The 53,923-nt window shown below is 67.7% G+C and carries 58 protein-coding genes (2 of these 58 cut by a window edge); 33 read left to right on the top strand and 25 right to left on the bottom strand.

Annotated elements, in window-relative coordinates; translation table 11 throughout:
* The 3 genes in view from Q0632_RS03020 to Q0632_RS03010 are tightly spaced (at most 7 nt apart) and all read right to left on the bottom strand, a layout consistent with a single transcriptional unit that may run on beyond the window.
* Nucleotides 1-7: the start of a 2-dehydro-3-deoxygalactonokinase gene (locus tag Q0632_RS03020; protein WP_298924193.1), read on the bottom strand. It extends 902 nt beyond the left edge of the window; 7 of the gene's 909 nt are visible here — the first part of the coding sequence; it begins with the start codon at nt 5-7; its stop codon lies beyond the left edge, outside the window.
* Nucleotides 4-930 (bottom strand): sugar kinase, encoded by a 927-nt coding sequence (locus Q0632_RS03015; protein WP_298924191.1) that lies wholly within the window; start codon nt 928-930, stop codon nt 4-6. The genes Q0632_RS03020 and Q0632_RS03015 overlap by 4 nt, the downstream gene beginning before the upstream one ends.
* Nucleotides 931-937: 7 nt before the next feature.
* On the bottom strand, nt 938-1,327 hold the full coding sequence (locus Q0632_RS03010) for a RidA family protein (protein ID WP_298924189.1): 390 nt from the start codon (nt 1,325-1,327) through the stop codon (nt 938-940).
* Nucleotides 1,328-1,440: 113 nt separating this feature from the next.
* Here Q0632_RS03010 and Q0632_RS03005 point away from each other — a divergent pair, with 113 nt between their 5' ends.
* The 8 genes from Q0632_RS03005 to Q0632_RS02970 are packed head-to-tail and all read left to right on the top strand — an operon-like array spanning nt 1,441 to nt 10,543.
* The gene (locus Q0632_RS03005; protein WP_298924187.1) at nt 1,441-2,994 is read left to right on the top strand and encodes an ABC transporter substrate-binding protein; all 1,554 of its coding nucleotides are present in this window, start codon (nt 1,441-1,443) and stop codon (nt 2,992-2,994) included.
* A 22-nt stretch (nt 2,995-3,016) separates the two neighbouring features.
* Nucleotides 3,017-3,967 carry an ABC transporter permease gene (locus Q0632_RS03000; RefSeq protein ID WP_298924185.1) on the top strand — a complete coding sequence of 317 codons (951 nt, stop codon included), beginning with the start codon at nt 3,017-3,019 and terminating at the stop codon, nt 3,965-3,967.
* Complete coding sequence (locus tag Q0632_RS02995) at nt 3,964-4,809, top strand: ABC transporter permease (RefSeq protein WP_298924183.1); 846 nt, start codon at nt 3,964-3,966, stop codon at nt 4,807-4,809. Before Q0632_RS03000 ends, Q0632_RS02995 begins: the two co-directional genes overlap by 4 nt.
* Complete coding sequence (locus Q0632_RS02990; RefSeq protein ID WP_298924181.1) at nt 4,806-5,918, top strand: ABC transporter ATP-binding protein; 1,113 nt, start codon at nt 4,806-4,808, stop codon at nt 5,916-5,918. Before Q0632_RS02995 ends, Q0632_RS02990 begins: the two co-directional genes overlap by 4 nt.
* Nucleotides 5,915-6,895, top strand: a complete 981-nt coding sequence (locus tag Q0632_RS02985) for an ABC transporter ATP-binding protein (RefSeq protein ID WP_298924179.1) — start codon at nt 5,915-5,917, stop codon at nt 6,893-6,895. The genes Q0632_RS02990 and Q0632_RS02985 overlap by 4 nt, the downstream gene beginning before the upstream one ends.
* Nucleotides 6,895-8,166, top strand: a complete 1,272-nt coding sequence (locus Q0632_RS02980; RefSeq protein WP_298924428.1) for an amino acid deaminase — start codon at nt 6,895-6,897, stop codon at nt 8,164-8,166. Before Q0632_RS02985 ends, Q0632_RS02980 begins: the two co-directional genes overlap by 1 nt.
* A gap of 15 nt (nt 8,167-8,181) precedes the next feature.
* Nucleotides 8,182-9,096, top strand: a complete 915-nt coding sequence (locus tag Q0632_RS02975) for a MurR/RpiR family transcriptional regulator (RefSeq protein ID WP_298924177.1) — start codon at nt 8,182-8,184, stop codon at nt 9,094-9,096.
* Nucleotides 9,086-10,543: an amidohydrolase family protein gene (locus tag Q0632_RS02970; RefSeq protein ID WP_298924175.1), complete on the top strand. Its 1,458-nt coding sequence runs from the start codon at nt 9,086-9,088 to the stop codon at nt 10,541-10,543. Before Q0632_RS02975 ends, Q0632_RS02970 begins: the two co-directional genes overlap by 11 nt.
* A gap of 448 nt (nt 10,544-10,991) precedes the next feature.
* Here Q0632_RS02970 and Q0632_RS02965 read toward each other — a convergent pair whose 3' ends face one another.
* From Q0632_RS02965 to Q0632_RS02955, 3 genes are all read right to left on the bottom strand, one after another.
* Nucleotides 10,992-11,528 carry a HEPN domain-containing protein gene (locus Q0632_RS02965; RefSeq protein ID WP_298924173.1) on the bottom strand — a complete coding sequence of 179 codons (537 nt, stop codon included), beginning with the start codon at nt 11,526-11,528 and terminating at the stop codon, nt 10,992-10,994.
* A 415-nt stretch (nt 11,529-11,943) separates the two neighbouring features.
* On the bottom strand, nt 11,944-12,453 hold the full coding sequence (locus Q0632_RS02960) for a GNAT family N-acetyltransferase (protein WP_298924170.1): 510 nt from the start codon (nt 12,451-12,453) through the stop codon (nt 11,944-11,946).
* A gap of 10 nt (nt 12,454-12,463) precedes the next feature.
* Entirely contained in the window at nt 12,464-14,206 is a 1,743-nt protein-coding gene (locus Q0632_RS02955; protein WP_298924166.1) for an IlvD/Edd family dehydratase, read from the bottom strand.
* 68 nt (nt 14,207-14,274) lie between these two features.
* Between Q0632_RS02955 and Q0632_RS02950 the strand changes: the two genes are divergently transcribed.
* The 10 genes from Q0632_RS02950 (at nt 14,275) to Q0632_RS02910 (ending at nt 22,464) form a co-directional block, all read left to right on the top strand.
* Nucleotides 14,275-15,042 (top strand): FadR/GntR family transcriptional regulator, encoded by a 768-nt coding sequence (locus tag Q0632_RS02950; RefSeq protein ID WP_298924164.1) that lies wholly within the window; start codon nt 14,275-14,277, stop codon nt 15,040-15,042.
* Entirely contained in the window at nt 15,039-15,593 is a 555-nt protein-coding gene (locus Q0632_RS02945) for a TRAP transporter small permease (protein ID WP_298924162.1), read from the top strand. Before Q0632_RS02950 ends, Q0632_RS02945 begins: the two co-directional genes overlap by 4 nt.
* Nucleotides 15,590-16,888, top strand: a complete 1,299-nt coding sequence (locus Q0632_RS02940) for a TRAP transporter large permease subunit (RefSeq protein ID WP_298924160.1) — start codon at nt 15,590-15,592, stop codon at nt 16,886-16,888. The genes Q0632_RS02945 and Q0632_RS02940 overlap by 4 nt, the downstream gene beginning before the upstream one ends.
* A 41-nt stretch (nt 16,889-16,929) precedes the next feature.
* A complete protein-coding gene (locus Q0632_RS02935) occupies nt 16,930-17,937 on the top strand; it encodes a TRAP transporter substrate-binding protein (RefSeq protein ID WP_298924159.1) in 1,008 nt (335 codons plus the stop codon).
* A 144-nt stretch (nt 17,938-18,081) separates the two neighbouring features.
* Nucleotides 18,082-18,855: a transglutaminase family protein gene (locus Q0632_RS02930; RefSeq protein ID WP_298924158.1), complete on the top strand. Its 774-nt coding sequence runs from the start codon at nt 18,082-18,084 to the stop codon at nt 18,853-18,855.
* 37 nt (nt 18,856-18,892) lie between these two features.
* Nucleotides 18,893-20,083 (top strand): mandelate racemase/muconate lactonizing enzyme family protein, encoded by a 1,191-nt coding sequence (locus Q0632_RS02925; protein WP_298924157.1) that lies wholly within the window; start codon nt 18,893-18,895, stop codon nt 20,081-20,083.
* A gap of 297 nt (nt 20,084-20,380) precedes the next feature.
* Complete coding sequence (locus Q0632_RS22335; protein WP_367181164.1) at nt 20,381-20,884, top strand: HNH endonuclease; 504 nt, start codon at nt 20,381-20,383, stop codon at nt 20,882-20,884.
* A 100-nt stretch (nt 20,885-20,984) separates the two neighbouring features.
* Nucleotides 20,985-21,299, top strand: coding sequence for a hypothetical protein (locus Q0632_RS02920; RefSeq protein ID WP_298924156.1), 315 nt, complete (start codon nt 20,985-20,987; stop codon nt 21,297-21,299).
* A 56-nt stretch (nt 21,300-21,355) separates the two neighbouring features.
* Nucleotides 21,356-21,781, top strand: a complete 426-nt coding sequence (locus tag Q0632_RS02915) for a hypothetical protein (RefSeq protein WP_298924155.1) — start codon at nt 21,356-21,358, stop codon at nt 21,779-21,781.
* Between the two features lie 56 nt (nt 21,782-21,837).
* Nucleotides 21,838-22,464, top strand: coding sequence for a LysE family transporter (locus Q0632_RS02910; RefSeq protein WP_298924154.1), 627 nt, complete (start codon nt 21,838-21,840; stop codon nt 22,462-22,464).
* Between the two features lie 9 nt (nt 22,465-22,473).
* Here the strand turns inward: Q0632_RS02910 and Q0632_RS02905 are convergent, their stop codons facing one another.
* Together Q0632_RS02905 and Q0632_RS02900 are read right to left on the bottom strand one after the other, a co-directional pair.
* Entirely contained in the window at nt 22,474-23,145 is a 672-nt protein-coding gene (locus Q0632_RS02905) for a nucleoside-diphosphate sugar epimerase (protein ID WP_298924153.1), read from the bottom strand.
* A gap of 110 nt (nt 23,146-23,255) precedes the next feature.
* A complete protein-coding gene (locus Q0632_RS02900; protein WP_298924152.1) occupies nt 23,256-25,094 on the bottom strand; it encodes a DEAD/DEAH box helicase in 1,839 nt (612 codons plus the stop codon).
* A 281-nt stretch (nt 25,095-25,375) separates the two neighbouring features.
* On the opposite strand from Q0632_RS02900, the gene Q0632_RS02895 reads away from it, so the two are divergent.
* From Q0632_RS02895 to Q0632_RS02885, 3 genes are all read left to right on the top strand, one after another.
* On the top strand, nt 25,376-27,544 hold the full coding sequence (locus tag Q0632_RS02895) for a DUF1631 family protein (protein WP_298924150.1): 2,169 nt from the start codon (nt 25,376-25,378) through the stop codon (nt 27,542-27,544).
* Nucleotides 27,545-27,731: 187 nt separating this feature from the next.
* Complete coding sequence (ettA, locus tag Q0632_RS02890) at nt 27,732-29,393, top strand: energy-dependent translational throttle protein EttA (protein WP_298924148.1); 1,662 nt, start codon at nt 27,732-27,734, stop codon at nt 29,391-29,393.
* Nucleotides 29,394-29,420: 27 nt separating this feature from the next.
* Nucleotides 29,421-31,652, top strand: a complete 2,232-nt coding sequence (locus tag Q0632_RS02885; RefSeq protein ID WP_298924146.1) for a DUF1631 family protein — start codon at nt 29,421-29,423, stop codon at nt 31,650-31,652.
* A gap of 1 nt (nt 31,653) precedes the next feature.
* On the opposite strand, the gene Q0632_RS02880 is transcribed toward Q0632_RS02885, so the two are convergent.
* The 8 genes from Q0632_RS02880 to Q0632_RS02845 all read right to left on the bottom strand — a co-directional run bounded on the left by Q0632_RS02880 (nt 31,654) and on the right by Q0632_RS02845 (nt 36,387).
* Nucleotides 31,654-32,979: a TAXI family TRAP transporter solute-binding subunit gene (locus tag Q0632_RS02880; RefSeq protein ID WP_298924142.1), complete on the bottom strand. Its 1,326-nt coding sequence runs from the start codon at nt 32,977-32,979 to the stop codon at nt 31,654-31,656.
* Nucleotides 32,980-32,987: 8 nt separating this feature from the next.
* A complete protein-coding gene (locus Q0632_RS02875; RefSeq protein ID WP_298924138.1) occupies nt 32,988-33,980 on the bottom strand; it encodes a P1 family peptidase in 993 nt (330 codons plus the stop codon).
* A gap of 32 nt (nt 33,981-34,012) precedes the next feature.
* Nucleotides 34,013-34,420, bottom strand: coding sequence for a hypothetical protein (locus tag Q0632_RS02870; RefSeq protein ID WP_298924136.1), 408 nt, complete (start codon nt 34,418-34,420; stop codon nt 34,013-34,015).
* Nucleotides 34,417-34,743 carry a heavy metal-associated domain-containing protein gene (locus tag Q0632_RS02865; protein WP_298924132.1) on the bottom strand — a complete coding sequence of 109 codons (327 nt, stop codon included), beginning with the start codon at nt 34,741-34,743 and terminating at the stop codon, nt 34,417-34,419. The genes Q0632_RS02870 and Q0632_RS02865 overlap by 4 nt, the downstream gene beginning before the upstream one ends.
* 11 nt (nt 34,744-34,754) lie before the next feature.
* Nucleotides 34,755-35,399: a hypothetical protein gene (locus Q0632_RS02860; RefSeq protein WP_298924130.1), complete on the bottom strand. Its 645-nt coding sequence runs from the start codon at nt 35,397-35,399 to the stop codon at nt 34,755-34,757.
* Nucleotides 35,396-35,680, bottom strand: a complete 285-nt coding sequence (locus Q0632_RS02855; protein WP_298924128.1) for a copper-binding protein — start codon at nt 35,678-35,680, stop codon at nt 35,396-35,398. Before Q0632_RS02855 ends, Q0632_RS02860 begins: the two co-directional genes overlap by 4 nt.
* 82 nt (nt 35,681-35,762) lie before the next feature.
* Nucleotides 35,763-36,182, bottom strand: a complete 420-nt coding sequence (locus tag Q0632_RS02850; protein WP_298924126.1) for a hypothetical protein — start codon at nt 36,180-36,182, stop codon at nt 35,763-35,765.
* 13 nt (nt 36,183-36,195) lie between these two features.
* Nucleotides 36,196-36,387 (bottom strand): heavy-metal-associated domain-containing protein, encoded by a 192-nt coding sequence (locus tag Q0632_RS02845; protein WP_298924124.1) that lies wholly within the window; start codon nt 36,385-36,387, stop codon nt 36,196-36,198.
* A 123-nt stretch (nt 36,388-36,510) separates the two neighbouring features.
* On the opposite strand from Q0632_RS02845, the gene Q0632_RS02840 reads away from it, so the two are divergent.
* The 3 genes from Q0632_RS02840 to Q0632_RS02830 all read left to right on the top strand — a co-directional run bounded on the left by Q0632_RS02840 (nt 36,511) and on the right by Q0632_RS02830 (nt 39,515).
* Nucleotides 36,511-38,682: a heavy metal translocating P-type ATPase gene (locus Q0632_RS02840; protein WP_298924123.1), complete on the top strand. Its 2,172-nt coding sequence runs from the start codon at nt 36,511-36,513 to the stop codon at nt 38,680-38,682.
* A complete protein-coding gene (gene cueR / locus Q0632_RS02835) occupies nt 38,679-39,116 on the top strand; it encodes a Cu(I)-responsive transcriptional regulator (protein ID WP_298924121.1) in 438 nt (145 codons plus the stop codon). The genes Q0632_RS02840 and cueR overlap by 4 nt, the downstream gene beginning before the upstream one ends.
* A 135-nt stretch (nt 39,117-39,251) precedes the next feature.
* Nucleotides 39,252-39,515: a hypothetical protein gene (locus tag Q0632_RS02830; RefSeq protein WP_298924120.1), complete on the top strand. Its 264-nt coding sequence runs from the start codon at nt 39,252-39,254 to the stop codon at nt 39,513-39,515.
* A gap of 19 nt (nt 39,516-39,534) precedes the next feature.
* Here the strand turns inward: Q0632_RS02830 and Q0632_RS02825 are convergent, their stop codons facing one another.
* Nucleotides 39,535-40,179 carry a cation transporter gene (locus tag Q0632_RS02825; RefSeq protein ID WP_298924119.1) on the bottom strand — a complete coding sequence of 215 codons (645 nt, stop codon included), beginning with the start codon at nt 40,177-40,179 and terminating at the stop codon, nt 39,535-39,537.
* A gap of 74 nt (nt 40,180-40,253) precedes the next feature.
* On the opposite strand from Q0632_RS02825, the gene Q0632_RS02820 reads away from it, so the two are divergent.
* Entirely contained in the window at nt 40,254-40,682 is a 429-nt protein-coding gene (locus tag Q0632_RS02820) for a Cd(II)/Pb(II)-responsive transcriptional regulator (protein WP_298924117.1), read from the top strand.
* 81 nt (nt 40,683-40,763) lie between these two features.
* Here the strand turns inward: Q0632_RS02820 and kynA are convergent, their stop codons facing one another.
* The 4 genes from kynA to Q0632_RS02800 all read right to left on the bottom strand — a co-directional run bounded on the left by kynA (nt 40,764) and on the right by Q0632_RS02800 (nt 43,897).
* Complete coding sequence (gene kynA / locus Q0632_RS02815; RefSeq protein ID WP_298924115.1) at nt 40,764-41,609, bottom strand: tryptophan 2,3-dioxygenase; 846 nt, start codon at nt 41,607-41,609, stop codon at nt 40,764-40,766.
* A gap of 2 nt (nt 41,610-41,611) precedes the next feature.
* Nucleotides 41,612-42,871: a kynureninase gene (gene kynU, locus Q0632_RS02810; RefSeq protein WP_298924113.1), complete on the bottom strand. Its 1,260-nt coding sequence runs from the start codon at nt 42,869-42,871 to the stop codon at nt 41,612-41,614.
* A complete protein-coding gene (gene kynB, locus Q0632_RS02805; RefSeq protein WP_298924111.1) occupies nt 42,868-43,494 on the bottom strand; it encodes an arylformamidase in 627 nt (208 codons plus the stop codon). The genes kynU and kynB overlap by 4 nt, the downstream gene beginning before the upstream one ends.
* A gap of 73 nt (nt 43,495-43,567) precedes the next feature.
* Nucleotides 43,568-43,897: a YkgJ family cysteine cluster protein gene (locus Q0632_RS02800; RefSeq protein WP_298924109.1), complete on the bottom strand. Its 330-nt coding sequence runs from the start codon at nt 43,895-43,897 to the stop codon at nt 43,568-43,570.
* Nucleotides 43,898-43,982: 85 nt separating this feature from the next.
* Here Q0632_RS02800 and Q0632_RS02795 point away from each other — a divergent pair, with 85 nt between their 5' ends.
* Nucleotides 43,983-44,348 (top strand): hypothetical protein, encoded by a 366-nt coding sequence (locus Q0632_RS02795; protein WP_298924107.1) that lies wholly within the window; start codon nt 43,983-43,985, stop codon nt 44,346-44,348.
* On the opposite strand, the gene argF is transcribed toward Q0632_RS02795, so the two are convergent.
* Nucleotides 44,349-45,275 carry an ornithine carbamoyltransferase gene (gene argF / locus Q0632_RS02790; protein ID WP_298924105.1) on the bottom strand — a complete coding sequence of 309 codons (927 nt, stop codon included), beginning with the start codon at nt 45,273-45,275 and terminating at the stop codon, nt 44,349-44,351.
* A gap of 2 nt (nt 45,276-45,277) precedes the next feature.
* A complete protein-coding gene (locus Q0632_RS02785) occupies nt 45,278-46,468 on the bottom strand; it encodes an aspartate aminotransferase family protein (RefSeq protein ID WP_298924103.1) in 1,191 nt (396 codons plus the stop codon).
* A 220-nt stretch (nt 46,469-46,688) separates the two neighbouring features.
* Here Q0632_RS02785 and Q0632_RS02780 point away from each other — a divergent pair, with 220 nt between their 5' ends.
* Nucleotides 46,689-47,006, top strand: a complete 318-nt coding sequence (locus Q0632_RS02780) for a DUF3579 domain-containing protein (protein WP_298924426.1) — start codon at nt 46,689-46,691, stop codon at nt 47,004-47,006.
* Nucleotides 47,007-47,131: 125 nt separating this feature from the next.
* Here the strand turns inward: Q0632_RS02780 and rpsT are convergent, their stop codons facing one another.
* Nucleotides 47,132-47,434: a 30S ribosomal protein S20 gene (gene rpsT, locus Q0632_RS02775; protein WP_298924101.1), complete on the bottom strand. Its 303-nt coding sequence runs from the start codon at nt 47,432-47,434 to the stop codon at nt 47,132-47,134.
* A 71-nt stretch (nt 47,435-47,505) separates the two neighbouring features.
* Between rpsT and murJ the strand changes: the two genes are divergently transcribed.
* Together murJ and Q0632_RS02765 are read left to right on the top strand one after the other, a co-directional pair.
* On the top strand, nt 47,506-49,071 hold the full coding sequence (gene murJ / locus Q0632_RS02770; protein ID WP_298924099.1) for a murein biosynthesis integral membrane protein MurJ: 1,566 nt from the start codon (nt 47,506-47,508) through the stop codon (nt 49,069-49,071).
* 55 nt (nt 49,072-49,126) lie between these two features.
* On the top strand, nt 49,127-49,978 hold the full coding sequence (locus tag Q0632_RS02765) for a tetratricopeptide repeat protein (RefSeq protein ID WP_298924097.1): 852 nt from the start codon (nt 49,127-49,129) through the stop codon (nt 49,976-49,978).
* A gap of 27 nt (nt 49,979-50,005) precedes the next feature.
* Here the strand turns inward: Q0632_RS02765 and Q0632_RS02760 are convergent, their stop codons facing one another.
* On the bottom strand, nt 50,006-50,869 hold the full coding sequence (locus tag Q0632_RS02760; RefSeq protein ID WP_298924095.1) for a ParA family protein: 864 nt from the start codon (nt 50,867-50,869) through the stop codon (nt 50,006-50,008).
* A 186-nt stretch (nt 50,870-51,055) separates the two neighbouring features.
* Here Q0632_RS02760 and Q0632_RS02755 point away from each other — a divergent pair, with 186 nt between their 5' ends.
* The 4 genes in view from Q0632_RS02755 to pcnB are tightly spaced (at most 5 nt apart) and all read left to right on the top strand, a layout consistent with a single transcriptional unit that may run on beyond the window.
* On the top strand, nt 51,056-52,123 hold the full coding sequence (locus tag Q0632_RS02755; RefSeq protein ID WP_298924094.1) for an AI-2E family transporter: 1,068 nt from the start codon (nt 51,056-51,058) through the stop codon (nt 52,121-52,123).
* 5 nt (nt 52,124-52,128) lie between these two features.
* Nucleotides 52,129-52,803 (top strand): DnaA regulatory inactivator Hda, encoded by a 675-nt coding sequence (gene hda, locus Q0632_RS02750; RefSeq protein WP_298924093.1) that lies wholly within the window; start codon nt 52,129-52,131, stop codon nt 52,801-52,803.
* Complete coding sequence (locus tag Q0632_RS02745) at nt 52,800-53,492, top strand: HAD family phosphatase (protein ID WP_298924091.1); 693 nt, start codon at nt 52,800-52,802, stop codon at nt 53,490-53,492. The genes hda and Q0632_RS02745 overlap by 4 nt, the downstream gene beginning before the upstream one ends.
* Nucleotides 53,489-53,923 carry the beginning of a polynucleotide adenylyltransferase PcnB gene (gene pcnB, locus Q0632_RS02740; RefSeq protein WP_298924088.1) on the top strand. The gene runs 1,143 nt beyond the window's last position, so only the first 435 of its 1,578 coding nucleotides appear in the window; its start codon is at nt 53,489-53,491; its stop codon lies beyond the right edge, outside the window. Before Q0632_RS02745 ends, pcnB begins: the two co-directional genes overlap by 4 nt.

Genomic DNA, 53,923 nt, shown 5'->3' with positions numbered 1-53,923 from the left:
CGCTCACAGCACGGCCTTCACGTCGCCGGGCCGCGGCAGCGGCGCCACAGCGCCATAGCCTTGCACCGCGAGTGATGCAGCGGCGTTGGCGTAGCGGGCGGCTGTGAACACGTCGTCACCCGCGGCCATGCGGGCCAGCAGGTTGCCGGCAAAGCAGTCGCCGGCGCCAGTGGCGTCCACCAGCTGCACGCGGCGCGGAGCGATGCGCTCGCGCTTGCTGCCATCGCTCACCAGCGCGCCGTCACCGCCCAGCTTGAGCACCACGGTCTTGGCACCGGCGGCATGGCCCCAGTCCACCACGGCGTCGGGATCGGTCATGCCGTTGAGGGCCGTGATGTCTTCCAGGCTGGGCAGGAAGATGTCGCATGCGGCCATGGCCGCGGCGGTGCCGGCGCGCGCGGCCTCCAGCGTCCACAGCTTGAGCCGCAGATTGGAGTCGAAGGACACCAGCACGCCGGCCTCGCGCGCCATCTGCATCGCGGCCAATGCCGTCGCCAATGCCGTGGGCGAGATCGCCAGCGAAATGCCCGAGACATGCAGGATGCGGCTGGCGCGGATGGTTTGCGCGGCCTCGCCATCCAGCCACTGCGGCGTCATGCGGCTGGCGGCCGAGCCGGCGCGCATGTAGCTGAACTCGTGGCCGTTAGCGCCATGGGTGACGAAGTAGATGCCGGTGTGCGCCGCCGCATCCTGTTGCACGGCCTGGGTGTTCACGCCTTCGCGCTGCCACAGTTCCAACAGGGCGCGGCCGAAGCTGTCGTTGCCCACGCGGCTGAGGTAGGCGGTGCGCGCGCCGGCACGGGCGGCGGCGATGGCGGCGTTGCTGGTGTCGCCACCAAAGCCCTGCAGGTAATTGGGCTCGCCGGCCCGGGTCTGGTTGAATTCCAGCATGCCCTCGCCGAGAGCGCTCACATCGAAGGCAGTTGTCATCCGTGTTCTAGCGTGGTTTGTAGGCTGTGACGTCGATTTCCACCTTGGCATCGATCATCAGGCGTGACTCTACCGTGGAGCGGGCCGGTCGATGGTCGCCAAAGCATTCCATGTAGACCCGGTTGAAGCTGCCGAAGTCGCGCGCGTCGTTGAGCCAGACGCTGACCTTGGCCACGTCGGCCAGGGTGCAGCCGGCCAGGGCCAGGGCTTCTTCCACGCGCTGGAAGACGCGGCGGGTCTGGGCTTCGATGCCGCCGACGATGACCTGGCCCTGGTCGTCCGTGGGCACCTGGCCGGAGACAAAAACGAAGTCGCCGGCGCGGGTGGCGGGCGACAGCGGGCGGGCCTGGCGGTCGGAGGCCAGGGGCGATTGGCCGAGCATTTCAACTTGGGACATGGAGCTTCCTTGGTGTAAGAGATTTACAGATAAATCGGTATGAATCCCGTTTGACTTTTGAAAAAGCGTGAATTAGGATTCATTCGTGTAATGTTATTACTTCAGGAGCCACGATGCAATTCCTCCCGACCCGGCGTCCCTTCCTCGCTGCGCTTGCCGCGGCTGCCTGTCTCGCAACGGTTCCTGGAGGAGCGCAGGCCGCGCCCGCCAAGGGCGGCGCCGCCAACCTGGCGATGATCGCCGAGCCGCAGGGCCTGGACCCCATGGTCACCACGGCCGACCTGGTCGGCACGATCATGCAGCACGTCTACGAGCCGCTGTTCACCTTCGACGCCAACTGGAACATCGCACCCATGCTGGCCGAGTCCCTGCCCACGGTGTCCAAGGACGGCCTGACTTACAGCATCGCGCTGCGCAAGGGCGTCAAGTTGCACAACGGCCGCGACCTGACGTCGGACGATGTGGTCGCCTCCCTGCAGCGCTGGATGGAACTGTCGCCGCGCGGCAAGTCGGTGGGCAAGGAGATCGCCTCGCTGACGGCCAAGGGCCCGAACGCCGTCGAGATCAAGCTCAAAAACATCTACGCGCCGCTGCTGGCCCAGCTGGCCCTGCCCAGCGGCATGGCCGCCATCATGGCCAAGGAAAGCATCGCGCCCCAGCTCAAGGACTTCATCGGCACCGGCCCTTACAAGTTCAAGGAGCGCCGCCCCGACCAGTACACCGTGCTGGTGCGCCATGACGGCTACAGCGCGCGCAAGGAGCCGGCCAGTGGTTACGCCGGCAAGCGTGAAGCATTGCTGGATGAACTGCGCTTCGTGCCCGTGCCCAACGCCAACACCCGTGTCGAAGGTTCGCTGTCCGGCCAGTTCCACTACGCCGACCTGCTGCCGGTGGAGGCCATCGGCCGCGTCGAGAAGGCCGGCGCCGGCGTCGTGCCCATCATGACCAAGAACTTCGGCTTCCCCTACATCGTCTTCAACACCAAGGAAGGCGTGCTGGCCTCGCAGGCGCTGCGCCGCGCGGTGCAGACGGCAACGGGCTCTGGCGAGATGCTGGCCGCGGGCTTTGGCGACAACCGCTTCTTCGTGGTCGAGTCCAACTTCTTCCCCAAGGGCACGCCGTACTACTCGAGCGCCGGCGAGAAGCAGTACAACGAGCGCAACCCGCAGGCCGCCAAGGAGGCCGCCGCCAAGGCCGGCTACAACGGCCAGCCGGTGCGCATCATGGCCAGCCGCCAGTACGAGTTCCACTACAACATGGCCCTGGTGATGGCCGAGCAGCTCAAGAAGGCCGGCTTCAAGACCGAGCTGCAGGTGGTCGACTGGGCGACCCTGGTGCAGCGCCGCAACGACGCCAAGCTCTGGGACGTGTACTTCACCCACTCGGGCCTGTTCCCCGAACCCATGCTGTCGCCGCCGCAACTGGGCGACGGCGCACCTGGCTGGTGGGACACGCCGGCCAAGAAGGAAGCCCTCTCGGCCTTCAACCAGGAAGCCAACATCGCCAAGCGCGGTCCCCTGTGGACCAAGGTGCAGCAGGTGGTCTACGACGAAGTGCCTTTCATCGAGGTGGGCAAGTTCAACAGCCTGTCGGCCCGCTCGGCCAAGCTGGAGGGCTACACACCCGCGATCTGGCCGTTCTTCTGGAACACGGGCTTAGCCAAGTAAAAAGCACAGAGGCGGTTCTTCCATGCTGCGTTTTCTAGTCGGCCGCCTGGCGGGTGCGGCGGTGGTGTTGGCCCTGGTCGCCGTCCTGGTGTTTGCGCTCACCCGCCTGGCCTCGGGCGATCCCATGGCCTTGCTCTTGGGCGACCAGGCGACGGCTGCCGACATCGCCCAGGCGCGCGTGCAGTACGGCCTGGACAAGCCGCTGTTGACGCAGTTCACGCTCTGGCTGGGTGAGCTGGCCCACGGCAACCTGGGCCAGTCCATCTTCCTGCAGCGGCCCGTCGCCCAGGCCTTGCTGGAGCGGGCCGAGCCCACGCTCTTCCTCGCCCTGTTCGCGGTGGGCATCGCGGCCCTGATCGGCATCCCCTGCGGCATGGCCGCCGCCATCTGGCGCGGCAGTGCCGCCGACCAGGCGGTGAGCAGTGTTGCCATGCTGGGTGCCAGCGTGCCCAGCTTCTGGCTGGGGCTGATCCTGATCCAGCTGTTTGCCGTGCACCTGGGCTGGTTTCCGGCCTCGGGCTATGGCGACCCCGGCATGGGCCTGGGAGCGCGCCTGTACCACCTGGCCCTGCCGGCTACGGTGCTGGGCCTGCTCAATTCGGCGCTCATCATCCGTTTCACCCGCGCCTCCATGCTCGACATCCTGGGTGAAGACTATGTGCGCACGGCGCGCGCCAAGGGCCTGCCCGAGCGCGTTGTCATGGTCAAGCATGTGCTGCGCAACGCCCTGGTGCCCATCATCACCGTCATCGGTTTGACGGTGGCCTTGATGATCGGCGGCACGGTGGTGACCGAGACGGTGTTCAACCTGCCCGGCGTCGGCAACCTGGTGGTGCGCGCCGTGCTGCGGCGCGACTACCCCGTCATACAGGGCACGCTGCTGGTGATCGCCGCCATCTATGTCTTCATCAACCTGCTGATCGACCTGCTCTACACCCTGGTCGATCCGCGCATCCGGCTGGAAGCCCAATGAACGGCCGTTTCGCTTCAACCCTGCGCCGCTTGTTTGCGCGCCGCATCGTGCTGGCCGCGGCCATCGCCCTGTTCCTGGTGGTGACCACGGCCATCGTCTATCCCTGGGTCAGCGGCGCCGATCCCAACGAAATCACGGTCAGCCAGCGCCTGCACGCACCGTCTGGCGAGCACTGGGCCGGCACCGACGAACTGGGACGCGACGTGATGCTGCGCATCATCCACGGCGCGCGCTACTCGCTCCTCATCGGCGGTGTGACCGCTGCCGGTGCCGTGTTGTTCGGCACCTTGCTGGGCATGCTGGCTGGGTTCTTCCGCCGGCTGGACGCGCCCATCATGCGGCTGGTGGACGCCATGATGGCCTTCCCCGACATCCTGCTGGGCATCGCCCTGGTCGCCATCCTGGGCGTGTCGCTGTGGAACGTGATGCTGGCCCTGGTCATCGTCTACACACCGCGCGTGGCCCGCGTGGTGCGCGCCGCCACCCTGGTGCTGCGCGAGCTGCTCTTCGTCGACGCGGCACGGGCCCTGGGTGTGCGCACGCCGCGCATCCTGTGGTCGCACATCCTGCCCAATCTGATGTCGCCGGTGCTGGTGCAGGTGACCTTCATCTTCGCCTATGCCATCCTGGCCGAAGCCGGCCTGTCCTTCCTGGGTGTGGGCGTGCCGCCCGACATCCCGACCTGGGGCACCATGATCGCCGGCAGCCTGGAGTATGCCGACAAGGCCTTCTGGACCATCCTCAGCCCTGGACTGGCCATCGTGCTGACGGCGCTGTCGCTGCAGATGCTGGGCGACGGCGTGCGCGACCTGCTGGACCCCAAACTGAAGAAGGCCACATGAGCACGAATAAGGCCCCCACGCTTGCCCACTCCGTGTGGCAGCTGCCCCCCGAGGGGGCCGCGCCTGGCTTGGGGCGGCCCAGCGCTCAGGCGGCGAACCGCCTCGAAGTCAGCGGCCTGTCCACCTCGTTTGCCACCGACGCCGGCCGCATCCAGAGCGTGGCCGATGTCTCCTTTGCCATCGCGCCGGGCCAGACGCTTGCCCTGGTGGGCGAGTCGGGCTCGGGCAAGTCGGTCACCAGCCTGTCGCTGATGGGCCTGCATGCCAAGACCTCACAGGCCAGGGTAGAGGGCGAAGCCTGGTTCGTGCGCCGCGACGGCCGGCGCGTCAACCTGCTGGCCCTGAACGAAGCCGAGAAACGCGCCCTGCGTGGCAACGAGCTGGCCATGATCTTCCAGGAGCCCATGACCAGCCTGAACCCGGTGCTGGCCATCGGCGAGCAGATCGCCGAGAGCGTGCGCCTGCACCTGGGGCTGGACACGCGCGCTGCCCTGGCCCATGCGCTGCGCATGCTGGAACTGGTGGAGATTCCGGCCGCCGCGCGCCGCCTGCACGAGTACCCGCACCAACTGTCCGGCGGCATGCGCCAGCGTGTGATGATCGCCATGGCCATGGCCTGCAATCCCACGCTGCTGATCGCCGACGAACCGACGACCGCGCTGGACGTGACCATCCAGGCCCAGATCCTGGCCTTGATGGGCCGGCTGCAGAAAGAGACCGGCATGAGCATGCTCTTCGTCACCCACAACCTGGGCGTGGTGGCGCAGTACGCCGACGCCGTGGCCGTGATGTATGCCGGCCGCATCGTGGAGTCGGCGCCTGTGCACCAGCTGTTCGCCAGCCCGGCCCATCCCTACACCCGCGGCCTGCTGGCCTGCCTGCCGGGCGTGGCGCGCCAGAAGCAGGGGCAGGCCGGGCCGGGCCGGCGCAAGCTGGTGGCGATTGCCGGCCAGGTCTCCAGCCCGCTGGCGCCGCCGCCGGGCTGCGCCTTTGGCCCGCGCTGCCCGCTGCACAGCGAGGACTGCGACGCCGCCATGCCAGTGCTGGCGCCGTTGGACACGCAGCGCCAGGTGCGCTGCATTGCCGTGCGGGAAGAGGTGGCCGCATGAGCGACGTGCAAGACCTGGTCGAAGTGCGTGGCCTGCGCAAACATTTCGGCGGCGGTGCGCACCCGGTGCGCGCTGTGGACGACGTGAGCTTCACCATCCACACCGGCGAGACCCTGGGCTTGGTCGGCGAATCGGGCTCGGGCAAGAGCACGATCGGCCGTTTGCTGACGCGCCTGGTCGACCCCACGGCCGGCCAGATGCTCTACCACGCCGATGGCGTCACGCGCGACCTGGCAGGCCTGTCGCAGTCGCAGTACAGGCCGCTGCGCTCGGACATCCAGATCATTTTCCAGGATCCGTACGCCAGCCTGAACCCGCGCATGCGCATCCGCCAGGTGCTGGCCGAGGCGCTGGACACCCATGGCCTGGCCAAGGGCGAGGCGCGCACGCCGCGCATCCACGAGCTGCTGCAGCAGGTGGGTCTGCGCCCCGAGCATGCAGAGCGCTTCCCGCATGAATTCAGTGGCGGGCAACGCCAGCGCATCGGCATCGCCCGTGCCCTGGCCGTGCAGCCCAAGTTCATCGTCGCCGACGAGCCGCTGTCGGCGCTGGATGTGTCCATCCAGGCCCAGGTTGTCAACCTGTTGGGCGAGTTGAAGGAGGAGCTGGGCCTGACCCTGCTGTTCATCTCGCACGACCTGGACGTGGTGGAGTACATCTGCGACCGCGTTGTCGTTCTCTACCTGGGCCGGGTGATGGAGATCGCGCCCACCGAGGCGCTCTACGCCCAGCCCCTGCATCCTTACACCCAGGCCTTGCTGGCCGCGGCCCCCATTCCCGACCCGGCACGCCGCCGGACCATCCCGCTGCTGCAAGGCGATCTGCCCAGCCCGGCCCATCCACCCTCGGGTTGCGTCTTTCGCACCCGCTGCCCGCATGCGATTGCGGCCTGCGCCGAGAACGCCACGCCGCTGCGCGATCTGGGCGACGGCCGCTGGACCGCCTGCTGGCGCACCGACCTGCCCACACCACCATGATGCGAAGCGACACCCTCATTGACCGCCACCACAAGAGCTTTCCGCTGACGGCATCGCCTGTGACGGCAAGCGGCATCGCCGCGCGCGGCTGGCATCTGCTGGCCGACGACCTGGCCTACCCGCTGGCCGTGCTGCGGCGTCCGGCCGTGGAGCACAACCTGCAGTGGATGCAGGACTTTGCGCATCGCAAGGGCGTGGAGCTGGCGCCGCACGGCAAGACCACCATGTCGCCCGAACTGTTCGCTCTGCAACTGCAAGCTGGTGCCTGGGGCCTGACCTTTGCCACCGTCTACCAGGTGTCGGTGGGCGCCGAAGCCGGCGCGCGCAAGATCATCATCGCCAACCAGGTGGTCTGCGATGCGGACCTGGACGGCCTGGACGCCTTGCTGCAACGCCACGAGGGCTTGCGCGTCTGGTTCCTGGTCGATTCGCTGGCCCAGCTGCAGCTGATGCAGGACTGGGCGCAACGCCGTGGCAACGCGCGCTGCTTTGACGTGCTGCTGGAGATGGGCGTGCCCGGCCAGCGCACAGGCTGCCGCACATTGGAAGAGGCTGTCAGCCTGGCCCAGGCCATCGCGAAGTCCAGCGTGGCGCGACTGGGCGGCATCGAAACCTACGAGGGCGGCGTGGCCAAGTGCGAGAGCGAGCACGATGCCCGCGAGGTCACGGCCCTGGTGCGCCGCGTGCTCGATGCGGCCAAGGCCTGCGACGACCAGAAACTGTTCGCCGATGAAGAGATCCTGCTGACGGCCGGCGGCTCGGCGGTGTTCGACCTGGTGGTCCCGCTGCTGCGCGCCCAGAACCTGTCCAAGCCGGTGCGCGGCGTGCTGCGCTCGGGCTGCTATGTGACGCACGACCACGGCAACTACGCGCGCTTTTTGAAGAATGTCGAGCAGCGCGAGGGTTTGAAGGAGTCTCTGCAGCCGGCCCTGGAAGTCTGGGCCATGGTGCAGTCCGTGCCCGAGCCCGGCCTGGCCTTGCTGACCTGCGGCCGGCGTGACGTCTCCTACGATCTGGAGATGCCCATCCCCATCGCCCATGCGCCGCGTGGTGCGCGCAGCGCCACCGATTCACCGGCGGGCTGGACCATCAGCGCGCTCAATGACCAGCATGCCTACCTGCGCTATGACCCGGCGGGCACGGCGCCCCAGGTGGGCGACCGCGTGGGCCTGGGCATCTCCCACCCCTGCACCACCTTCGACAAGTGGCGCTGGATGCCGGTGATCGAAGACGACGGCGCCATCACCGGCGCGGTCCATACCCGGTTCTGAGGGCAGGGCGCAAGAATGAACGCTTCTTCCCACGGCCTGCTGCGGCAGCTGCACGAGCGGCTGGATGAATTGCCGGAAGCCCAGCGCAGCGTGGTGCGGGCGGTGCTGGAGGACCCGCGCGCGGCGGTCGGCGCGACGGTGGAGCAGCTGGCCCGCCAGGCCGGCGTCTCCATGCCGACTATCGTGCGCACCTGCCGCAGCTTCGGCCACGAGTCTGTGCGCGAATTCATGCTGGCCCTGGCGCAGGACCTGGCCGTCTCGGGCTCCCACCTGCACCGCAGCGTGCTGGCCGATGACGGCGCCAGCGAGGTGAGTAGCAAGATCATCCAGGCGGCAGTGTCCTCGCTGGCCGAACTGGGCCGGCGCATCGACCCGGCCGTGATTGACCAGGTGGCCGACAAGCTGGCCCAGGCCCAGCGCATCGACTGCTACTCGGTGGGCGCCGCCTCGACCTTCATGGCCAGCGAGCTGCAAAGCCGCTTGTTCCGCCTGGGCAAGAACTCCAACGCGATTTTCGACGCCCACCAGCAACTGGTCTCGGCCAGCACCCTGGGCCCGCAGGGCGTGGCCTTCGTGGTCTCGCATGTGGGCCGCATGCCTTACACGCTGGAAGCGGCGCGCTTCGCCAGAGCGCAAGGTGCGACCGTGGTCGCCCTGACCCAGCCCGACACGCCGCTGGCGCAGATCGCCGATCTGCTGCTGCCCGTGTCCGTGCCACAGGACGCGGTGATGCGCGTGGGCACGGAAGCCTACCTGGCGCATCTGGTGGTGATCGAGATCCTGATGGTGCGCCTGGCGCAAAAGCTGGACCCGCAGGTGGCGCATGGCCTGGCGCAGTTCAAGCAGCTGCTGCACCGCCACGGCTTCGACAGCGCCGAATACTCGGGCGTGCGCGACAGCAACGAGGAGGGCGAGGGCGATGAGCGCTAAAGCCACTTTGCTGAAGAACGCGAGCATCGTCGATGGCACGGGCGCGCCGGCCTGGACCGGGGACCTGCTGCTGGCGGGCGACACCATCATTGCCCTGGCGCTACCGGGCGAGATTGACCAGCGCCTGCTGCAAGAGCACGGCAATCCGCAAGCCATCGACTGCACAGGCCTGGTCGCCGCGCCGGGTTTCATCGACGTCCACACCCACGACGACGCCGCGGCATTGGACAAGCCCGACATGCTGCCCAAGCTGTCGCAGGGCGTGACCACGGTGGTGGTTGGCAACTGCGGCATTTCGCTGGCACCAGTGGTGACCGATGCGCCCGCCGCGCCGCTGTCCCTGCTGGGCGCGCGCCAGTTCCGTCACGCCACCATGGCGGCCTATGCGCAGGCGGTCAATGCGGCCCAGCCCGGCGTCAACGTCGCGGCCTTGCTGGGCCACACGGCCCTGCGCATGCGCCACATGAGCGATCTGAGCCAGCCCGCCAACGCCGGCGAGCGCGAGGCCATGGCCGCCGCCATGCAGGAAGCCATGGACGCAGGCGCCCTGGGCCTGTCGTCCGGCGTGTTCTATGCCGAGGCCTACGCCGCCGACATGGAAGAACTGGTGGCGGTGGCGACGGTGGCGGCGCGCAATGGCGGCGTCTATGCCACCCACATCCGCGACGAGCTGGCCGGCATCTTGCCTGCTTTGCAAGAGGCGGCGCAGACGGCCAAACAGTCCGGCCTGCCACTCGTGCTGTCGCACCACAAGTGCGCCGGTCCCGCCAACTGGGGCCGTACCCAGGAGACCCTGCCGCTGATCGAGAAGATGGCGAAAGAGCAGGACATCTCGCTGGACGTCTATCCCTACACCGCCGGTTCCACCGTGCTGCGCGAAGACTTGGTGGACGGCATCATCGATGTGCTGATCACAGGCAGCCAGCCGCACCCGGAAATGGTCGGGCGGTACATCGCCGACATTGCGCGTGAGTGGAGCGTGAGCCAACAGGACGCCTGCCGCCGCCTGATGCCCGGCGGCGCCTGCTACTTCCAGATGCGCGAAGACGACGTGGAGCGCGTCATCACCCACCCCCTGTCCATGATCGGCTCCGACGGCCTGCCGCACGACGAGCGCCCCCATCCGCGCCTGTGGGGGGCCTTCCCCAGGGTGCTGGCCTGCTACTGGCGCGAGAAGGGCCTGCTGCGGCTCGAACAAGCCATCCACAAGATGTCCGGCCTCTCGGCCATGCGCTTCCGCCTGCAAGGCCGGGGTGAGCTGAAGGCCGGCTACGCCGCCGACGTCGTGCTCTTCGATCCGAAGAGCGTGCGCGATGCGGCCACCTTCGAGGCGCCGGTGCAGTTCAGCGAAGGCATAGAGAAGGTCTGGGTCAACGGCGTCTTGAGCTACACCGCTGAAGGGCGAGCAACTGGTGACAGGGCGGGGCGCTTCCTGCGGCGCGGCTAGGTCGCTGTCATCCCGGACTTGATCCGGGATCCATCGTGGCGCGCTCGCCAAGCCGCATGCGGGCGGGCTGCGGGGCGCTGGTGTGGCGGCCACTCACTCGCTGCGCTCCGTTCCCGGCTCCCCTGGGCTGGCACGGTTGACCGGCCGCACGGCACAACTCACAGAGCGCCTAAGGCCGCTCTGTTCGAGCAAGTCCCGTGAGTCAGAGCACGAAGCGCTACGCGCCGGCCGGACAACCGGCCAGTCCAGGCGCCTCACAAGCGCCCCGCAGCCCGCCCGCATGCGGCTTGGCGGAAGGTGGCCGGCCGCCGCTTCAGTGCGGACTTGGCATGTCACCCAAGCGGGTCTGTAACTTCTTGCTGTGAATTCGTAAGCGCACGGCCTGTCGGCGCAGGGTGTCAATCAAACCTGAGCAAGCACCACGTCCGTGTCGATTGTTATGTAGAGCTCATTGCTCGATCAGTGCCTTTTCGGTTGCACTCACCAAGCCCTTGAGAAAGCGAATGGCCTTCTCAAGTTCTTCGCGTTTCACCAGGTGTCCGGGATTGCCATTCTCGGAGGATGGACGGGAGCGGTGAACCGCGTCTCCTCGTTTCGAGACAAGGTCATCCAACGTCTTTCGGGCCGTCAGAGGCTCGAAATTTTGCCATTTCCAAGCAGAGGTCACGTCCACTTCCAAGTACTCCAGGAAGATCCGTCTCGTCTTCTCTGAAGACGGGTTGTGAAACCTCTTGAGCTCCTCCTGCAGCTTGCTCATGACGAAGGTCCCCACAGGACTTCCATTCAACGCTCGCAGGCGCGATTGAACTGCCTCGAGGATTCGATCCTCGACGTAGGTCTCCCACGCGGTAAGCGCCATGACCAGGCCGGCCCGCTTCAGTACGTCCGCTTTCTCCTGCGGTTGCTGCAGCGCGCTGTCCAGGAGTACGGACGCGTCCTCAATAGAGGATTCAAATGTGGCTGCTGCGCGTGAGGTGTGCGTCATGAGCTCTAACCTGATACAGGCCGCAGAGACGCGGCATCACATGGCTGACGATTCATCGAGGGCCCTCCGCTGTCTTGTTCAAGTGTCTGATTTATAGCAGCAAGCTCTGGTGTGCCCGTCCTCGGGCTGTCGCAAACCCGGGTCCGCCAAGCCGCATGCGGGCGGGCTGCGGGGCGCTTGTGGGGCGCCTGGGCTGGCCGGTTGTCCGGCCGGCGCGTAGCGCTTCGTGCTCTGACTTACGGCGCTTGCTCGAACAGAGCGGCCTTAGGCGCTCTGTGAGTTGCGCCGTGCGGTCGGACAACCGTGCCAGCCCAGGGAAGCCGTGCACCGAGCGCAGCGAGTAAACGGCCGCCACACCAGCGCCCCGCAGCCCGCCCGCATGCGGCTTGGCTCGCACGCCACGATGGATCCCGGGTCAAGCCCGGGATGACAGGGCAGGGGCAGCGAGATCGAGCTCGAAGCGGTCGAACACGTGCTCGCCCATCTGCTTCTCGCTGTGGTGCTGGAAGCCGAAGCTCTCGTACACATTGCGCAGGCCCGGTTGCCCGCCCATGCAGTCCAGGCGCAGGTAGCGGCGGCCCTGTTTGCGGGCCAGGGTGCAGGCATGGGCCAGCAGGACTTGCGGAATGCCGCGGCCCTGGCGGTGCGGCGGGACTGCGAGCTTGTGGACGTAGGCGGCGTCGGCCTGCGTCATCTCCGGCCAGAAGTCCTGGTCTTCCCACTGGATGCGAAAGACACCGGCCAGGCCTTCGCCGTCGAAACCGATGTGGTACATGCCGGCCTTGACCTGGTCGCGCACCGCGGCTTCGTTGATCTCGGACGGGCCCCAGATCAGGCGGCCTTTGGCGCGCAGCGAGGCGGCGGCTGCTTCCAGCACCTGCGCGACGAGGGCTTCGTCTCCTGCATGGCCCTGGCGAATCTGCATGCCTGGCCGTTCAGTGGTTGTCTTTGGGGACAAACGCGCCGCGCTGCCCGACCAGGAAGTCCAGGTCGGCGCCTTCGTCGGCTTGCAGCACGTGGTCGATGTACAGCTTCCAGTAGCCCGAATCCAGGGCCGGCGGCGGGGCCGTCCACTTGGCCAGGCGGGCCTTCAATTCTTCGTCGCTGATCAGCAATTGCAGCCTGCGCTCGGGCACGTTCAGCTCAATCATGTCGCCGTTTTGCACGATGGCCAGCGGGCCACCGGCCGCCGCTTCGGGTGTGGTGTGCAGCACCACCGTGCCGTAGGCCGTGCCGCTCATGCGGGCGTCGCTGATGCGCACCATGTCCGTGATGCCCTTCTTGAGCACCTTGGGCGGCAGCGGCATGTTGCCCACTTCGGCCATGCCGGGGTAGCCCTTGGGGCCGCAGTTCTTGAGCACCAGGATGCAGGTCTCGTCCACGTCCAGGTTGTCGTCGTCGATGCGCTTGTGAAAATCCGTGCTGTCCTCGAAGACCACGGCGCGGCCGGTGTGGACCATCAGTGACGGGGTTGCCGCGCTGGGCTTGATCACAGCGCCGCGCGGCGCCAGGTTGCCGCGCAGGATGGCGATGCCGGCTTTTTCCTTGAAGGGTGCGTCAAACTTCTTGATCACGCGCGGGTCGTAGTTCTCCGCGTCGGCGATGTTCTCGGCCACGGTCTTGCCGCTGACGGTGACGATGTCCTTGTGCAGCAGGTGCTGGATCTCCTTCATCACCACAGGCAGGCCGCCGGCGTAGCAAAAGTCTTCCATCAGGTGCTCGCCCGAGGGCTGCAGGTTCACCAGGCAGGGCAGCTCGCTACCCAGCTTCTCGAAATCGTCGATGGTCAGCTTCAGGCCCAGGCGGCCGGCGATGGCGATCAGGTGGATCACGGCGTTGGTGCTGCCACCAATCGCCGCCAGGGTGCGGATGGCGTTTTCAAAGGCCTCACGCGTCAGCACCTTGCTGATGGTCTGGTCAGTGTGCACCATCTCCACGATGCGGCGGCCGGCATTGCGTGCCAGCACATTGCGGCGGCCGTCCACCGCGGGGTAGGCGGCGTTGCCCGGCAGGCCGATGCCCAGGGCTTCGACCATGCTGGCCATGGTCGAGGCCGTGCCCATGGTCATGCAGTGGCCGTGGCTGCGGTGCATGCAGGATTCGGCCTCAAAGAAGTCGGCCAGCTTGAGCGTGCCGGCACGCACCTGCTCGCTCATGCTCCACACGCCCGTGCCCGAGCCCAGCTCCTGGCCGCGCCACTTGCCGTTCAACATCGGGCCGCCCGACACGCCGATGGTCGGCAGGCCGGCACTGCCCGCGCCCATCAAAAGAGAAGGCGTGGTCTTGTCGCAGCCCATGAGCAGCACCACGCCGTCGATCGGGTTGCCGCGGATGCTTTCTTCCACGTCCATCGATGCGAGGTTGCGGTACAGCATGGCCGTGGGCCGCAGCAGTGTCTCGCCCAGCGACATCACCGGAAACTCCAGTGGGAAGCCGCCGGCCTCGTAGACGCCGATCTTCACCTGCTCCGCGAGAGTGCGGAAGTGGCTGTTGCAGGGGGTCAGCTCGCTGAAGGTATTGCAGATGCCGATGACGGGGCGGCCATCGAACTGGTCGTGCGGCACGCCCTTGCCTTTGACCCAGCTGCGGTAGGCAAAGCCATCGCGGTCTTGCCGGCCAAACCATTGCTGGCTGCGAAGTTCGTGGGAGGGTTTGCGGGGTTTGTTTTGGTCAGACATTCGGGTTAGTCCTGAATTGGTAAACATATTATGGTCATACGATTGCCGATTCGGATGTAGTGGAAACCATGATCAAGAACGTGCACGGCAATACGGTGGACCACCTGGGCGAGGCCATCGTCGCAGGCCGCTACGGGCCAGGCGCGTCGATCCCGCCGGAGCCGCTGCTGGGCGTGGAGCTCGGCGTCAGCCGCACCGTGGTGCGTGAGGCGGTCAAGTCGCTGGTGGCCAAGGGCCTGGTCAGCACCGGCCCCAAGGTCGGTACGCGTGTGCTGACCTCCGAGCACTGGAACTGGTTCGACCCCGATGTGGTCATCTGGCAGTCCAAGGCCGGCCTGACGCGCGAGTTCCTGCGCGACCTGCAGGAACTGCGCCGTGTGGTCGAGCCGGCCGCCGTGCGCATGGCGGCCGAGCGCGCCACTCCGCAAGACATCGCCGGCATCGAGGCTGCTTACGAAGGCATGCGCAAGGCAGTGGAGGAGGGCGGCGACTACGTGACGCACGACCTGCGCTTCCACCAGGGCCTGCTGCGTGCCTGCCACAACCGCATGATCGTGCAAATGAGCAAGGCGCTGGGCGCCCTGCTGCGCACCAGCTTCGAGATCTCCACCACCCGCAAGGACGGTCCCAGGGCCTCGCTGCCGCTGCACCGCGCCGTGCTGGACGCGGTGGCCGCGCGCCAGCCAGCCAAGGCCGAGAAGGCCGTGCTGGTGCTGATCGACGGCGCCCGCGAAGACATCGAGGAGGTGCTTGCCACGCGCAAGCGCCTGCCCCAGCTCAATCTCCCCGCACCGCATCTCAAAGCGGCCCTGAACCCGGCATCCATAACTCCATGAAAAAAGCCATCGATTCATTCTTCAAGCTGCTGGAGCTGCTCGTCGTCGCCTGCATGGTGGCCATGGTCATCATGGTTTTCGGCAACGTCGTGCTGCGCTACGGCTTCAACTCCGGCATAACCATCTCGGAAGAGATGTCGCGCTACTGCTTCATCTGGCTGACGTACATCGGCGCCATGGTCGCCATGCGCGACGGCGCCCACCTGGGCGTGGACACGCTGATCCGCAAGCTGCCGCTGGCCGGCAAGAAGATCTGCTTCGCGCTCAGCCAGGGCCTGATGCTGTTTTGCAATGTGCTGTTCCTGATGGGCACCTACCAGATGCACAACCTGCAGGTGACCAACATCTCGCCGGTGGTGGGCATCTCCATGATCTGGGTCTATGGCATCGGCTATGTGGTGTCTGTCGTCATGGGTGTCTTCAACGTCAGCAAGCTGATCCGCCTGGCCATGGGCCGCGTCTCCGAAGACGAGCTGGTCCAGGTGATGGAGTCGGAGGACGTGGCGCCGCCTGTTGCTGGTGCATCGCCCGAAGCGAGGACCGCAGCATGACGGTTTCGGTCTTCATCTTCTCGCTGCTGGGCGCCATGGCGCTGGGCATGCCGATTGCCTACGCCCTGCTGGTCTGCGGTGTCGCCATCATGGGCTACCTGGCGGCCATCGGCGGCCTGCCGGCCTTCGACAGCCAGATCATCGCCCAGCGCTTTGTCGACGGTGCCGACAACTTCCCGCTGCTGGCCGTGCCCTTTTTCCTGCTGGCCGGCGAGTTCATGACCGCCGGCGGCCTGTCGCGGCGCATCGTCAACCTGGCCCTGGCCTGGGTCGGCCACCTGCGGGGTGGCCTGGGCTACGTGGCGGTGGTGGCTGCCATCATCATGGCCTCGATCTCCGGTTCCGCCGTCGCCGACACGGCGGCCCTGGCGGCCCTGCTCATCCCCATGATGAAGGCGGCCGGCTACGACGTGAAGCGCTCGGCCGGCCTGATCGCCTCGGGCGGCATCATCGCGCCCATCATTCCGCCCTCGATCGGCTTCATCATCTTTGGCGTGGCCGGCAACGTGTCCATCACCAAGTTGTTCCTGGCCGGCATCTTCCCGGGCATCCTGATGGGCCTGGCCATCGGCATCGCCTGGTTCTTCGTCGCCAAGAAAGAAAACGTCAAGTCGGCGCCGCGCGTGCCCATGGGCGAGCGCCTGAAGGAGACCTGGCGCGGCAGCCTGGCCCTGTTCCTGCCCGTCATCATCATCGGCGGCATGAAGTTCGGCATCTTCACGCCCACCGAGGCGGCCGTGGTGGCGGCCGTGTACTCACTGGTGGTCGGCATGTTCGTCTACGGCGAGCTCAAGCTGAACATGCTCTACAAGCTGACGCTGGCGGCCGGCAAGACCACCGCGGTGGTGATGTTCCTGGTGGCCGCCGCCATGGTCAGCGCCTGGCTGATCACGGTGGCCAACATCCCGGCCGAAGTGGCGACCCTGCTTGAGCCCTTCATGGGCAACAAGATGCTGCTGATGTTCATCATGATGATCCTCATCGTGCTCATCGGCACGGCGCTGGACTTCACGCCCACGGTGCTGATCCTCACCCCGGTGCTGATGCCGGTGGTGCTCAAGGCCGGCATTGACCCGGTCTACTTCGGCGTGCTGTTCATCATGAACAACGCCATCGGCCTGATCACCCCGCCGGTGGGCACGGTGCTCAACGTGGTCAGCGGCGTGGCCCGCATCACCATGGACGATGCCTTCAAGGGCGTGATGCCGTTCTTCATCGCCCAGCTGATCGTGCTGTTCTCGCTGGTGGCCTTCCCGGACCTGGTCCTGGTGCCGCTCAAGTTTTTCATGCGCTAGTTTTTCCCCGACCGACCCCAACCATTCCAAAGGAGACATCCATGTTCAAGCGTCGCACCCTGGTGGCCCTGGCCGCTACCGCTCTGCTGGCCGCCGCGCCGGCTTTCGCCCAGTTCGCCGACCGGACCATCAAGTTCACCAACGGTGTCAACGAGGACCACCCGGTGGGCGTCGGCGTCAAGAAGATGCAGGAGATCCTGGCGGCCAAGACCGGCGGCAAGATGAAGATCGTCGCCTTCTGGGGCGGCGCCGCCGGCGGCGACCTGCCTGCCACGCAGGCACTGCGCGCCGGCACCCAGGAGATGGTCTGCACCTCCAGCTCGCCGCTGGTGGGCATCGTCAAGGAACTGGGCGCGTTCGACCTGCCCTTCCTGTTCGCCAGCGAGAAGGAAGCCGACGCGGTGCTCGACGGCCCGGCCGGCGCGTACTTCAACAAGAAGCTGGAAGAAGCCGGCCTGGTCAACCTGGCTTACTGGGAGAACGGTTTTCGCAACCTGACCAACAGCAAGCGCCCGGTCGCCAAGGTCGAGGACTTCGACGGCGTCAAGCTGCGCGTGATGCAGAACAACATCTTCCTGGACACCTTCAAGACCCTGGGCACCAACGCCGTGCCGATGGCCTTCGGCGAAGTTTTCACCGCGCTGGAGACCAAGACCATCGACGGCCAGGAGAACCCCTTCGTCACCATCGAGACCTCCAAGTTCAACGAGGTCCAGAAGTACCTGTCGGTGACGCGCCACGCCTACACGCCTTTCCTGATTCTCTATAGCAAGAAGCTGTGGGACACGCTCAACCCGCAGGAGCAGGCCGTGTTGCGTGAAGCCGCCATCGAGGGCCAGAAGGTGCAGCGCGCCGCCAACCGCAGCCTCAACGAGAAGTCGCTGGTCACGCTCAAGACCAAGGGCATGACGGTCAACGAGGTGACGCCGGCCGAACAGAAGCGCATGTTCGAGAAGGTCAAGCCGGTCTACGAAAAGAACGTGCCGACCATCGGCGCCGAAGCCGTCAATGTGGTGTTGGAAGCACTGAAGAAGTCGCGCGGCGGTTGATCCGCCAGTAAAGCACGTGGTTTTTGCGCCGTGGCCGCTAGAATTGTTTCTACAAGATCTGCAGCCACGGCGCTTCGCCGTCAGGACCGCAGACAGGAACAGCCCGGCACCAGCCGGGCGTCCAGTCGTCGTTGGAAAAAACCCGTGCAAGACCTGGCCGATGAACAAGCCGGCGCGCTCGATGCGCCGGAGCGCTGGCTGAGCGCGTCCGCGCTGCTCGACCTGGAAGACTCCAGGCTGCGCCTGCGCAGCCATGCGCTGACGCAGCTGTGCACCAGCGAGCGCGACAAGGCGCTGGCGATCTACAACTTCGTCAAACGCATCCTCTACGGCAGGCCCTTCAAGCTGCGTCTGCGCACGGCCCGCCAGGTGTTCGACGCCAGCCAGGCCGACGCGCCCGACAAGGCCACCTTGCTGGTGGCGCTGATGCGCTCGGCCGGCATCCCGGCGCGTTTGCGCTACATCGAGTTGCGCGGCGAGATCCTGCGCGGCCTGACCTCCACCATGAGCAACATCTCGCGCCCGCTGGCCGAGATCTGGCTGGGCGACCGCTGGGTCAGCGTGGACACCTACATTGTTGATGCTGCCTACATGGCGGCGGCGCGCCAGCGCCTGAAGGACCGTGACTGGGAGTGGGGCTACGGCATCCACCGTAACGGCCAGTCGGTCTGGAACGGCATGGACGACGCCTTCCTGGGCGGCAAGTCCACGGCAGAAGACCCGATGGTGGTGCGCGATCTGGGCGTGTTCCACGACCCGCAGCATTTTGTCGAATCCGCCATCTACAGCCAGATGCACCCGCGCTTCTCGCGGGCGGTGCACCTGAACATCCTCGTGCCCACGGTGGGCCTGGCCATCCGCGACCTGCGCGCCGAACGGCCGCCGAGCACCGACCGCGGCACGGGCAAACTCTCCTGAGCGGCGCCAAGAGCGCGCCTTCGACACAAGGCTTGCCATGAAGATCACCCGCCTCGAAACCATCCGGCTTGGCGAATTTCCCAACATCCTGTGGGTGCGTCTGCATACGGACGAGGGTCTGGTCGGCCTGGGCGAGACCTTCATGGGCGCCGAGGCGGTGGAGGCCTACCTGCACGAATGGGCGGCGCCGCGCCTGGTGGGCAGCGACCCACTGGCCATCGAGGCGCGCAACCGCGACCTGACCGGCTACCTGGGCTGGCGTGGATCGGGCGTGGAGACGCGCGGCAACTCCGCCGTCGACATCGCCCTGTGGGACATCTTCGGCAAGGCCGCCAACATGCCGGTCCACACCGCGCTGGGCGGCAAGAGTCGCGACGCCATCCGCATCTACAACACCTGCGCTGGCTACCAGTACATCCGCGGCAACCAGAACCAGACCTCGTCCAACTGGGGGCTGGCAAACAACAACGGCCCTTACGAAGACCTGCAGGGCTTCCTGCACCACGCCGACGAACTGGCGCTGTCCCTGCTGTCCGAGGGCGTGACGGCCATGAAGATCTGGCCTTTCGACCCGGCGGCCGAGGCCAGCCACGGTCAGTACATCAGCAACGCCGACCTGGACCTGGCGCTGGAGCCTTTCCGCAAGATCCGCAGCGCGGTAGGCGACAAGATGGACATCATGGTGGAGTTCCACAGCCTGTGGCGCCTGCCCATGGCGCAGAAGATCGCCCGCGCCCTGAAGCCCTTCAACACCTTCTGGCACGAGGACGCGATCCGCATGGATTCGCTGGACCTGCTCAAGCAGTACGCCAGGGACTGCGAGGCCCTGATCTGCGCCAGCGAGACCCTGAGCTACAAGTGGGGCTTCAAGGACTACCTGCAGACCGGTGTGGCGGGCGTGGCGATGCTGGACCTCTCGTGGTGCGGCGGCCTGACCGAAGCACGCAAGATCGCCGCCATGGCCGACGCCTGGCAGCTGCCCGTCGCTCCGCACGACTGCACCGGCCCGGTGGTCTGGGCCGCGTCCACCCACCTCTCCCTGCACGCGCCCAACGCGCTGATCCAGGAAAGCGTGCGCGCCTTCTACACCGGCTGGTACAAGGAGCTGGTGACCGAGCTGCCCACGGTGAAGAACGGCATGATTTCGCTGAACGACAAACCCGGTCTGGGCATCGAGCTGCTGCCCGACCTGCACAAGCGCAAGGATGCCATCGTTCGGGAGTCTTAGCTTTCAGTGATCCCGGCCTCCTGGCTGTCATCCCGGACTTGATCCGGGATCCAGGACTCCCCCTCGCGCGAGCCAAGCCGCATGCGGTTTGGCGGGTGGTTGGTTGGCATCGTGCCTGACTTCGCTGCGCCGCTCCCTTGCGGGCTTTGTGGTCTGGATTTATTGAAGCTAATATCCCGCATCGCAGAAAAAAAACCATGTCACCACATGCACTTACGTCACCGAAGCGAGACCTGTTATCCCGCACGTGCGGGATAACGCTTTTCTGGCTGCGGTCTAAATTACGTTAGAGCTCACATGCCGGGCACGAAGCACTTCGGACGCATGCAGTACAACGTCGCTCGCGGCCTTCGCGAAATCGTTGCCCCTCGGCAGACGATGACCCGCGAGCAATGGGCCCGAGTGCTCAAGGAGTTCGGCGAGTGCTGCACCTTTTGCGGCGGCGAGCCGACTCGGGAGAACCGAGGCATAGTGCCTGACCACCTGGTGCCCGTCACGAAGTTCGGTGAACTCGTGCCTGGCAATGTTGTCCCAGCATGTCAGACGTGCAATGACTCGCGAGGCGAGAAGGACTGGCGCCCCTTCCTCCGCAGCAGATATCCTGGCGACGCAGAGGCCCAGATTGCACTGGTGGAAGCGCATGTCCAAGCGCATGGGTACGAAGCAATAAGGTTGGAGACCGCCCTCTCCATCGAGGAGCAAGTCGCATACTCAGAACTGCTGTCTGAATGGGAGAGATTCCTTGAGACTGCCCGAAGGTTGCGGGACGCCGCGGAGCAAAGGAGGAAGCGTGAGCTCTAACAAGCCAGTCAACACGGACGCCTTGCGGCGTCCGGTCGCTCCGCTCCCTCCTGGCGCAAGTCGCCGGTTACATGCACGCTAGGACTCGAAAGGAAACATCATGGCACTTCAAGATCAGCCCGCATACATCATCAAGATGCGCGCCAAGGCAGGACTGGGCGACAAGTTGTTTGAACTGGCCACTATCGGAATGACGAAGTCTGGCGCCTCCGACAGATTCATCATCGCTCGCGAGGACGGAGATCCGGACACCCTCTGGAACATTGAGGTCTTCAGATCCGACGAAGCGAAGGCCGCTTATGAGAACAGCTCGCTTGCTGACGAACTTCGCGATGAGATCATCAATTTGTTGGCCGAACAGCCCATGCGTATTGCGGTTCACCCCTATTCCGCCCTTCCCGTCAACGAGTCCTGACAGTTCACTCACGCGACGTCGCGGCGCGGCTTAGTTCAAACGTTAGAAGGCAAGCAATGGTTCGCGCGGCATGGTTGTTTCTTGCATCGATCGCCTGTTGGTCTCCATCTGCGTTTTCGCAACCCATCTCCAACTTGGATGCCGGAACCTACACAGTCCTCGTGAAGGATGGCGCGCCAACGGCCGCATACCGGCTTTCGTCGGCTGGCAATCAATGGGTGGTCGAGGGCCGGATCGGCGCTGAGCCTTGGCGAAACATTTCCTGCGGCGCGGGATGCGAGTATCGAGTGTCCACTCACGCTGAAGCTGAAAGCTATCTGCCTGTTGCCGAACGGCAGAACCTGACGATCGCGTGTATCCAGAACATCGCCCAGGCATTTTGCCGGTACAACTTGAAGGCCGAGCCATCCCGCTTCGGCTACGTTGTGGTGGTCTTGACCACGAGTCCGGCCACACCGATTTCCGTGTTCCGAACGCAATAGCCATGCAGTTCGTCGAAGCTCTCCTTTGACACGGCCAGCCAGCCTGAGCGTTCCACATGCTTTCCTCTCTTCTCACCATCGCGGCCCTGCACTGGGCCATCCTGCTCATCCCAGGCTTCAACTTCGTGCTGATCGGCCAGCTGGCCGCTGGGGGCTCGCGCCGCGCGGCGCTGGCGGCGGTGGTCGGCATGACGACGGGGACGCTGGCCTGGGCCCTGCTGGCGGTGGCGGGCGTGGGCGCCGTCTTCACCGCCCATCCTGCATTGCGCCAGGCGGCCCAGGTCGCGGGCGGGCTCTACCTGCTCTACCTGGCATGGGAGCTGCTGCGCGGCAGCGGTGCTGTCCCGGTGGCGGACAGCGCCAGCATGGGTGCCCGTCAGGCCTTGCGCGCCGGCTTCGTGACCAGCGCGCTCAATCCCAAGATCGCACTGTTCTACGGCAGCGTGTTCGCCACCGCATTGCCGGCCCAGCCCTCGGCCTGGCATGTGGCCGCAGCGGTGGCGATGGTCTATGCGAACTCCTGGCTCTGGCACGGCTTCCTGGCCTTCGCGCTGTCGCAGGCCGGCGTGCAGCGCGCCTACCTGCGCCACTGCCGCCTGCTGACGCGTTGCTCGGCTTTGCTGGTCGGTGCGTTCGGCCTGCGCCTGATCGCCACCGCCGTCCAGGAGTTGCGCGCGCGCTGAACGCGGGCCTCAGCCGTGCGCCGGCTGCTTCTGCATCTCCCCCGACACCACCACCTTCTTGCCGGTTGCCGTCGGCAGGTTCTGCAGCAATGCATTGGCCACCGCTGCCGCCGGAACCGACTTGAAGTTGTCGGGAATCAGCGGCGCCAGCCAGCGTGAGACGTTCAGGGCCAGCTTCTCGCCGCCGCGCAGCGGCTGTCCCAGGGCCTCACGGTCGCCGGCCAGGAAGGAGGGGCGGGCGATGACCAGGGTGGCCAGGCCCAGGCCGCCCAGCGCGTCTTCCAGTTCGCCCTTGGTGCGGTTGTAAAAGATGGACGAACTGGCGCTCGCCCCCATTGCGCTGACAAGTCCTGCTTTCATCGCGCCGGCTGCCATCGCCGCTTGGGCCACGGCCAGATTCGCTTCGTAGTCCACGGCGCGGAAGGCCGCCTGGCTGCCGGCCACCTTGATGGTCGTGCCCAGCGCCAGGTAGACCTCCTGCGCCGGCGGCAGGGCGGGCAGGGCGGCGAAGTCGACCATGTGCTGCGTGAGTTTGGGATGTTCCAGCTGCAGCTTGCGCCTTCCCAGCGTGTGGACCTCGCTCACCGTGGCATCGGCCAGCAGGCCCTTGAGGATCTCGCGGCCGACCAGGCCGGAGGCGCCGGCGAGCAGCACGGTGCGGGAAGCGGGGCTGTCTGTCATGCCGGCGATTGTGCTGGCAAAGTGAAAAGGGCGCGAGGTGCTACGGTTTTCGTAGCATCTCGCGCCCTTTTGGTGCGCTCTGGAGCCCGATCGGACTCCATGTTCGCGGCTTAGCGGCCGTAGCCGCCGGTGCGGTTACCGCCGCTGCGGCCACCGCCGCCACCACCGCCGTAGCCACCACCACCACCACCACCACCACCACCGGAGCGGCCACGGCCACCACCGCCGCCACCACCGCGGCGGTTGCCGGCGCCCATGCTGTCGATGCTGGTGCGCGTCGGATCGGGTTGGCCGTTGGTGTTGACGCGCTGCACGCCGGTCATCTCACGACGGCCGGGCATGTTGGTGCGCAAGGGATCCACATTGCGCGGCATGCGCTCTTCGTGGTCGTCCCCGTCCGTGTCCGGACGCGGTGCGCGTGGCTCGCGCGCTTGCAGCGCCTGGACGTTCTGCGGCGGGCGCTGGCCATTGCCATTGCCGTTGGAGCGGCCGCCACGGCCACCGCCGTTGCCGCCGCCGTTGCCACGACCGGCGCTGTTGCCATTGCCACCGTTGCCACCGCCATTACCGCGGCCGGCACCGTTGCCATTGCCGCCACCGGCGCTGCGCTGGCCGCCGCGGCCATTGCCGCCACCACCGCCGCCGCCGCCGCCGCCTTGCGTGGCCTTGTTCTCGCGGACGCGTTCCATCATTTCCTGGCGCGCTGCCTTGGCGGCGGCCTGCATGACTTCACGGCTGGGCGGACGGCCTGCGCCGCCCCAGATGGTCTGGCGGCCCATGGCGATGGGTTCGGCGCGCTCGCCGGCTTCGGGACCGAAGCCCTCGATCACCTTGACCGGGATCTGCTGCTTGGTGAAGCGCTCGATCTCCTGCATGAAGCCTTCTTCGTCCAGGCAGACCAGGCTGACGGCTTCGCCGCTGTTGCCGGCACGGCCGGTGCGGCCGATGCGGTGGACGTAGTCTTCGCTGACGTTGGGGATTTCGTAGTTGACGACGTGCGGCAGCTCGTCGATGTCGATGCCGCGCGCGGCGATGTCGGTGGCCACCAGGGCGCGGATGTCGCCGCTCTTGAAGCCGGACAGGGCCTGGGTGCGGGCGGCCTGGCTCTTGTTGCCGTGCAGGGCCATCGCCTGGATGCCGTTCTTGGTCAGGAACTCGGCCACGCTGTTGGCGCCGAACTTGGTGCGGGTGAACACCAGCACCTGGCTCCAGTTGTGCTCATTGATGATGTGGGCCAGGATGGCCTTCTTCTTGCCGCGGCCCACCGGGTGGATGGTCTGGGTGATGCGCTGCACCGTGGTGTTGCGCGGCGTCACCTGGATGCTCTGCGGGTTCTTCAGCAGGCCATTGGCCAGATCGCGGATCTCATCGCTGAAGGTGGCCGAGAACAGCAGGCTCTGCTTGTCCTTGGGCATCAGCGCCAGGATCTTCTTCACGTCGGGCAGGAAGCCCATGTCCAGCATGCGGTCGGCTTCGTCGAGCACGAGGATTTCCACGGTCGACAGGTCGAGGTTGCCTTGCTGCTGCAGGTCGAGCAGGCGGCCCGGCGTGGCCACCAGGATATCGACGCCGGCCTTGATCTTGGCGACCTGCGGGTTCATGCCCACGCCGCCGAAGATGACGGTCGAGGTCAGTTGCAGGTACTTGCCGTACGTGCGGATGGATTCCTCCACCTGCGCGGCCAGTTCACGCGTGGGCGTGAGCACGAGGGCGGCGACGCCGTCCTTGCCGAACTTGTTGGTCTTGCTGGTGCCCGCGCTCAGCTTGTGCAGCATGGGCAGGGTGAAGGCAGCGGTCTTGCCGGTGCCGGTCTGGGCGCCGCCCAGCAGGTCGTGGCCTGCGAGCACGGCGGGGATCGCCTGGGCCTGGATGGGGGTGGGGGTGTCGTAGCCTTGTTCGGCCACGGCCTTGAGAATGGCGGGTGCCAGATTCAGTTCGTCAAAAGTCATGAAATGTGCGCCATCCGTGGCGCTTGGGAATCGGCCTGTACGGTGCATGGCACCGAGCCAGTCAAAGGCAGATGATTTGGGGGGTGGGAGCCGGCGCAGCCTGGGTGGGCCTTGCTTCGTCCCCAGCGGATCGCTGGGCTCGCGGGCAACTGGAGTCCGCGAGAGCCCTATTGTCGCACGTCCTGCCCTGTCGTGCCGCGGCCACGGATTTACCGCTTCTTACAGCTGGCCTTGGAGAGGGCAGGCGGCTTCTAGATAATCGATTTCAACTCATCTCTTCCATGGCCAAGCTGCTCAAACTTCGACTGGGCGTTTCCGACGACCCGACTGCCCTGCAGCCCACGCTCAACGACTGTCTTGGGACCATGCTGCAGCAGGCGGAAGCGTTGATGACGCATGTCATCAACGGCCTGGTGCTCGGCGCGCTGCCAACCGGCCCGCGCCGCATCCCCAGCTTCAACAAGCCCGAAATCCGCGACGCCATCGACGCCCTGTCGGCCCGCGCCAACCTGGTCTGCGCTTCCTACAAGGGCGAGCTGAGCCGGGTGGTCTACGAGGGTGGCGGCAGGGAGCAGGCGCCGGCGGAGTTGCTGCGCTTCGAGGACCTGCAGCTGTTCGGCGACGCGGAGCTGGACACCAGCATCGAGGTGGCGCGGGCCCAGCAGGAGGTCTCGCATGCGGTGGACGACGTGCTGCCGGCCCTGGACGCCCTGATCAGCACCTTGCTGGGCTGGCGCACCATCCAGCCGGGCCTGAACCCGCTGCGGCCGGAGGCTTTCGTGCGCGCGCTGCAAAGCACCCTGGCGCTGCACGTGCCCGACGCGCCAGTGCGCGAGGCGCTGATCACACCGGCCGGCGGCCTGCTGGGTTCCACCCTGCGCACGCTGTACCGCGAACTGACGGACTGGCTGATGTCGTCCGGCGTGGAGCCGGCCGTGCCGCTGGGCGGGCGGGGCCCCAAGGGCGGCGTCGCAGCGGTGCCGGACTCGATGGCCAAGACCCTGCTCACCCTGGACAAGCTGCGCAAGCTGCTGGCCGGCGACTTCGACCAGGGCCCGCCCAAGGCGGAGTTCCTGCACACCGTGCCGGCCTCGATGCACCTGCTGCAGGACATGAAGCAGCTGGACGTGCTGGTCAAGCGCCTGGAGAGCCGGCCCAAGCCGGCGCCAGCGCCAGCGCCGGCGCAGCCGGTGGCCGCCCACGAAGACCCGGCCCGGGTGCGCCTGGGCCACCAGCTGGGCGAAGAGGTGGTGCGCCTGATGTTCGACAACCTCACCCAGGACGCTCGTCTGCTGCCGGCCTACAAGCGGCAGTTGCGCGGCTTCGAGCCGGCCGTGCTGCTGCTGGCCAGCCAGGACTCGCGCTTTTTCAGCGACCGCAGCCACCCGGCCCGCCTGTTCCTGGACCGCGTCACCCAGCGCAGCCTGGCCTTCAGCAGCGAGCAGGACGAGGGCTGGCCGCGTTTCGTGGCCACGCTGGAGGACGCGGTGCTCTGGCTGGACAGCAAGGTGATCGACGGCGACACCGTCGGCGAGCTGCTGGACCACCTGCACACCCAATGGACGGCGCACGACCAGGCCATGCTGCAGCGCAGGGGCGAGGCGGCGCGCGCCCTGCTGCACGCCGAGCAGCGCAACCTGCTGGCGCAGAAGCTGGCGGCGGACTTCACCATGGCGATGCACGGGCTGGACGTGGCGGAGTTCGTCGGCGACTTCCTGCGCAACTCCTGGGCCCAGGTGGTGGCGCAGGCGCAGCTGGCCTGCACCGACGGCTCCGACGACCCGCACGGCTACCGGCATGTGGCCGACGACCTGGTCTGGAGCGTGCAAAAGAGCACGGCCCAGCGCGGCCGGGCCCAGCGCCTGGCGCAGATGGTGCCGGGCCTGCTGGGCCGGCTGCGCGATGGCCTGCGCAGCATCGACTACCCGAGCGAGCTGACCGAGCGCTTTTTCGCCAACCTGGTGGCGATCCACCAGTCGGCCCTGCAGGAGGGCCGCGACGAGGTGGCGCGCGCCGCCGCCGAGGCCGCCGAGGCCCAGACCTCGGACTTTGGCGAGAGCATCTTCGACGCCGCCCAGATCTGGCTGGCCGAGCAGGAGGCCTCGGAGGCCGGCTACCTGGCGCCCGAGCAGGCCCTGGTGCCGCAGCTGCCGGCCGAAGCGGGCGAGCCGCAGGAGGCGGCGCCCGCCGGCGAGCTGCGTACGGGCACCTGGGTGGAGCTGATGGTCCAGGGGCAGTGGCTGCGCGTGCAGCTGACCTGGGCCAGCCCGCACCACACCCTGTTCATGTTCACATCGTTGGCCGGCACCGCCCACTCCATGTCCAAGCGCACGCTGGAGCGGCTGCGCTCGCAGGGCATGATCAAGGTGGTGGCCGGGCGCAACGTGGTGGACGAAGCGCTCGACCAGGTGGCCAAGGCGGCCCTGCGCAACAGCCTGGACGGGAAATGACCGCCCCTCGCGGCCAGGGGCGGCCTGTCGCCGGGCAAAAGGCCCCCACGCTCGCCCACTGCGTGTGGCTCGCTGCCCCCCGAGGGGGCCTGGCGGCTAGGGGCGGCCCGTCGCCGCTCAAGGCCCTGTGTCCCGCCTGAGGCGCGGCTGTCAAGGATAATTGGCGTTTTCCAGTTAGAAAAGCACCATGGCCCAGTACGTCTTCACCATGAACCGCGTCGGCAAGATCGTGCCGCCGAAGCGCCACATCCTCAAGGACATCTCCCTGTCGTTTTTCCCCGGCGCCAAGATCGGCATGCTGGGCCTGAACGGCTCGGGCAAATCCACCCTGCTCAAGATCATGGCCGGCGTGGACAAGGAGTACGAGGGCGAGGCCACACCCATGCCGGGCCTGAACATCGGCTACCTGCCGCAGGAGCCCAAGCTCAACCCCGAGCACACGGTGCGCGAGAGCGTGGAAGAGTCCATGGGCGAGGTCTTCGCCGCCAAGGCCAAGCTCGAGGAGGTCTACACCGCCTACGGCGAGGCCGACGCCGACTTCGACGCCCTGGCGGCCGAGCAGGCCCGGCTGGAAGCCATCATCGCCACCTCGGGCGCCGACTCCGAGCACCAGCTGGAGATCGCCGCCGACGCCCTGCGCCTGCCGCCCTGGGACGCCGTCGTCGGCGTGCTGTCAGGCGGCGAGAAGCGCCGCGTCGCCCTGTGCCGCCTGCTGCTGTCCAAGCCCGACATGCTGCTGCTGGACGAGCCCACCAACCACCTGGACGCCGAGTCGGTGGAATGGCTGGAAGTCTTCCTCAAGCGCTACACCGGCACCGTCGTGGCCATCACCCACGACCGCTACTTCCTGGACAACGCCGCCGAATGGATCCTGGAGCTTGACCGCGGCGCCGGCATCCCGTGGAAGGGCAACTACAGCACCTGGCTGGAGCAAAAGGGCGACCGTCTGGCGCAGGAGCAAAAGAGCGAGGAAGCCCACGCCAAGGCCCTGAAGAAGGAACTGGAGTGGTCGCGCCAGAACCCCAAGGCGCGCCAGGCCAAGAGCAAGTCGCGCCTGGCCCGCTTCGAGGAGCTGTCCGACGTCGAATACCAGAAGCGCAACGAGACCCAGGAAATCTTCATCCCTGTGGCCGAGCGCCTGGGCACCCAGGTGTTCGAGTTCCACAACGTCACCAAATCCTTCGGGGATCGCGTGCTGATCGACGACCTGAGCTTCACCGTGCCCGCTGGCGCCATCGTCGGCATCATCGGCCCCAACGGCGCCGGCAAGTCCACGCTGTTCAAGCTGATCGCCGGCAAGGAACAGCCCGATTCGGGCACCGTCGTCATCGGCTCGACCGTGCGCATGGCCTTCGTCGACCAGCATCGCGACGAGCTGGAGAACAACAAGACCGTCTGGGAGGACATCTCCGGCGGCCTGGACATCCTCAACGTCGGCAAGTTCCAGATGGCCAGCCGTGCCTATGCTGGCCGCTTCAACTTCAACGGCGGCGACCAGCAAAAACGCGTGGGCACGCTGTCGGGCGGTGAGCGCGGCCGGCTGCACCTGGCCAAGACCCTGATCGCCGGCGGCAACGTGCTGCTGCTGGACGAGCCCTCGAACGACCTGGACGTCGAAACCTTGCGCGCGCTGGAAGACGCCCTGCTGGAATTCGCCGGCAGCGTCATGGTCATCAGCCACGACCGCTGGTTCCTCGACCGCATCGCCACCCATATCCTGGCGGCTGAAGGAGACTCCCAATGGACCTTCTTCAACGGCAACTACCAGGAGTACGAGGCCGACAAGAAGAAGCGCCTGGGCGAGGAGGGCGCCAAGCCCAAGCGCATGCGCTATAAAGCGCTGAAGTAACAACACACCAGGGGCCCCAGCGGCCCGATGCCCATGCCGCAGACCACGCCCTACCAAGCCTTGTACCGCTCCGTCATGAAGGAAGCGGCGGCCCAGGGCAGGACCTTGATGCAGCGGCTGGTGGTGCGTGCCCGCATCACCATGCCCGAGCGGGCCAAGATGATGCCCGATGCGATCGAGCGCAACCTGCTGACGGAGGCGGCGCGCACCCTGATGAAGCACGAGGCCCAGCTGTGCGAGGCCTACCCGCAGGCCCTGCTGGCCGAGTTCGCCCAGGCCATCGCCGGCGACACCCGCAAGGCCGGCGCCCTGAGCTTCGATTCGCTGGAGCTGATGGGCGACGACCAGGTCGAGGAGGGCGTCGAGCTGGTGCGCATCCAGCAGGCCGTGCTGCGGGTGGTCGAGGCCGAGCTGACCGAGCTCAATGCCCTGGTCTGCGCCGCCCAGGGCCTCAAGACCGTGCAGGTCGAGCGCAACCCGCTGCGCCCCGAGGTCTATGTGCGCAGCCTGCGCACGGTGGCGCTGGAAAGCCCGGTGTCGCAGGCCGTACGCACACGCTGGATGCTCGATCTTGGCGAAGCCATGGGGCCGGAACTGGCCCGTGTCTACCGCGAGCTGTCGCAGATGCTGCGCGGGCAAGGGGTGACCGAGGCCGGTTTCAAGCTGGCGCAGAACCAGGAGAGCCTGGCGCCGGCGCCGCCGCGCGCTGGCGCGCCTGCCGGCGAGCCGGCGCAGGCCGCGCGTGCGCTGCTCAATGTGCAGGAACTGCGCCGCCTGCTGGCGGGCGATTTCGACGCGCAGGACAACGCCGCCAGGCCCGAGCGGCCGACCGACTTTGCCATGACCATGCCGGCCGCTTTCGAGGCGCTGCAGGAGATGCGCCAGGTCGACCAGGTGATGCAGCGCCTGCAGCAGCGTCAGGCTGTGGGGGCGGTTGACGCCGTCACCGGCCCGGCGGCGCTGCGCGAGGAGCTGCGCAAGAAGTCGCGCGGCACCGGCCAGGCGTTGGGCCTGGAAGTGGTCAACCTGATGGTGGAGAACATCGCCAGCGACCCGCGCCTGCTGGCGCCGGTGCAGCAGACTGTGCGCGAGCTCGAGCCTGCGCTGCTGCGCCTGGCGATGGCCGATCCGCGCTTTTTCAGCGACAAAAAGCATCCGGCGCGCCAGCTGCTCGATCAGATGACGCAGCGCAGCCTGGCCTGGGAGTCGGTCGACGCGCCCGGCTTCGCCGCCTTCCTCGATCCGCTGCAGCAGGCGGTCGATGCCCTGCTGTCCACCCGCATCGCCGGCGCCGAGCCCTTTGCCTTTGCCGTCAAGACGCTGGAGGAGGCCTGGGGCGAGCAGCAGCGGCGCGACCGGCGTTACCGCGAGAAGGCGGTGCGCGCCCTGCTGCAGGCCGAGCAGCGCAACCTGCTGGCCGACAAGTTCGGCAAGGAGCTGCGGGCCCGTCCCGATGTCGCCGCCGCCCCGCGCGAGATCATCCAGTTCATCTCCGGGCCCTGGGCCCAGGTGATGGCGCAGGCCCGCCTGGCCGACCAGGACGGCACGGCCGATCCGGGCGGCTTCGGTGACGTCGTCACCGACCTGCTCTCCAGCGCGCAGCTGCACCTGGGGCCGGGCAACGCGGCGCGGCTGGCGCGGCTGGTGCCGCCGCTGCTGGGCAAGCTGCGCGAGGGCCTGGCCACCATCGACTACCCGGTGGCGCAGACCCAGCGCTTCCTCAACCAACTGGCCCTGCTGCACGAGCAGGCCATGAAGCCGCCGGGCGAGAGCGGGCGGCCGGTGCCCCTGTCGACCACGCTGTCGCGCGAGGAACTCGAGGCCCAGTTCGGCCAGGACAGCGGAGCCGGCAGCGCCTGGCTGGCACCGCGCGAGGCCATGCATTCGGGCTTCATGGACACCGACCAGGGTGGCCTGCCGCAGCCGTTGTTCGATGCCACCCGGCCGGGGGAGGACGAGGAGGCGCCAGCGGGCATCACGCCGGCCCTGCCGCCGGCGGCCATCCAGCCCGGTGCCTGGGTCGAACTGCTGGTCGACAGCGGCTGGGCGCGCTTCCAGCTGACCTGGGCCAGCCCGCACGGCACGCTGTTCATGTTCACCAATGCCGCCGGCAAGTCGCAGTCGATGACGCGGCGCCTGCTGGACAAGATGCTGGAGAACAGCACGCTGCGCGTGGTGTCGGGCCAGGCCGTGGTGGACGGCGCGCTCGATGCGGTGGCCCACACCGCGCTGCGCAACAGCGCCTTCGCCAAGCTGTAGCTCAGGCCGCGGGCGGCAGCTTGGCGCGCACCAGGGCGATGTTGTTCCTCAGCGCATAGAGCTCGTCGGCATACGACAAGGGCACGTTGATGTCGTGCGTCTTGGCTTCCAGCGCGTCCAGCTCCCGCGCCAGCTGCGCCGCGCTGGCCGAATCGGTCTGCAGGCGCTGCTCGATGTCGCGCAGCTTGCCGTAGCCGCGAAACACCCGCGAGCGGATGCGGAACTGGTAGAGCGGTGGCACGATGCGCGACAGCGGCAGCATCACCGCGATGATGATGCCCAGCACCAGCCACATGCGCTCGACCAGGTTGGCCAGCCAGAACGGCAGGTAGCGCTGCAGGAAGGGCGGCCCGCTGGCGATGGCGCGGCTGGCTTCCTTGGAAATCGGGTACTCGCTGTGCTCGATGCTGGGAAAGCTGCCGGCCTTGTTGAACCAGCCGGCCGGCCCGTGCAGCTCGCGCGCCTCCTGGGCGAACAGCTGCACCAGGGCCGGGTGGGTGCTGTCGCGTGCCAGCAAGGCGGTGGTGGTGGCCACCAGGCGAACGTCCTGCGACGGCTGGTCGCCGGCCAGGTCGACCACGCCGCGCGGCAGCAGCACAGGCGTGAGGAAGGGAAAGCGCCGCGAATAGGCCTCGCTCTGGGCGAAGTCCATCAGCTTGACGCCCGGCGTCTGCAGCAGCATCTGCACCATCAGCGACTCCGGCGCCGAGGCGAACACCAGCGCATCCAGTTCGCCGCCCAGGAAGGCCACGGTGGCCGGTGTCTGCTCCAGCCGCGCCAGCTGCAGCGTCCTGGGATCGACCCGGTTGGCCTCGACCAGCTTGTCGACCAGGCTGGGCACACCGCTGCCGGGCGTGCCCACGTTCAGGCGCAGCTGCTGCAGCTGCGGCAGCGAGGACAGCACGCCCGTGGCCGTGAGCTTTTTGGCCGCGCTCTCGCGGTAGAACAGCCAGACCGGCTCGACGAACAGGCTGCCCAGCGACTCGATGCCCTCGACCTCGGTGGCCGAGGCCTCGCTGGCCCCGCCCTGCACAAAGCCCAGGTCGGCCTTGCCATCGCGCAGCAATTGCAGGTTGGCCGAGGAGCCCTCGGTGGCCAGCAGAACGACCTCGATGCCGTCGGCCGCCAGCGCCTTCTTGTAGCGCTGGCCGAAGGCGTCGTAGGCGCTTTGCGCCGGGCCGGTGGCCAGGGTCACGCGCCGCGGCGGCGCCGGGTCCAGCCACAGGTAGGCCAGCACCAGCAGTCCCACGGCCAGCACGGCGAAGGGCCCGGCCGAGATCAGCAGATCGCGGATCGACAGCAGGGTGTTGCGCAGCGCCTGGGGCATGTGCTGCCTCACTGCATGTCGCCGGCCGCCGGCAGGTGCAGGCCGCCTTCGGTCACGGCGCGCGCCGCGCGGGCCGCGCGCGCCACCGCGATGGCCACCACCTCGGCTGCCATGGTGGCCAGCACCATCATGTCGCCGCTGCGCCCGCTGGCGCCCGTGCCCAGGGCGAACAGGGCGTCGCCGTCGAGCATGGTGTGGGCCGGGTTGATGCTGCGCGCATAGCCGTCGTGGCCCACCGTCGCCAGCCGCGTAGCCTGGGCCTTGGTCAGCACCGCGTCGGTGGCGATGATGCCGATGGTGGTGTTGGTGCCGGGCACCAGGCGCTTGGGCGGCTCGCCGGCCAGCAGGGCGCGGCGCGAGTCGAGAAAGCTGCGGCCGTCCGGCGTGCGGGCGCCGGCGATGATTTTTTGCGTGAAGGGGTCGACCACGTCACCCAGCGCGTTGCAGGCGATCAGCGCGCCCATGGTGATGCCGTTAACGCTCAGCGATGCGCTGCCGATGCCGCCCTTCATGGCGCGCTCGGCGCCGAAAATCTTGCCGATGACGGCGCCGGCGCCGGCGCCCACATTGCCTTGCGCGGCCTTGCTGCGCGAGGCGGCGGCGCAGGCCGCGTAGCCGGCCTGGGCGTCGGGGCGGATGCGGGTGTCGCCCAGGTAGAGGTCGAACAGCACGGCGGCCGGCACGATGGGGATGCGCCCCGGCCCCACCTCCAGGCCGATGCCCTGCTCCTCCAGCCAGCGCATCACGCCGGCGGCGGCGTCCAGGCCCCAGGCGCTACCGCCGGCCAGCAGCACGGCGTGCACCTTGTCGACCAGGTTGGTGGGCGACAGCAGGTCGGTCTCGCGCGTGCCCGGCGCTGCGCCGCGCACGTCCACCCCGGCCACAGCGCCGGCGCGGGTGATGACCACGGTGCAGCCTGTGGGCCGGCGGGTCTCGGTGAAATGGCCGACCTCGATGCCGGCGACGTCGGTGATGCAGGAGTCCGGGGAATGCTGGGTCATCGTGAATTCATTATCCACGCCGACCGCGCGCCTCAGCCTGCCAGCAGGGGCTGGACGAAGGCGAACCAGCCGCCCACGGCATAGACGCCCAGGCTGAGCCAGTACAGCCGTAGCGAGAGCTTGCGCGTGCGCAGGCAGGCATCGCGCAGGCGCGGATCCACCGGGCAGGGTGCGCCGCGGTTGGCCCATTGCAGGGCGCCGCTGGCTGCCAGCATCAGTCCGGCGGCGATGAAGAGCGCCTCCTTGTGCTCGCTCAGCCACACCAGTTGCGGCACGGCCGCCACCAGCGAGGACAGTGCGGCGCCGGCGCCCAGCGCCACCAGCAGGGCCGGCAGGGCGCAGCACACCAGGGTGCCCGAGCTGGCGAACAGCGTGGCCACGCTGGCCCACAGGCCGCTGCGCGCCTGCACCGTGCCGTCGTTGATCGTCTCGCTGCTCATTTGGCCGCCTTGGTTTCGGCCTTGATCTGGGCCACGCTCTTGGCCACGGTCTCGAGCTTGACCACGTCGTAGCCGGCGTCCGTGATCTCGGCCGTGACCAGTTTGCCGTCGATCTTCTGGCCGTCCCTGGCCTCGACGGCGACGATCTTGCGCTTGAGGTCGACAAAGACCGCCTGGGTGGCCGGCAGCTTGCTCAGGCGCTTTTCGATGCCCTGGGCGCAGAAGGCGCAGACCATGCCGTTGACGGTGGCCTGGACAGACTCGGCGGCGAGGGCCGGCAGGGCGGCTGCGGCCAGCACGAAGGCGATGAGGGTTTTGTTCATGGTGGTGTTTCCTAGAAGACGTACATGAAATTGAAGCGGGCCTGGCCGTCGGTGTTGACGCCGGCCTCGACGAAGTAGCGGTTGTGGATCAGCCGCAGCATGGGCGTGATCTCGGTGGCGTCCGACAGGCCGCGCATGCGCCGCGCCTCCAGCACCAGCCAGGGCTGGACCTCGTCGTAGTCCACCTCGTAGAACGAGAAGCCGGCGCGCACCGAGGCCGTGTCGTGGCGCAGGCCGCTGGCGCGGTACAGCCGCGCCGCGCTGCTGAAGTACAGGCGCGTGCTTTCCCAGTCGAAGGCAACGCCGGGCGAGAGCATGGTGCGCGTGCCGTCGAAGTCGTTGCCGCGCACCGGGCCGGCGCCGGCAACGAACCAGACGTTGGCCTGCGAGTGCTCGCCGTTCCAGCGCTTGACCAGGCGCGTGTAGGTGGCCTCGGCGTACTCGCGCGTGTGCTGGCCGTGGTCCGAGCGCATCCAGGTCGCGCCCAGGCCGAAGGCATCGCGCGGCGTCACCGCGTGGTTGACCCAGGCCTCGCGCCAGTTGCGGCCGAAGTCGCCCATGGCCATGGTGCTGTCCTTGAAGCCCATGGGCCCGGCCTGCGCCAGCGTGCACGCGGCCCAGAGCGCCCACACCGCGTTCGCCAGCAGTCTCCTCATGGCGCGGCCTCGATGGCCGTGACCACCGGCTCGCCGTCCTGCAGGGCGACGCGAAAGCGCACCTTGTCACCGGCCTTGACCTTGGCCAGCAGGGCCGCGTCCTTGACCTTGAAGGGCATGGTCATGGCCTCCATGGGCAGGCTCTTGATCGCCTCGTGGTCCAGGGTCACCAGCTTGCGCGCCGGCTCGCTGCGCACCACCGTGGCTTTCACCCATTCGGGCGCCTGCGCCCAGGCGGGCGCGCCGGCCAGCATGGCCAGCACCAACAACATTGTTTTCATTGGAATCTCCTGCAAGGCCGCCCACAGGCGGCCGCCAGACAAGCGCCCGCAGGGAATGCGGACGCACCTCGGGTGGGAGGCCTCAGGCGATGGGCGGCTTGAGCGCCGGCGTGCTCAGGGCGCTGGCGAAGCGCGCCGTCCCGGCGGCGGCAGCGTGATGCGAGGGCACGGGCCCGGCCAGCGGCGTGGCGCCGGGCTGCAGGGCGAGGATGGAGCAGGCCTGGCATTGCAGGCAGGAGGCGCAGGGATCGCTGTCCTGGACCGCGACATCGGCGACGGCGCTTGCGGCTGCGGCGGCCGCCGCATGGCCAGGGCAGTCGGCCATGGCCTGCGTGGCCATTCCGGAGTCAGAATTGCCGCTAGCTCCCGTGGAATGGTGCTGGGTAGCTACAAATTCAATAGCATCCAGCTGCTGCGCCAACATCCGGCCGGCCATCGCCTCGGCCGCCCAGCCGCGCAGCGGCAGCAGGGCGATCAGCAGGACGAGGAGCCAGTGGCGCATGGCGACGCGTGTCTCAGGCGGGTGCGTAGCCGGCGGCGCTCAGGGCGCGCGCGAGCTCCTCGCGGGTCTTGCCGCTGTCGACCTGCGCGGTCTTGGCTGGCAGGTCGATGCGCACCTGGGCCTGCGGGTCCAGGGCGAGCACGGCGTCGGTCACTGTCTTGGCGCAGCCGCCGCAAGCCATGGCGAGTTGGAACTTGTAGGTCATGGACTCACTGTAAACCTTGCCCCTGTGGCAAGGTCAAGCGCAGCCCGGCGGATGTCCCCATCCGTGGCAAGGGCTTGGTCGGCCGCTTGACCTTACCATCATGGCAAGCTTGAGACTGCATCCATGAACACCACCACTGCATTGACCATTGAAGGCATGAGCTGCGCCTCCTGCGTGAGCCGGGTAGAGAAGGCCCTGGCCCGCGTGCCGGGCGTCAGCGCCGCCAGCGTCAACCTGGCGACCGAAACGGCCGAGGTCAGCCTGACCGGGGCCACTGTGACGACCGAGGCCTTGCTGGCCGCGGTCAAACAGGCCGGCTACAGCGCCCACCTGCGCCAGAGCGACCGGCCCGAACCGGCGCCTGCCGCCAGCGGCGGCTGGCAGGTGGTGCTGGCCGCTGCGCTGTCCCTGCCCCTGGCCCTGCCGATGGCCGGCATGCTGGCCGGCGCCGACTGGATGCTGCCCGGCTGGCTGCAACTGCTGCTGGCCACGCCCGTGCAGTTCTGGCTGGGCGCGCGCTTTTACCGCGCGGGCTGGAAGGCCCTGCGCGCGGGCAGCGGCAACATGGACCTGCTGGTGGCCCTGGGCACCTCGGCCGCCTATGGGCTGAGCCTGTACCTGCTGTGGCAGCACGGCGGCCATGGCGGGGCGCACCTGTACTTCGAAGCCTCGGCCGTGGTCATCACCCTGGTCTTGCTGGGCAAGTGGCTGGAGGCGCGGGCCCGCCGTCAGACCAGCGATGCCATCCGCGCCCTGCAGGCCCTGCGGCCCGAGACCGCGCGGGTGCGCCGCAAGGGCCAGGACCTGGAGCTGCCCCTGGCCCAGGTGGTGGTGGGCGACCTGGTGGTCGTGCGGCCGGGCGAGCGGGTGCCGGTGGACGCCGTGGTGGTCGAAGGCAGCAGCGAGCTGGACGAATCCCTGCTCACCGGCGAGAGCCTGCCGGTGGCGCGCGGCCCCGGTGGCCGCGTGACCGGCGGCGCCGTCAACGGCCAGGGTTTGCTGCTGCTGCGCACCGCGGCCGTCGGCGCCGAGACCACGCTGGCGCGCATCGTGCGCCTGGTGGAGTCGGCCCAGGCCAAGAAGGCGCCGGTGCAGCGCCTGGTCGACCAGGTCAGCGCCGTCTTCGTGCCGGTGATCCTGGTCATCGCCCTGGCGACGCTGCTGGCCTGGGGGCTGATGGCCGGTGACTGGGAGCGCGCCGTGCTGCACGCGGTGGCGGTGCTGGTCATCGCCTGCCCCTGCGCCCTGGGCCTGGCCACGCCGGCCGCCATCATGGCCGGCACCGGTGTGGCGGCGCGCCACGGCATCCTGATCAAGGACGTGGAGGCGCTGGAGATCGCCCACAAGGTGACGGTGGTGGCCTTTGACAAGACCGGCACCCTGACCGAGGGCCGGCCCGAGCTGGTGGCGGCCCAGGCGCTGGACGGCGACCGCCCGGCCTTGCTGGCCGCCGCCGCCGCGCTGCAGCAGGGCAGCGAGCATCCCCTGGCGCGCGCCGTGCTCAGCGCCGCGAGCGCCGAAAGCATCGCCGTGCCGGCGGCCCAAGGCCTGCGCGCATTGCCGGGTCGCGGTGTGGCGGCCGCCGTGGATGGGCGCGAACTGCGCCTGGGCAGCACACGCCTGATGGACGAATTGCAGGTCGGCCTGTCCGGCCTGGCGGGGCTGGCCGCGCAGCTGCAGGGCGATGGCCGCACCGTCTCCTGGGTGGCCGATGTGACGGACACGCCGAGGCTCATCGGCCTGCTGGCCTTTGGCGACAAGCTCAAGCCGACGGCGGCGCGCGCCATGGCGCGGCTGGCCGCGATGCATGTGCGCACGGTGCTGCTCAGCGGCGACAACCGCGGCGCGGCGCAGGCCGTGGGCCAGGCCCTGGGCATCGCCGAGGTGCGCGCCGAGGTGCTGCCCGAGGACAAGGCCCGCATCCTGGGCGAGCTCAAGGCCGGCGGCGCCACGGTGGCGATGGTGGGCGACGGCATCAACGACGCGCCGGCCCTGGCCGCCGCCGACGTGGGCATGGCCATGTCCAGCGGCACCGACGTCGCCATGCACGCGGCCGGCATCACCCTGATGCGCGGCGACCCGGCGCTGGCGGCCGACGCCATCGACATCTCGCGGCGCACCTGGTCCAAGATCCGGCAGAACCTGTTCTGGGCCTTTGTCTACAACCTGGTGGGCGTGCCGCTGGCGGCCTTCGGCCTGCTCAGCCCGGTGCTGGCCGGTGCCGCCATGGCCCTGAGCAGTGTGAGTGTGGTGGGCAACGCGCTGCTGCTGCGGCGTTGGAAAGGCAAGCCATGAGCGAGACCGCGACAGCCGTCGATGACGGCCCCTTCAACATCGGCGAGGCGGCGCGCCGCTCGGGCGTGTCGGCCAAGATGGTGCGGCACTACGAGTCGCTGGGCCTGCTGCCGGCGGTGGAGCGCACCGATGCCGGCTACCGCCAGTACAGCGGGCGCGAGGTGCACACGCTGCGCTTCATCAAGCGCTCGCGCGACCTGGGCTTTGGCATGGACGAGATCGCCCAGCTGCTCAAGCTGTGGCAGAACCGGCGCCGCTCCAGCGCCCATGTGCGCGACATCGCCATGCGGCACATCGCCGACCTGGACCAGCGCATGCAGGAGATGGCCGCCATGCGCGCGACGCTGCAGAACCTGGCCAGCTGCTGCCATGGCGACCAGCGGCCCGACTGCCCCATCCTGGACGAGCTGAGCGCGCACAAGGCCGCCGGCTGAAAGCCAGGGCAGGACTGCTCCTACAGCGCTTGCCGCTGTTTGGACGACAGTGCGCCACCGTTGTGCTACCTACAGTGGTTGCTGTCCCCGCCGGCAGCCGCCGGCGATTTTTCGACCAGCCCAAGAGGAAGCACCATGAACAGCGAAACAATCCAAACCCTCTCATCCGCCAACGGCGCCGGCCTCAATGGCGACGGCAAGGTGCACCGCGTGGCCCAGAAGGCCCACGAGGCCGTCGACAAGCTCGAGCAGAGCATCGGCACCGGCAGCGAGAAGGTCATGCAGTACCAGCAGGAATACGGCGACATGTGCCGCGAGCACGTCAAGGCCCACCCCCTGACCTCGGTGCTCGCCGCCTTTGGCGTCGGCGTCATCTTCAGCAAGCTCTTTTTGCGCTAAGCCTCTGCGCTGAACGCCTTCAGTGGCTGTGGTGGGCGGGCTGCGCGAGCTCGCCGCGCGCCTGCCGCAGCACTGACCAGCCACCGCTGATGGCCAGCGCGCCCATCACCACGGCCACGGCCAGGTCGGGCCAGGCGCTGCCCGTGCCCAGCACGCCCAGGGCCGCCAGCATCACCGCAAGGTTTCCGATGGCGTCGTTGCGCGTGCACAGCCAGACGCTGCGCATATTGGCGTCGCCGTCGCGGTAGGCATAGAGCAGCAGGGCCACGCCCACATTGGCCGCCAGCGCCAGCGTGCCCACCAGACCCATGGTCAGGGCCTCGGGCGGCACGCCTTGCAATGCGCCCCAGAGCGAACGCCCCAGCACGAAGACACCGAAGGCCAGCATGCTGGCCGCCTTGACCAGGGCCGCGCGCGCGCGCCAGGCCAGGCCCATGCTCAGCACGAACAAGGACAGGGCGTAGTTGCCGGCGTCGCCGAAAAAGTCGATGGCATCGGCCAGCAGCGACACCGAGCCCGCCCGCAGGCCGGCGCCAATCTCGATGGCGAACATGGCGGCATTGACCACCAGGGCGATCCACAGCGCGCGGCGGTAGCCCGGCGGAATGGGCGCGCCGGGGCTGGGGCCGTGGGCGTGGTCGTCGTGGCAGCAGTGGGCGGACATGGCATTCCTCTTGTTGGGATGCAGGAATTAAAAACCCTGGAGCGGCTCCAGAGTCAAGCCGCTAGCATGACAGCATGAAAATCAGCGAGCTGGCCGGTGCCACCGGCGTCGACATCGAGACCATCCGCTACTACGAGAAGGCCGGCCTGCTGGCCGCACCGGCGCGCCAAGCCAATGGCTACCGCAGTTACGAGCGTGCGCAGCTGGAGCAACTGGCCTTCATCCGCCATTGCCGCGCGCTCGACATGCCGCTGGCCGATGTGAAGCGCCTGCTCGGCGCGCTGGCCAGCCCGCCCCAGCACTGCGCGCAAGTCGATGCCCTGGTGGGCGAGCAATTGACACGCGTGCGGGCCCGCCTGCAAAGCCTGCTGGCCCTGGAGCAGCAGTTGACGGCGCTGCAGGCCAGCTGCGATGCCGACCACGCGGCCCATGGCTGCGGCATCCTGGAAGAACTGGTGGCGGCGGCGCAGGGCGAGGCTTGCGCTTGCCATCGGCCAGGTTGAGCCCGGTTTTCTCTATGGAATCGATCTGTAAACCCCGTCCGATGGCCCTAGGATGCTATCGAATCAATAGCGTTCCTGGCTTCAAAGCTCGGTGCGCAGCGTCCAGATCTCGGGGAACAGCACCACGTCCAGCATCTTGCGCAGGTAGCTCACGCCACCGGTACCGCCGGTGCCGCGCTTGAAGCCGATGACGCGCTCCACCGTCGTCACATGGCGGAAGCGCCAGAGGCGGAAGGCGTCTTCCAGGTCGGTCAGTTCCTCGCCCAGCTGGTACAGGTCCCAGTGCTTTTGCGTGTCGCGGTACACCGTGAGCCAGGCCTGCATGACTTCATCGCTGGCCACATAGGGCTGGGTCCAGTCACGCTGCAAGGCCGCTGCAGGCAGGGCGATGCCGCGCCGCGCCAGCAGTCGCAGTGCCTCGTCGTACAGCGAAGGCGCTTCGTAGGCGGCCTGCACCTGGGCCAGCAGGTCGGGCCGGTGCGCGTGCGGCTTGAGCATGGCGGCGTTCTTGTTGCCCAGGGCGAACTCGATGCAGCGGTACTGCGCGCTCTGAAAACCGCTGGAGCTCGAAAGATAGGGCCGGATGGCGCTGTACTCGGGCGGCGTCATGGTGGCCAGCACGTCCCAGGCGTGGACCAGCTGCTCCATGATCTTGCTCACGCGCGCCAGCATCTTGAAGGCGGCGCCCAATTCGTCGGCCGCCACCTTGGCGATGGCGGCGCGCAGCTCGTGCAGCATCAGCTTCATCCACAGCTCGCTGGTCTGGTGCTGGACGATGAACAGCATCTCGTTGTGGTCAGGCGAGAGCGGCTTTTGCGCGCCCAGGATGGCGTCCAGCTGCAGGTAGTCGCCATAGCTCATGGAGGCGCTGAAATCCAGCTTCGCCTTCTCGGCGTGGACGATGTCTTCGGGTTTTTTCGCTTCCATGCTCAGGTCACCGCGTGCTTCTGGTTGAACTCGGGGCGCTGCCATTCACCCGACTCCATCACCTGCTTGAGATGCTCGACCGCGTGCCAGACTTCTTCAAAGCCGACGTACAAAGGCGTGAAGCCGAAGCGAAGGATGTCTGGCGCTCGGAAGTCGCCGATCACGCCGCGAGCGATCAGGGCTTGCACGATGGCGTAGGCGCCCTCGCTGCGCGACAGACAAACTTGGGAGCCGCGTTGTGCGTGCTCGCGCGGTGTCACCAGCGCCAGGCCGTGGCCGGCGCAGCGCTCCTCGACCAGGGCGATGAACAGGTCAGTGAGCGCCAGCGACTTCTTGCGCAGGGCTTGCATGCCGCCCAACGGCTGCGCCGCCAGCATGGCGTCCAGCCCGCACTCCAGCGCGGTCATGGACAGGATGGGTTGCGTGCCGCACAGGTAGCGCGAGATGCCTGGCGCGGGCGTGTAGCCGGGCGTGAATTCAAAGGGCGCGGCGTGGCTCCACCAGCCCGCCAGCGGCTGCCAGAAGCGGTCGGCGTGGCGCGGATGGGCCCAGACGAAGGCCGGCGCGCCGGGCCCGCCATTGAGGTACTTGTAGCCGCAGCCGATGGCGAAGTCGGCCTGCGCGCCATTGAGATCCACCGGCACGGCGCCGGCGCTGTGCGCCAGGTCCCAGACGGTGAGCACGCCGGCCGCATGCGCGGCCTGGGTCACGGCCGCCATGTCGTGCATGGCACCGGTGCGGTAGTTGACGTGGGTCAGCATCAGCACGGCAACGTCTTGCGTCAGCGCGGCGGCGATGCCCTCGGGCTCGACCAGTTGCAGCGTGAGGCCGCGCTCCTTGCACAGCGCCTCGGCGATGTACAGGTCGGTGGGGAAGTTGCTGCGCTCGCTGACGATGACTCGGCGCTGCGGCGCGTCGGCGCGGGCGATGGACAGGGCAGCGCTGAGCACCTTGAAAAGATTGATGGAGGTGCTGTCGGTGGCGACCACTTCGCCGGCCTGCGCGCCCACCAACTGGCCTATCTTGTCGCCCAGGCGCTGCGGCATGCTGTACCAGCCGGCGCTGTTCCAGGAGCGGATCAGGCCTTCGCCCCATTCGGCGGTGACGGCCTGTGCCACACGGGCAGCGGCGGTCCTGGGCAGCACGCCCAGGGAATTGCCATCGAGGTAGATCACCCCCTCGGGCAGCACGAATTGCTCGCGCAGCGCGCGCAGCGGATCTTGCGCGTCGAGCGCGCGGCAGTCTTGCAAGGTCGTCGTCATAGTTCTCTCAGGATGGCGCGAACGGGCGAGGCATCGGCCGTCACCAGTTTTAGGGGCAGGGCGATCAGTTCGTAGTCGCCCTCGGGCACGTCGTCGAGCACCAGGTTCTCCAGCACCCGCAGGTCCAGGCGGCGGATCACCTGGTGGCTGTCCAGGCTCTTGCTGTCGGCCGGGTCGATGCTGGCGGTGTCGATGCCGATCAGGCGCACACCCAGGGCGGCCAGCTTCTCCACCGTCTCCGGCGCATAGGCCGCGAGTTGCGGATCCCAGCGGTCCACCGGCGCACGTTCGTAAGTGCGCACCAGCACGCGCGGCGGCAGGTCCTGCACGGCGTGGGCGATGTGCTGCCATTGGACCAGCGGGCCGATGCCGATGGCGTGGATGACGCGGCAGGGCCCGAGGTAGGGTGTGAGGTCCAGCATGCCCACGGCATGGCCTTGCGGGTCGTAGTGCAGGGGCGCGTCGGCATGCGCGCCCACATGGGGCGACAGGGTGAGGGTGCTGACGTTGACCGGGCAGCCGGGCGCGATCTGCGCGGCCCATTGCTGCTGGTAGGGGGTGTCGCCGGGGAAGACCGGCGCTCCGGCCTGCACCGGCGGAGAAATGTCCCAGATGCGTTGCATGGCGAAAGTGTGCGCTGCGCAAAATCCGCGTGGTGTCGGTTAATGCCAACAGGCTTCAAAAAATTGTTGAGGCTTAAAGGATCAGGCCATCGCCCAGTGGCGCCAGGCCATGGCGGGCACGCGCCCGCTGGCAGGCGTCGCTGCCCGGTTCCAGCTCGCGGCAGGGGTTGGGCCGCCATTCGTAGATGCCGCAGGCCGCTTGCACGCCCACCGTGCCGGTCAGCGCGGCGCAGCGCATGGGCAGGTGGTCGGTGCCGCGCATGCGGCAGATGTGGTCAGTGACCTCCACCGTCAGGCCGGCCGGCACCGGGCCGCCCATGTCGTCGCGCTCATGGACCGAGAAGTCGACACTGAAGCTGGCGCAGCAGGCACCGCAGGCCAGGCAGGGATGGGGTTCAGACATGGCTGTCAACCCGCGCCAGGCCTGGCGCGTTGGCGTTAGTCTGTATGAAAATACAGGTCATTTCTCAACCACAGGAGGATCCAACATGGAACTGCAAAGTGCGCGCGAGATTATCGACACCCTGGCCCAGGGGGTGCACCCCGTCACCGGCGAGGTGATGCCCGAAGACAGCCCTTACAACGCCCCGCCGGTGATTCGGGCGCTGTTCGCGGTGTCGCAGGCCCTGGCCGCCAAAAAGCCGCGGCGCGAGCAGCCGCCCAATGCCGGCAAGCCCTGGAGCGAGGAGGAAGACAGGCAGCTGGGCCAGGCCTTCAGCGCCGATGCCGACCTCACGCGCCTGGCGCGCGAGATGGGCCGCACCCGCTTCGCGGTGGAGAGCCGGCTGGTCAGGCTGGGCCGGCTGGCCGGGCGCGGTGGCCTGCCCTTTGCCAACGGCAGCAGCGCGGCCTGATCAGCCAGCCACCTTGCCCAGCAGCAGGTACTCCATCAGCGCCTTCTGGGCGTGCATGCGGTTCTCTGCCTCGTCCCAGACCACCGACTGCGGGCCGTCGATGACATCGGCCTCGACCTCCTCGCCGCGGTGGGCCGGCAGGCAGTGCATGAACAGGGCGTCGGGCTTGGCCACGCGCATCATGTCGGTGTCCACGCACCAGTCGGCGAAAGCCTTCTTGCGCGCCTCGTTCTCGGCCTCGTAGCCCATGCTGGTCCAGACGTCGGTGGTCACCAGGTCGGCGCCGCGGCAGGCGTCCATCGGGTCCTTGAAGACCTTGTAGCTGTCGGTGCTGCGGATGCCGGCGATGGCTTGGTCCACCTCGTAGCCGCTGGGCGTGCTCAGGTGCACGGTGAAGCCCAGCAGCTCGGCCGCCTGCAGCCAGGTGTTGGCCATGTTGTTGCCGTCGCCGACCCAGGCCACGACCTTGCCCTGGATCGAACCGCGGTGCTCGATGTAGGTGAAGATGTCGGCCAGGATCTGGCAGGGATGGAACTCGTTGGTCAGGCCGTTGATCACCGGCACGCGCGAGTGCTCGGCAAAGCGCGCGATCTTGTCCTGGCCGAAGGTGCGGATCATCACCAGGTCGACCATGCGGCTGATCACCTTGGCGCTGTCCTCGATGGGCTCGGCCCGGCCCAGCTGGCTGTCGCCCGTGGTCAGGTGGACCACGCTGCCGCCCAACTGGTACATGCCGGCCTCGAAGCTCACGCGGGTGCGGGTCGAGGCCTTCTCGAAGATCATGGCCAGCGTGCGGTCGGCCAGCGGGTGGTACTTCTCGTAGGCCTTGAACTTCTTCTTGATGGCGGCGGCGCGCTCGAACAGCCAGGCGTACTCGCCGGCCGTCAGGTCGCTGAACTGCAGGTAGTGCTTGATCGGTGTGGCCATGGTCACTGCAGGAAGTTCTTGACCAGCGGCGCCAGGATGGCGACCAACTCGTCGGCCTGGGCCTCGGTCATGATCAGCGGCGGCAGCAAGCGCACCACGTTGTCGGCCGTCACGCTGATCAGCAGGCCGGCCTCGGCCGCCTGCGTGGTCAACACGCCGCAGGGGCGGTCCAGCTCCATGCCGATCATCAGGCCCTGGCCACGGATCTCCTTGACGCCCTTGAGGCCGCCCAGCTCGCGCGCCAGCGCGCCCTTGAGGTGGGTGCCGACGCGGGCGGCGTTCTCCAGCAGGCCGTCCTCTTCCATGATGCGGATGGTTTCGACGCCGGCACGCATGGCCAGCGGGTTGCCGCCGAAGGTTGTGCCGTGGTTGCCCGGCTGGAAGATGTTGGCGGCCTTGGGGCCGGCCACCACCGCGCCGATGGGCACGCCCGAGCCCAGGCCCTTGGCCAGGGGCATCACGTCCGGCTTGATGCCGGCCCACTGGTGGGCGAACCACTTGCCGGTGCGGCCCATGCCGCACTGCACCTCGTCGATCATCAGCAGCCAGTCGCGGTTGTCGCAAAGGGCCCGCACTTCCTGCAGGTAGTCGATGCGCATCTGGTTGATGCCGCCTTCGCCCTGGATGGTCTCGAAGAACACCGCGACCACGTCCTTGTTGCCCTCGGTGGCGGCCTTGAGCGCCGCGATGTCGTTCATGGGCACGCGGATAAAGCCCTCGACCAGGGGGCCGAAGCCCTTTTGCACCTTCTCGTTGCCGGTGGCCGACAGGGTGGCGATGCTGCGGCCGTGGAAGGCGTTCTCGTAGACCACGATCTGCGGCCGCTCGATGCCCTTGTCGTGGCCGAACTTGCGCGCCAGCTTGATGGCGGCCTCGTTGGCCTCCAGGCCGGTGCAGCAGAAGAAGGCATTGGTCAGGCCCGACAGCTCCACCAGCTTGGCCGCCAGTTTTTCCTGGTTGGGCACGTGGTAGTAGTTGCAGCTGTGGATGATCTTGGCGATCTGGTCCTGCAGGGCCGGCACCAGTTTGGGATGGTTGTGGCCCAGGGTGTTGACGGCGATGCCGGCCAGCGCGTCCAGGTATTCCTTGCCGTTGACATCCCAGACGCGCACCCCCTGGCCATGCGACAGGGCGATCGGCAGGCGCCCATAGGTGTTCATGGTGTGGGGGGAAGCCGCCTCGATGAAAGCCATTGATCTCTCCAGAAAAACGAAGGCTCAACGAAAGTTGAGCCGTTGAGGTGCGATTTTAGGCACAGGGCATGCGTCCTATGTTTGACAATTGCGCATCACAGCGATGCGCCCTCCTAGTGCAGGCTGAAATCTTCAAGTCTTATATAAGATACAATACTTGTGCGCTGCAGCATCGGAGTGATCCTCCATGCGCGCAGCCCTTTCAACCGCCCTCCACCCGATGGTTTCCAGCAGCGCCAAAGAAGTCTTCATCCAGGGACTGACCCGCGACGGCAAGACCTTTCGGCCCAGTGACTGGGCCGAGCGGCTGGCCGGGGTCATGAGCTCGTTTCGCCCCGGCGGCGCCCAACCGGGCAGCCACCTGAGCTATTCGCCCTGGTGCGTGCCGACCGTGATCGGCGGCGTCAAATGCGTGATCGTCCACCGCGACCTGCGCGACCACGAGCCCATGGCCTGGGACTTCGTCCTGAACTTCGCCCGTGACAACGATCTGCAGGTGGCCGAGGCCTGCCTGCTGCCCGACGTCCCCAAGGGCTGAGGCTTTTCCCCCTCCGGAAACGAAAAAACCGCCCGAAGGCGGTTTCTTGCTTTTTTGCTTTGCTGGCAGCGCACCCGTTTTCAAACGGCGGGCCGGAGCCCGGGCTGGTTACCTGGAGGGAGGCCTCAGGCGGCGGCGGTTGCCAGGGCTTTCACCTTGGCGGCCAGGCGGCTCTTGTCGCGAGCGGCCTTGTTCTTGTGGAAGATCTGCTTGTCGGCGACGGTGTCGACGATGCTTTGTGCCTTGGCGAAGAGTTCGGTCGCCTTGACCTTGTCACCAGCGATGACGGCCTTCTCGACGTTCTTCACCGCGGTGCGGTACTTGGAGCGCAGCGAGGTGTTCGCGGCGTTGAGTTTGGCGTCCTGGCGGACGCGCTTGCGGCCTGATGCCAGGCGCGGGTTCTTTTTCTTGGGTTTAGCGGATGCCATGGTATGTGTTCCTTGTGTCTGAGGATGTTGCCAGCAAAGCCCACGATTATAAGCCAGCTACACTCGTCACGGTGAGCCTGTTCAAAGCCGCCTCCACTGTTTCGCTGTTGACGCTGGCCTCCCGTGTCACCGGTTTGGTGCGCGAGCTGCTGATGGCCTCTACTTTCGGCGCCAGCGCGCTGACTGACGCTTTTAATGTAGCCTTTCGTATTCCTAATCTCTTTCGCAGGCTGTTTGGCGAGGGGGCATTCAGCCAGGCTTTCGTGCCGGCCCTGGCCCACAGCCGGGAGCGCGACGGCGAGCAAGCAACCCACCAGCTGGTCAACCATGTGGCCACGGTGCTGGCCTGGACCCTGCTGGCCACCTGCGCAGCCGGGGTGATCGCGGCGCCGGTCCTGGTCTGGGCAATGGCCAGCGGAATGCGCCAGCAAGGCGAGGGCTTCGAGGCCGCCGTGGTGATGACGCGCTGGATGTTCCCCTACATCGGCTTCATGTCCATGGTGGCCTTGTCGGCCGGCATCCTCAACACCTGGAAGCGCTTTGCCGTGCCGGCCGCCACGCCGGTGCTGCTCAACCTGGCGATGATCGCCGCCGCGGTCTGGGGCGCGCCCTGGTTGGCTTCCAAGGGCATCCAACCCATCTATGCCATGGCCGGCGGGGTGATGCTCGGCGGCCTGCTGCAGCTGGGGGTGCAGGTCCCGGCGTTGCGCCGGCTTGGCCTGCTGCCACGCATCGGCCTGGCCTGGTCCAGCCTGCACACCGCCTGGAAGGACCCGGGCACACGCCACATCGCGCGCCTGATGGGCCCGGCCCTGCTGGGCGTTAGCGTGGCCTCGGTCTCGGCCGTCATCAACACCCAGATCGCCTCGCACATGGCGCCCGGCAGCGTGACCTGGCTGGGCTATGCGGAGCGCCTGATGGAGTTCCCCACGGCCTTGCTGGGCGTGGCGCTGGGCGTGGTTCTGATGCCGCAACTGGCGGCGGCCAAGGCCGCGGGCGACGCCGCCCGCTACTCGGGAATGATCGACTGGGGCCTGCGCCTGGTGGTGCTGCTGGCGGTGCCGACCTCGGCGGCCCTGCTGGTGTTCGCCCAGCCGCTGGTCGCCACCCTGTACCACTACGGCGCCTTCACCGACGGCGACGTCGGCCAGGTGGCCATCGCCATGGCCGGCTATGGCGTGGGCCTGGTGGGCATCGTGGCGATCAAGATCCTGGCCCCTGGCTACTACGCCAGCCAGGACATTCGCACGCCGGTGCGCATCGCCATCGCGGTGCTGGTGATCACGCAGCTGCTCAACATCGCGCTCGTGCCCCTGCTGCGCCACGCCGGCCTGGCGCTGGCGATCAGCCTGGGCGCCGTGATCAACGCCACCTGGCTGCTGGTGGGCCTGCTGCGCAACGGCAGCTACAAGCCGGAGCCCGGCTGGGCGCGGTTCGGCCTGCAGGTGCTGGCCGCGACGGCACTGCTCGCGGTGTTCCTGATGTGGGCCGCCGCCAGCTTTCCCTGGCTGGCCCTGCGCGCCGAAGGCTTCAAGCGGGCCGGCCTGATGGCCTTGCTGCTGGCCGGCTCGGGCGCCATCTATTTCACTGCGCTGTGGGCCGCCGGCCTGAAGCTGCGCCAGCTCGTGCGCCGTTGACCACGGTGATGGCGCGGCGCTTGACGCCCGCGGGCCGGTCCATTACAAAACCAGCATGCTGTTGAACTTCACGGTCCCCACGCCCCTGGAGTACTTCAGTTCCCTGGTGCACAGCGACGACCAGTTCCCGCTGCTGGAAGCGGCGGCCAGCCTGGCCCAGGATGAATACCCCGACCTGGACGTGCAGCAGGTGCTGGGCGATGTCGACCAGCTGCTGGCGCGCCTGAAGCGCCGCTTCCCGCCCGACGCCGCGCCTTTGCAGCGGCTGCGCGCGCTCAACCAGTTCTTCTTCCGCGACCTGTCTTTCGGCGGCAACGTCAACGACTACACCGATCCGGACAACAGCTATCTCAACGCCGTGCTGCGCACCCGCCGCGGCATCCAGATCTCGCTGGCCGTGCTATGGATCGAGCTGGCCCAGGGCCTGGGCCTGCATGCGCGCGGCGTGTGCTTTCCGGGCCACTTCATGGTCAAGGTCAACCTGCCCAAGGGCCAGGTGGTGATCGATCCCTTCAGCGGCCAGTCGCTGTCGCGTGAGGAGCTGTCCGAGCGGATCGAGCCCTACAAGCGGCGCAGCGGCCTGACCGGTGAATTCGAGGTGCCGCTGGGCCTGTACCTGCAGGCCGCGCCGCCGCGCGACATTCTTGCGCGCATGCTGCGCAACCTCAAGGAAATCCACCGCTCGCAGGAAGACTGGCAGCGGCTGATCGCGGTGCAGGACAGGCTGGTCATCCTGCTGCCCGAGGCCTGGGCCGAGTACCGTGACCGCGGCCTGGCCCATGCGGAACAGGGCCACACGGCCCGGGCCGTGGTCGACCTGGAGACCTACCTGGTCCATGCGCAGGACGCGCTGGACATCGACGTGATCGCCGACCGCGTGGCCCAGCTGCGCCACGAAAAAAATTGACGGGGCAGCGCGCTGCGGCCGCGGTCTTCAGCGTTTGAGGAATTGGGGGATCTGGGCGCCGTCGGCCACCGCGCGGGGCAGCGAGGGCGGCCGGGCCACCGGCGGCGCCGGGTTCAAGGGCCGGGCGCCCGTCAGCACCGACAGGCGCGAACCGTGGATCAAGGTGTCCTGCGCCGGTTTCAGGCTGCTGGGCCGGGAGCTGCCCACCCGTGCCGCGGCCTGCGGCTGCGAGGGCGAAGGGTCGTTGGCCGCCACCGGGGCAGTCAGCAGCGGCCGCAACCATTGCAGGATGGGGTCCCACTGGGCCAGGTCGGCCGTCACCAGGCTGGGTGCCAGGTCGAACACGGTCAAGCCTTTTTCCAGACTGCGCACATAGAGCTGGGTCTCGCGCAGCACGCCCAGGAAGGGCATGCCCAGCTCTTCGGACCAGGTGCGCAGCACCTCGCCGGCGCGGGTGCGGCCGTCGATGCGCATGCCCACCGTGGCCAGCCGGCAGCGGCCGCTGGCCACGCGCGGCAGGGCCATCAGCTCGGCGTGGCAGGCGGCGGCCGATTCACGGTCGAACACCGAGTGGCACACCGGCATGAGGATGGCGTCGGCGAACATGACGACCCGCGCCAGTTCGAAGCCGTGCAGGCCGCCGGGTGTGTCCAGCACCACGTGCGTGATGCCGCTGGGCACGCGCAGCACGTTCTTCTGGTCCATGGCCCAGGGCGCCACGTGGGGCAGGGCGGGATCGCGCCGGCGCAGCCAGGCCCGGCTGGACTGCTGGCGGTCGACGTCGCCCAGCATCACCGAATGCCCTTGCCGCGCGCACCAGACGGCCAGGTGGGCGGCGAGAGTGCTTTTGCCGCTACCGCCCTTGCGGTTGACGACTGCGATCACGGGCATGGAGACGCTCCAGAAATGACGCGGGAGATACAGTCTGGAACAAAACCCCCGGCAAGTCCAGTCCCACCTTGCCCCTGTTGCTAGAATTTTTGTAGCAATGCAACGCCCGGACGGGACCGTCGGCGGGCTGCGGGCGGCCCGATAGAATTTGCCCTGTTCTCCTGTCCCGGGGCCACGCCCTTTTCCATGCAATTCACCAACACCCAGAAACGCGCTGCGGCCTGGACGCTGATCGCGTTGCTGGCGGTGCTGGCGCTGCAGGCGCTCGGCCCGGTGCTCACCCCCTTCGTCGTCGCTGCCGTGCTGGCCTATGCGCTCACGCCGGTGGTGGACTGGCTCGATGGCCTGGGCCGCGGCCGCATGCCGCGCGTGGCGGCGGTGGTCCTGGTCGAACTGCTCTTCATCCTGGCCCTGGCCTGCCTGCTGCTGCTGGTCGTGCCCATCCTGGCCAAGGAGGTGCCGCTGATCAAGGTCCAGCTGCCCCTGCTGTTCGACAAGCTCGATGCCAGCCTGTCGCCTTGGCTGGCGCAGTTCGGCATCCATGTTTCGCTCGACCTGGGCAGCCTGCGCGCCCAGGTGATCAAGTACCTCAATGCCAACTACGAAGATGCGTTGTCCTCGCTGCTGCCCTCGCTCAGGCTGGGCGGCGGCGTTGTGCTGACCGTCATCGGCTATGCCGTGCTGATCCCGGTGGCATTGTTCTACCTGCTGCTGGACTGGGACCGCCTGGTCGCCCAGCTGCTGGAGCTGGTGCCGCTGCGCAACCGGGCGGCGGTGGAGTCCTTCACCGGGGAATCCGACCAGGTGCTGGGCCAGTACCTGCGCGGCCAGCTGCTGGTGATGCTGACCATGGCCGCCTTCTATGCCATCGGCCTGGCGCTGTTCGGCCTGGACCTGGCCCTGCCGATCGGCTTGTTCACCGGTCTGGCGATGTTCGTGCCCTACCTGGGCTTTGGCGTCGGCCTCGTGCTGGCCACGCTGGCCGGCCTGCTTCAATTTGCCTCCATCAAAGGCCTGGTGATGGTGGCCGTGGTCTACGGCATCGGCCAGACCATCGAGAGCCTGTTCATCACGCCGCGCGTGGTGGGCGAGCGCATCGGCCTGCATCCGCTGGCGGTGATCTTCGCCCTGCTGGCCTTTGGCCAGTTGTTTGGTTTTGTCGGTGTGCTGATCGCGCTGCCGGCCAGCGCCGTGCTGCTGGTGGCGATCCGGCGCGCGCGCGCCGGCTACATGGCCAGCAAGCTGTACCAGTAAAGCCCATGAAACAGATCGTCCTGGACATCGGCCTGGCCCGCGGCCCCAGCCTGGCCAATTTCTGCGCCGGCCCTAACGAGGCCGCGCTCAAGCACCTGCAGTTGTGGGCCGGCAACCCGACCCGCTCGCCCGTGCCGACCTACCTGTGGGGCGCGGGCGGCAGCGGCAAGACCCATTTGCTCAAGGCGGTGCAGGGTGCGCTGCGCGAGCAGGGCGCCAGCGTCGGCTGGCTGGATGCCTCCGTGCTGGAGCCGCCCGAGTTCAACGACAACTGGGCCGTGGTCCTGCTCGACGACGTCCACCTGTACACCGCCGTGCAGCAGCACGCGGCCTTCAACTGGTTCATCAATGCCCAGACCCTGCAGCGCGGCGTGCTGGCGGCCGGCCTGCTGCCGCCGGCCGACCTCCAGCTGCGCGAGGACCTGCGCACCCGGCTGGGCTGGGGCCATGTGTTCCAGCTGCACGTGCTGAGCGAACCCGAGCGGCGTGCCGTGCTGCGCCAGGAGGCCGACGCGCGCGGCATCTTCCTGGGCGACGACGTGATGGACTTCATGCTCACGCGCTTCTCGCGCGACCTGGGGAACCTGATGGAGCTGCTCGACGGGCTGGACGGGTACGCCCTGCAGACCAAGCGCGCCATCACCATCCCCCTGATCAAGTCCATGCTGGAGAACGAGTGAGAGAGAAAGACAAACCCAGACTGGCCCTGTTCGACCTGGACCACACCCTGTTGCCCATCGATTCCGACTACGCCTGGGGCGTGTTCACCCAGGACATCGGCTGGACCGACCCGGTGCGGTTCAAGGAGAAAAACGACGCGTTCTACGCGCATTACAAGGCCGGCACGCTGGACATCCACGACTATGTGCGCTTCGCGACCGAGGCCGTGCGCCTGCGCGGCGCGCAGGTCGCGGCGCAGGCGCACGAGCGCTTCATGCGCGAGGTGATCGCCCCGGCCCTGCGCGAGGAGGCGCTGGCCCTGGTGCGCAGCCATCAGCAGGCCGGCGACCAGGTGCTGATCGTCACCGCCACCAACGATTTCGTCACCCGGCCGATCGCCCGGGCCTTCGGCGTGGACGAGCTGATTGCCGTCGAGCTCGCCAAAGGCGCGGACGGCTGGATCACCGGCGAGATCGCCGGCACTCCCTCGGCGCGCGAGGGCAAGGTGCTGCGCATGGAGCAGTGGCTGGCCGCGCGCGGCCTGTCCTGGGACGGCGTGGCCACCACCTTTTATTCCGATTCCATCAACGACCTGGCCTTGCTGGAGAAGGCCGACCACCCGGTCGCCACCAACCCCGACGAGCGCCTGCGCGCCATCGCGCAGGAACGCGGCTGGCGCATACTGGACCTGTTTGACACAAAAGCATGATCAAGAAATTCATCGACAAGCTGCTTGGCAGCGGCGCCAAGAAGCCCAAATTCGGCAAGCGCCAGGAAATCGGCCCGGCCGAGCACGGCATCAACCCGGCCCTGGTGGACGACCGGGCCCTGAACGTGGTGCACACCCTCAAGGGCGCCGGCTTCGAGGCCTACATCGTGGGTGGCGCGGTGCGCGACCTGCTGCTGGGCCTGCGCCCCAAGGACTTCGACGTTGCCACCAATGCCACGCCCGAGCAGGTCAAGGGGTTGTTTCGCCGCGCCTTCATCATCGGCCGCCGTTTTCGCATCGTCCACGTGGTCTATGGCCGCGGCCGCGAGCATGAGGTGATCGAGGTCTCGACCTACCGCGCCTACATGGACAACGCCGCCGCCGAGCAGGTGGCGGGCAACGAGAAGACCAGCAAGAGCGAGCTCGCTGGC

The organism is uncultured Ramlibacter sp. (assembly GCF_936925435.1).
Lineage (GTDB): Bacteria > Pseudomonadota > Gammaproteobacteria > Burkholderiales > Burkholderiaceae_C > Ramlibacter.
The sequence above is the reverse complement of the archived record's forward strand: the minus strand, read 5'-3'. Positions and strand labels throughout refer to the sequence as shown.

Excerpts from the sequence above, each read along its gene's own strand:
- Q0632_RS02910 (WP_298924154.1), top strand. The coding sequence starts at position 21,838 with ATGCTTTCCTCTCTTCTCACCATCGCGGCCCTGCACTGGGCCATCCTG.
- Q0632_RS02905 (WP_298924153.1), bottom strand. The coding sequence starts at position 23,145 with ATGACAGACAGCCCCGCTTCCCGCACCGTGCTGCTCGCCGGCGCCTCC.
- Q0632_RS02900 (WP_298924152.1), bottom strand. The coding sequence starts at position 25,094 with ATGACTTTTGACGAACTGAATCTGGCACCCGCCATTCTCAAGGCCGTG.
- Q0632_RS03015 (WP_298924191.1), bottom strand. The coding sequence starts at position 930 with ATGACAACTGCCTTCGATGTGAGCGCTCTCGGCGAGGGCATGCTGGAA.
- Q0632_RS03010 (WP_298924189.1), bottom strand. The coding sequence starts at position 1,327 with ATGTCCCAAGTTGAAATGCTCGGCCAATCGCCCCTGGCCTCCGACCGC.
- Q0632_RS02870 (WP_298924136.1), bottom strand. The coding sequence starts at position 34,420 with ATGAGCAGCGAGACGATCAACGACGGCACGGTGCAGGCGCGCAGCGGC.
- Q0632_RS02820 (WP_298924117.1), top strand. The coding sequence starts at position 40,254 with ATGAAAATCAGCGAGCTGGCCGGTGCCACCGGCGTCGACATCGAGACC.
- Q0632_RS02950 (WP_298924164.1), top strand. The coding sequence starts at position 14,275 with ATGATCAAGAACGTGCACGGCAATACGGTGGACCACCTGGGCGAGGCC.
- Q0632_RS02975 (WP_298924177.1), top strand. The coding sequence starts at position 8,182 with ATGAACGCTTCTTCCCACGGCCTGCTGCGGCAGCTGCACGAGCGGCTG.
- Q0632_RS02895 (WP_298924150.1), top strand. The coding sequence starts at position 25,376 with ATGGCCAAGCTGCTCAAACTTCGACTGGGCGTTTCCGACGACCCGACT.
- Q0632_RS02825 (WP_298924119.1), bottom strand. The coding sequence starts at position 40,179 with ATGTCCGCCCACTGCTGCCACGACGACCACGCCCACGGCCCCAGCCCC.
- Q0632_RS22335 (WP_367181164.1), top strand. The coding sequence starts at position 20,381 with ATGCCGGGCACGAAGCACTTCGGACGCATGCAGTACAACGTCGCTCGC.
- rpsT (WP_298924101.1), bottom strand. The coding sequence starts at position 47,434 with ATGGCATCCGCTAAACCCAAGAAAAAGAACCCGCGCCTGGCATCAGGC.
- Q0632_RS02985 (WP_298924179.1), top strand. The coding sequence starts at position 5,915 with ATGAGCGACGTGCAAGACCTGGTCGAAGTGCGTGGCCTGCGCAAACAT.
- Q0632_RS02765 (WP_298924097.1), top strand. The coding sequence starts at position 49,127 with ATGCTGTTGAACTTCACGGTCCCCACGCCCCTGGAGTACTTCAGTTCC.
- Q0632_RS02855 (WP_298924128.1), bottom strand. The coding sequence starts at position 35,680 with ATGAAAACAATGTTGTTGGTGCTGGCCATGCTGGCCGGCGCGCCCGCC.
- Q0632_RS02880 (WP_298924142.1), bottom strand. The coding sequence starts at position 32,979 with ATGCCCCAGGCGCTGCGCAACACCCTGCTGTCGATCCGCGATCTGCTG.
- Q0632_RS02860 (WP_298924130.1), bottom strand. The coding sequence starts at position 35,399 with ATGAGGAGACTGCTGGCGAACGCGGTGTGGGCGCTCTGGGCCGCGTGC.
- kynB (WP_298924111.1), bottom strand. The coding sequence starts at position 43,494 with ATGCAACGCATCTGGGACATTTCTCCGCCGGTGCAGGCCGGAGCGCCG.
- Q0632_RS02955 (WP_298924166.1), bottom strand. The coding sequence starts at position 14,206 with ATGTCTGACCAAAACAAACCCCGCAAACCCTCCCACGAACTTCGCAGC.
- Q0632_RS02865 (WP_298924132.1), bottom strand. The coding sequence starts at position 34,743 with ATGAACAAAACCCTCATCGCCTTCGTGCTGGCCGCAGCCGCCCTGCCG.
- Q0632_RS02875 (WP_298924138.1), bottom strand. The coding sequence starts at position 33,980 with ATGACCCAGCATTCCCCGGACTCCTGCATCACCGACGTCGCCGGCATC.
- Q0632_RS02990 (WP_298924181.1), top strand. The coding sequence starts at position 4,806 with ATGAGCACGAATAAGGCCCCCACGCTTGCCCACTCCGTGTGGCAGCTG.
- Q0632_RS02925 (WP_298924157.1), top strand. The coding sequence starts at position 18,893 with ATGAAGATCACCCGCCTCGAAACCATCCGGCTTGGCGAATTTCCCAAC.
- kynA (WP_298924115.1), bottom strand. The coding sequence starts at position 41,609 with ATGGAAGCGAAAAAACCCGAAGACATCGTCCACGCCGAGAAGGCGAAG.
- Q0632_RS02830 (WP_298924120.1), top strand. The coding sequence starts at position 39,252 with ATGAACAGCGAAACAATCCAAACCCTCTCATCCGCCAACGGCGCCGGC.
- Q0632_RS02850 (WP_298924126.1), bottom strand. The coding sequence starts at position 36,182 with ATGCGCCACTGGCTCCTCGTCCTGCTGATCGCCCTGCTGCCGCTGCGC.
- Q0632_RS02995 (WP_298924183.1), top strand. The coding sequence starts at position 3,964 with ATGAACGGCCGTTTCGCTTCAACCCTGCGCCGCTTGTTTGCGCGCCGC.
- kynU (WP_298924113.1), bottom strand. The coding sequence starts at position 42,871 with ATGACGACGACCTTGCAAGACTGCCGCGCGCTCGACGCGCAAGATCCG.
- argF (WP_298924105.1), bottom strand. The coding sequence starts at position 45,275 with ATGGCCACACCGATCAAGCACTACCTGCAGTTCAGCGACCTGACGGCC.
- Q0632_RS02845 (WP_298924124.1), bottom strand. The coding sequence starts at position 36,387 with ATGACCTACAAGTTCCAACTCGCCATGGCTTGCGGCGGCTGCGCCAAG.
- ettA (WP_298924148.1), top strand. The coding sequence starts at position 27,732 with ATGGCCCAGTACGTCTTCACCATGAACCGCGTCGGCAAGATCGTGCCG.
- Q0632_RS02780 (WP_298924426.1), top strand. The coding sequence starts at position 46,689 with ATGGTTTCCAGCAGCGCCAAAGAAGTCTTCATCCAGGGACTGACCCGC.
- Q0632_RS02795 (WP_298924107.1), top strand. The coding sequence starts at position 43,983 with ATGGAACTGCAAAGTGCGCGCGAGATTATCGACACCCTGGCCCAGGGG.
- Q0632_RS02760 (WP_298924095.1), bottom strand. The coding sequence starts at position 50,869 with ATGCCCGTGATCGCAGTCGTCAACCGCAAGGGCGGTAGCGGCAAAAGC.
- cueR (WP_298924121.1), top strand. The coding sequence starts at position 38,679 with ATGAGCGAGACCGCGACAGCCGTCGATGACGGCCCCTTCAACATCGGC.
- Q0632_RS03000 (WP_298924185.1), top strand. The coding sequence starts at position 3,017 with ATGCTGCGTTTTCTAGTCGGCCGCCTGGCGGGTGCGGCGGTGGTGTTG.
- Q0632_RS02945 (WP_298924162.1), top strand. The coding sequence starts at position 15,039 with ATGAAAAAAGCCATCGATTCATTCTTCAAGCTGCTGGAGCTGCTCGTC.
- hda (WP_298924093.1), top strand. The coding sequence starts at position 52,129 with ATGAAACAGATCGTCCTGGACATCGGCCTGGCCCGCGGCCCCAGCCTG.
- Q0632_RS02940 (WP_298924160.1), top strand. The coding sequence starts at position 15,590 with ATGACGGTTTCGGTCTTCATCTTCTCGCTGCTGGGCGCCATGGCGCTG.
- Q0632_RS02970 (WP_298924175.1), top strand. The coding sequence starts at position 9,086 with ATGAGCGCTAAAGCCACTTTGCTGAAGAACGCGAGCATCGTCGATGGC.
- Q0632_RS02965 (WP_298924173.1), bottom strand. The coding sequence starts at position 11,528 with ATGACGCACACCTCACGCGCAGCAGCCACATTTGAATCCTCTATTGAG.
- Q0632_RS02915 (WP_298924155.1), top strand. The coding sequence starts at position 21,356 with ATGGTTCGCGCGGCATGGTTGTTTCTTGCATCGATCGCCTGTTGGTCT.
- Q0632_RS02885 (WP_298924146.1), top strand. The coding sequence starts at position 29,421 with ATGCCCATGCCGCAGACCACGCCCTACCAAGCCTTGTACCGCTCCGTC.
- Q0632_RS02980 (WP_298924428.1), top strand. The coding sequence starts at position 6,895 with ATGCGAAGCGACACCCTCATTGACCGCCACCACAAGAGCTTTCCGCTG.
- Q0632_RS02785 (WP_298924103.1), bottom strand. The coding sequence starts at position 46,468 with ATGGCTTTCATCGAGGCGGCTTCCCCCCACACCATGAACACCTATGGG.
- Q0632_RS03005 (WP_298924187.1), top strand. The coding sequence starts at position 1,441 with ATGCAATTCCTCCCGACCCGGCGTCCCTTCCTCGCTGCGCTTGCCGCG.
- Q0632_RS02840 (WP_298924123.1), top strand. The coding sequence starts at position 36,511 with ATGAACACCACCACTGCATTGACCATTGAAGGCATGAGCTGCGCCTCC.
- Q0632_RS02960 (WP_298924170.1), bottom strand. The coding sequence starts at position 12,453 with ATGCAGATTCGCCAGGGCCATGCAGGAGACGAAGCCCTCGTCGCGCAG.
- Q0632_RS02935 (WP_298924159.1), top strand. The coding sequence starts at position 16,930 with ATGTTCAAGCGTCGCACCCTGGTGGCCCTGGCCGCTACCGCTCTGCTG.
- Q0632_RS02920 (WP_298924156.1), top strand. The coding sequence starts at position 20,985 with ATGGCACTTCAAGATCAGCCCGCATACATCATCAAGATGCGCGCCAAG.
- Q0632_RS02800 (WP_298924109.1), bottom strand. The coding sequence starts at position 43,897 with ATGTCTGAACCCCATCCCTGCCTGGCCTGCGGTGCCTGCTGCGCCAGC.
- Q0632_RS02755 (WP_298924094.1), top strand. The coding sequence starts at position 51,056 with ATGCAATTCACCAACACCCAGAAACGCGCTGCGGCCTGGACGCTGATC.